Source organism: Sunxiuqinia sp. A32, from assembly GCF_052690465.1.
The window spans coordinates 1-57671 of record NZ_JBQYLI010000017.1 but is presented as its reverse complement, the minus strand read 5'-3'; the positions used below and the strand labels follow the sequence as shown (position 1 = coordinate 57671).

Sequence of the window (57671 nt, the reverse complement as noted above, 5' to 3'; positions counted from 1 at the left end):
TGGGATGGAAATGAGAGGTTCTCACACAGGAATCGATCTTCCTAAAGAAGGCGAATGGGATAAAGCAATGGAATGGTGGAAAGAATGTATTGCCGCACACAAAGCTGTTGGAGCTGAGTGGATTGTAAAACCTTCAATGGGTGGTAATTCATATCGTAGCTTGGATACTTTGCAAATGTATTGTGATTATTACAACAAAGTAGGTGAAATGTGTAATGAAGCGGGAATCCGCTTTGGTTATCACAATCATGCTCATGAATTCGAAGTAGAATTGGACGGTAACATTTTCTACGATTACCTGGTTCAAAATACTGATCCTGATAAAGTAATGTTCGAATTAGACTTGTACTGGATTCAGGAAGGTGGCAAAAATGCACTTGATTACTTTGAAAAATATCCTGGTCGCTTTGAATTGTACCACGTTAAAGACGTTGAAGAATTAGGTGCCAGCGGTAAAATGGATTTCAAACCAATTTTTGAAGCGGCTGACAAAGCCGGTATGAAAAACTATGTGGTTGAGGTTGAACGTTACAATTTTGAACCTTTGGTAAGTGTTCAGAAAAGTTACGAATTCCTGAATAATGCTGAGTATACAAAGTAGATTTCAATAATTATACTGGAGAAGCCTGGTTCACTGAACCGGGCTTTTTTATGCTTGTTTCGTTCCGAATTTCGGATCGATTTTCAGGAAATTAATAATGACAAATCCGGGAATTGTACAGATAATAACCCAGACAAAGAAATATTTATATCCAATCATTTCCTGTATCCAGCCACTGATCATTCCCGGAATCATCATTCCCAAAGCCATAAAACCGGTGCACAATGCATAATGAGCAGTTTTATGCTTGCCTTCCGAAAGGAAGATCATATACAGCATGTAGGCAGTGAACCCAAAGCCGTATCCAAATTGCTCAACCACTACCGAGGCAGTTATAATTCCCAGGTTTTGTGTTTGAACAAACGACAGGAAAACATATACCAGGTTGGGGAGGTTCATGGCAAAAACCATGGGCCAGAGCCATTTTTTAATACCGTGTTTTGAAACTAAAACACCACCCAAAATACCCCCAAGAGTGAGGGCAATAATTCCTGCTGTTCCATACACAAAACCGATGTTGCTGGTTGTGAGCGCCAGCCCACCTTCTGAAAGGTCGTCCAATAAAAATGGAGATGCGAGCTTGACTAATTGTGCTTCTCCTAAACGAAAAACAAGAATAAATAACAAGGCAACGCCAATCCCTTCTTTCTTAAAAAATGAAGTAAAAGTTTCCAGAAAATCAGACATAATTTCTTCAATGCTTTTGCCTCCTCTTTTCTCGTCACTTTTTGGGTAGGGAAGTATTAATAAATGCCATAAACAGAAAGCCGCAAAAAGAGCTGCAAAAATAAAGAACGTGATGCTCCATGCCCATGAAGTATTCTCGACAATTTTTTCCATATGCCCTGCTAAGATTACCAAAGGCCCCTGCCCTGCCAACATGGCAAGTCGATAGAACGTATTTCGGATTCCAACGAAAAATGCCTGGTCATGTTTGGAGAGTCCAAGCATGTAAAATCCATCCGCAGCAATATCGTGCGTTGCAGAACTGAAAGCCATCAGCCAAAGAAATGCAAGGCTGTATTGAAAAAAGTTACTCATGGGCAGCGTAAAAGCAACTCCCGCTAGAGCGCCTCCAACCAGCAATTGCATGCTAATAATCCAAAAACGTTTCGTACGGAGATTATCAATTATTGGGCTCCATATAGGTTTGATTACCCAAGGCAAATACAACCAACTTGTGTACAACGCAATGTCGGTATTTGATATATCCAGACGTTTGTACATGATCACAGAAACCGTCATAACGAAAACATAAGGCAATCCTTCTGCAAAATAGAGGGAGGGAATCCATGCCCATGCATTTTTGGTAGCGGCTTTTTTCATTTCAATATATTTTTTTCAGCTCAGTTCCTCTAAAATAGTGTTTTAAAATGGATTGGTACGAATAACCCTTTTCCCCCATTACGGCCGCACCAATTTGGCAAAGTCCGACTCCGTGGCCCCATCCGGCTCCGATTAAAACGAATTTTTGAGGGATGCCATCTTTAACTTCCAAATGATCAATTACAAAGGCCGAACTGTATAGATGGCTTTCAGACAGCGTTCGGCGAATTTCTAATTCCTTACCGATGGTGAGTGTTTTCTTTGTTCCCACAATCTTCACTTTGATCAATCTTGAAGAATGTCCTCTTTCAATTGGCTCTAATTTAATAATCTGACCAAAATCAGAACCTGTTTTTTTCTGAATCAAGCAGGCCAGTTCGTTTTGTGAATAGCTTACTTTCCACCGAAAGAAGTCCGTGGTTTTTTGATCGAAATCTGGAAGCACTTGCGATAAAATGTTTGGATCGGAAGTGTTACAAAAAGCGTGAGGGTGATTTCGAATCCATTCCTCTGCTTCATCTTCCTGACGTAAATCAACGCAAGTGGTGTTGGCATATTCCGAGTCGACAATTTTGGTTAAATAGCTGTGGCGAACCGGTTCCCAGACTTTTTCAAAATTCTCGGAGATTCCCCCGCAACATTTGGAAAAGCGAGCGTCACAAATTTGGTTGTTGGCTGTCAATACTTTGCCGAAAGTTTCATCAATTGCTTCTTGGGCTCGTTCACTAATTATTTTGGTGATTCCGTGGTAGCGCTGGCAGTGATCATCAGCACAAACGTCAAATAGTTCATGATCTTCGCGATCATACCAACGGATTAATTCATCTTCGTTTTGCTTAAAAGATGGATATTCATTTTGAGTGTCGTTTAGCTTTTTGCTCTTTTCAATTTGTGCAAGCAGCCAGCTTCGAGAAATTACAGCATGAGCTTTCAACAGTTCCGATGAACTGCTTGCACTCATTTCGGAGGAAATTACCGATCGCAAATATTCTTCCAAAGGAACAATGTTTATTGCCTGAACTTTCCCATTTTCGTTGATCAATTTTAAACTTCCCCTGAACGTTTGTTCCTCTTTTTGCTCCCAATGAAAATCAACACCAATGGTCACCTCTTTCAAAGTAAAGGAGTTGCCTGCTAGTGTTGAATGAAAAATGAATTCTTTGCTGACAAGTGTGTCAAATTCTTTCGAAACCAGTTTGATTTTATCGCCAAATGCAAAAGCCTGAAACGATCCCCAGAGTAGCGTTTTTCCAATTTCATAGTCACCTTGGAGGGTAAATGAAATGACCGGATCGATCATGATTCCAACGTGGATTTCCGGTTGTGAATTCATCCTATCTTTTTAGTTTTTCTATTAATTTTTTAAAATCCAGATCATTAATGGTGACCTGTTTGTATATATCCGCCAGATCATTGCTGGTTATTTTCTCAAAATCTTCTTCGCGAGGTAAAATTACCAGCCCACCCATTTCCACTGATGCTGGGCTCATAACCAATTGTTTTTCCCCTTTTTCAAAATATTGAGAAGGTCGCTGTAAATCGCGAGGAAACAGAAATAGGTTCCATTCATTTTCCTCAAAATTAGCCAAAACGTTCATCATGGGTTCACCATCTTGATCCCGCTCCTTTAAAATAGATAGTGTTCTTTTGAAATAGCTTTTGAGTTTTTCTTTTGAAGAAGATTTATACACAAGCACTTTCCGTAAATAATTACTGTTTTTATATTGAATCGTTATTTCATCTTTATTAATCACTGTCGGATCGTCAATATCTGTAGTATTCTTCAATTCTCGTTCAACTGGCAATTGGTTTTTGCCGACCGCCTGAAAATGAAAATGATCAGGTGCTGATGCACCACATTTTGGTCCATTGTAAAAGATGGTGAACGCAGGCAAAAGTTGACTGATTTCTAGCATGTCGACAAAATATGGCTCAATTTCCTGAGGAACATGCTGATTCAGGGAAATAGTTAAATGCTTTTCAAAAATGGGGAAGGGATTGATCCGAATAGAATATTTATCCCCAAGATCAATATAATTTTGTTCTGGGGGGCGGTTGCTTTCACATAAAAAGCAAGGCCGTTCGCTTATCGACTTTGCATCTACTTTTGCTGCAGAGGAACGAATACGTTCGGGATTAAATTGAACTTGAATTTGACAGTGCTGAAAACCGAAACTTTTAGACTCGATCTTTTTTAGGTCTGAATAGTTTCGTTTAGCTAACGGCCAGTTGGAAGTCTGTTCTTTAATAAGTTCCTCGACTTTCTCATGCAAATTTTGCTTTTCGGTATGTAAATAAGGATTAGACACTAATTTCCAGCTTTTTCTTTATTTAGTTGAATTCTTGCTTTTAGTTCAAAAGTGCGCAAACTGTCTTTGTATGCATTGTGAACGTTTTGTTTTGCAATATCCAAAGAGGCATCGGAATTATCTTCCCAGCGCCTGCATCGATATATGGCGTCGTATATCCTGCCAATTTTATAGATTCGTGAAATAGCAAGGCCAACTGCATAATCTTCGCCATAACTGGTATTAGGTATTCGAATCTCTCTCAGTATCGGTGTGGAAAATGCTCGGGGGGCACCCAGTCCGTTTATTCGGAGTGCATTATTTGGACCATTGTCGGGTGTCCATTCCTTGTGGTCGATTAGTCCCGGAGGAATTTCTTCCAGATCAAAATTGCACATTTGATAGGATCCGATAACCATTGCACATTTCTCTTCATAGAACTTGTCAACAATCTTTTGAAGAGTATTCTCATCGAAATAGAGATCATCACTATCCAGTTGCACGGCAAAACGTCCGCATTCCTGATGAAAAACTGCTTCATTCCAACAGCCGCCAATTCCCAAATTTTCTCGTTCCGGGGTGATGTGAATTAACCGATCATCTTTGTAATTTTTCAGAATTTCGGTGGTGTCGTCATTTGAATGGTTGTCAACTACAATAAGATTGAAATCAAAATTTGCTTTTTGAGAAAGTACTGAATCTACGGCATCTTCAATCGTTTTAATCCGGTTTCTGACAGGAATAATTACGCTGGCCTCAACAGGAAACGAACCGGAAAAATCAACGGGTTTAAAATCGGAAGACAGGAAACCATCTATTTCTTTTAAATGTGCTGTGCAGGCTTCTTCCATTTCAATCTGCTTCAGGCGGGCATCTCCACTCACATAGTCAAACTGTTTTTCGCCAGATTTTCTGGTGTCCATTTCGTCCATGGTGAAAAGAAATTCTGGAATACGGCATATATCTCCCCTTCGGGAAGCCAAAAGTCGAAGCGAATAATATCCTGCTTGGCTCCATTCCGGATAATTTTCAGAAGTAAATTCTTTCAGTATGTTTTGCCGAAAGATCTGAACAGGTCCAAAGTTGAAATCATCACGCAAACTTCCGAACTGATAGTCGATTACAGGATGATTTGAACGAACGCCGTTTTTAAGCTCGTAATAATCACTGTAGATCATGCTTGCATCCGAATTAATTGCAAGCTGAATTATTCTTTCAATAGCAAATTGACCAATCTGAAGTTGGTTGTTTTGCAATGAGATCAAAGCAAATTTGCTGGTCGTATTATCTGCAATTAACTCAATCGTTTCTGTAGAATAGGGATTTTTTGAGACTAAGACTTTTGCTGATTCTATTTCAATTGGTTCTGGACAAAGCACAAAAATATTGGCAACTAATGGAGATCTTTTTAACTCCAGTATAATATCGGATGTATTCTCATTTCCTTTCCATGCAATAAAGCAATCTAGGCATCTAGTCATAAGTTTTATAGTTTTACGATGACTGGTTTGGTCGTTATGCTCTCGTTATTCAAGCGATCCAATGCACTGACCCGAATCTCATAATCTCGCTTGGAGCCATTTCCTCTTTCCAGCTTAATTTTTTGGTGATTTGTAATTTTTTCAATGTAATGGGGATTTTCAGGATCGAATTTAGTGCCCACCGGATTTTTATAGATGATAAAACGCTTTGCTTCGTTCATTTCATGAGTTGCCAAAGGTTTTTCCCATTTGATTTTTTTGAACCACCCTTTTTTTAATTTTGCAGGCTTATCAGGAGCTTGGTTGTCCATCCATGGCATGGCTGGGACTATCGCAATTGAATTGTAAATTTTTTGCTGCAAACTATCCTTAAATCCGTCCAATTGTTTGTAGAAATGCTTAGCACTGAAAAAAGCGCTGCCTCTAAAATTGGCTAACTTTCTGGCAGAACGGATTTGGTTCGTCAGCTGCTCACTTTTTTTCCAGCTTTCAACAGGAGATGCCGGATCCAATTTATAAACTGCATGGCCAATATAATATGCTCGATTAAATGAATTATCATTCCACCATTGACTGAGCATGGCATAGTCAACAGCTGGATGCCCAAATTCCCAATACAATTGCGGAAGCATATAATCAATCCAACCCTCTTCCTGCCATTTCAGTATGTCGGCATAAAGCTGGTCGTAGTTGGTAGTTCCTGCAGAGGAATCAGAACCTCTTACATCATCTTTTTTATTGCGCCAAACACCAAACGGACTGATTCCAAATTTCACCCACGGTTTGGTTGATTTAATGGTTTTATCGAGTTTCTGAATGATTTGATTTACATTGTCTCGACGCCAGTCTGCAATTTGCTCAACTGAATACCCACGATTGTATCGGCGGAATGAGGCTGTGTCTGGGAATGCACTTCCGGCGATTGGATAGGGGTAAAAGTAATCATCAAAATGAATGGCATCAACATCATACCTGGAAACCACATCAAGAACAACTTGTGCGATGAAGTCTTGCGTTTGTGGAAGTCCCGGGTCAAAATAAAGCTTATCACCATACTTGATAACCCACTCGGGATGCTGAAACGCAATATGAGTTGATGCCAGCGGTTCGTCTGCTTTTTGAGCTACCCTGTACGGATTGAACCAAGCGTGGAATTCCATATTTCGTTTATGAGATTCTTCGATCCAAAAAGCCAATGGATCATATCCCGGAGATTTTCCCGGAGTTCCCGTTAGATATCGAGACCAAGGTTCAAGCTTGGACGGATAAAAAGCATCACTCGCTGGACGAACCTGAAAAATGACAGCATTGAAACCATTTTTTTGCAGGGTTTCCAATAATCTGATTGCTTCCGATTTTTGTTGATCGATGCTTAAACCTGGTTTTGAAGGCCAGTCTACATTCGAAACAGTTGCAACCCATGCTGCCCGAAATTCATGTTTTGGATTTACTTGGGCGATCGCAAGTACCGGAGTTAAAATAAAAAGTACATAAAGGAAAAATCTCATAATCATCTTTGATGTAAATAAGTTTTGTCACAAAGTTTTGTTGTTTAAACAATCAAACTTTGACAAATATAACTTATACAAAAAGATTTAATCCTTACTATTCAGTTTTATCTAATGTGTTTTTTATGGATAGTATCGAACAAATGCCTCCATTGCTTCATATTCAGCCATTCCAACTTCATCATAAAGCTTAGCTGTTGCTTGGTTTCGGTCTTCCGCACGTTGCCAAAACTCACGGCTGTCATCACCCATAAACATTGCTCCTTCTTTTTGTGATTGATGGCGAAAGATTGCTTCTCGTTTCCGATACAATTCTTCCGGACTAATAGGTACTGCCATTTCAATTTGGTCAATATCCCATTCGTGCCATGCTCCCCGATATAACCATAGCCAACAATCTTTCATCCAGTCATCTTCCTTAATGTCTTCAAGCGCGTAGAGGATTGCATCGAGACAAACCCGGTGCGTACCATGCGGATCGGATAAATCACCTGCAGCAAAAATTTGATGAGGCTTTAGATCTCTTAAAAAATCTTTCAGGATTTCAACATCGTCGATCGAAAGTGGATTCTTTTCAACTGCACCTGTTTCGTAAAAGGGAAGGTCCAGAAAATGTACGTTGTTACTATTCACCCCAGCAAAGCGGCAGGCAGCTTTTGCTTCCATGCGCCTGATTAATCCTTTTAAAACCCGAATATCTTCAATGTCTTTTTCATCGTTTTTCTTTTCTTTCAGGAATTTGATGGTTTTTTCGTACTGCTCCTTTTCCTTTTCATTGCCCGAATCATAATAGTTGGTATACAAATTATGAAAGGAAATAAACCGGTTGGTATATTCATCAGATACCGCAATATTTCCTGAAACCTGGTAAGCAACATGAACTTCATGACCCTGTTCTACTAACCTGATCAAAGTTCCTCCCATTGAGATGACATCATCATCTGGGTGAGGACTGAATACAACTACTCTTTTTTGAGCCGGATTTTTCCTTTCCGGACGATGCGAATCATCTGCATTGGGTTTTCCTCCCGGCCATCCGGTAATTGTGTGTTGAAGGTCGTTGAAGACCTTGATGTTGAGGGAATAAGCTGATCCTTTGTCGGAGATGAGATCGCTGAGCCCATGATTAATATAATCTGTTGTTGTAAGTTTAAGAATTGGTTTTTTTGTTTGTTGACAAAGCCAAACAACAGCTTTGCGAACTAAGCGGTCTGAATTCCAATCGCAAGTGTCAACTAGCCATGGTGTTTTCACCCGGGTAAGTTCCATTGCGGCCCCCATGTCCAAAACCATTTGGGCATTTTTATGCAATTGCAAATAGCTCGCGGGAACTTGTTCACTTATTGGTCCTTCGACAGTTTTTTTCAAAATACCAGCCTTGCCTTCCCCTAGTCCAAGTAAATATACTTTTTTAGCATTCATGATGCTGTCGATTCCCATTGTAATGGCTCTCATTGGGACCTTGGTGATTCCTCCAAACTCCCGGGCTGCATCTTGTTTCGTCAAGGTGTCCAAAACAACTAACCGAGTATTTGAATTTAGTTGTGATCCTGGTTCGTTAAAGCCGATATGTCCTGTTCTTCCAATTCCTAATAGCTGAATATCAAGTCCACCGTACGATTTTATCTTTTGGTCATACATCTGACAAAACTCGTAGATTTCATTATACTCTAAATCTCCCTTGGGAATATTTACATTTTCTGGTGGTATGTCAATATGGTTGAATAAATGCTTGTGCATGAATAAGTAATAGGAATGAACCGATTCTTTATTCATTGGATAGTATTCATCCAGGTTGAAAGTGACAACGTTTTTAAAGCTAAGTCCTTCCTCCCGGTGCATGCGGACGAATTCTGAATAAACACCAATCGGGGTTGATCCGGTTGCCAAACCAAGAATGAATAACTCATTCTTTTGTTGCTTATCCTTAATTTTTTCAGCAATTTCCTTTGCTACAAGCTGGGAAGCTTCCTTTGATTCATCACAAATTATGGTTGGGATTTTTTCGTATTTAACAAGAATGTCCCTGTGTGCTAAATTTTTTGGTTTATGGTAGGTGGTACCGTAAAACAGTGGATTGTTTGAATTAAGCTTATTTTTTAAGTCCATCGGATAAGGAATTTTGATTTAGATTGGAAGCAAAATTAAAGGTAAATTTTAATAAAAACAAAATTGGTCATACATGTTACCAGTTAGCTTTACATTGCTAAAAATAATTTTAAATTTGTGATATGAAGTTGATAGCAGATAGCGGATCTACAAAGACATCCTGGCGGTTAATAGGCAGTAGAGGCTCGGTTCAAGAAGTTGAAACTTCTGGTATGAATCCATTTTTCAGGACTAGTGAAGATATAGAGCAAGAGCTTAACGAAAAGTTATTACCACTCGTTCAGTCAGTTCAATCTGTCTTTTTTTATGGAAGTGGAATAATTAATGAAGAGAAAGCATCAATTATAAGAACAGCATTGCAGCAAGTTTTTGGAGAGATTTCAATTGAGTTGCATAGTGATTTAGTTGGTGCAGCCCGGTCTGTTTGTGGTGAAGAACCCGGAATAGCTTGTATTTTAGGTACTGGCTCCAATGCTTGTTTGTTTGACGGTGAAAAAATCATCGATAATATTCCCCCTTTAGGTTTTATACTTGGAGATGAGGGAAGTGGTACACATTTTGGGAAACAATTGTTAGGAGACTTTTTCAAAAGAATAATGCCTGAGGATTTACAGGCTAATTTTCAGGGCAGGTTTGAAATAAATAAAGATATAGTTCTTGAAAAAACTTACAGGCAACCAAAATCGAATCAATATTTGGCGGGCTTTAGCATTTTCGTATCTGAAAATATAGAAAGTTGTTATTGTCAGCAATTGGTAAAACAATCGTTCCATCAATTCATTCAACGAAATGTGAAGACCATTTCCGGTTCTGATGTGTTTCCCATAAATTTTGTCGGATCAATAGCTTATTTCTTTCGGGAAATACTCAAAGAGGTTCTTAATGAGGAGCAGCTTATTGTTGGAAAAATTATTAAAGAACCAGTAGATGGATTGATTTCTTATCACGAAAACAAAGGAGTTTAATGAGTCAAAAAATTACAGAGTCATCGTCTAATTATCAAAATTTGGAGCAAATGTCTGTTGGAGAATTGCTTCGGGGAATTCATCAAGAGGATAAAAAAGTACTACCGGCGATTGAACGAGTAATTCCACAAATAGAAAAATTGGTGAGTTTAATTGTGGAACGGATGAAGGTGGGTGGTCGGTTGTTTTATGTGGGTGCAGGAACAAGTGGTCGGCTTGGAATACTGGATGCTTCTGAAATTCCACCAACCTATGGTGTAGGTTATGATTTGGTCATCGGCTTAATTGCAGGTGGAGATAAGGCCTTGCGGATAGCGGTTGAATCTGCCGAAGATGATGAGAATTTATGTTGGAAGGAATTGCAGGATTATAAAGTTTCAAAAAATGATACAGTTGTGGGCATTGCAGCTTCCGGGAGTACACCCTATGTCGTGGGTGCGGTTACACATTCTCGTAAACACGGAATGCTTACAGCCTGTATTACCAATAATTTAAAAACTCCCTTAGCCCGAGAGGTTGATATTCCAATTGAGGTGATCGTTGGGCCTGAATTTGTGACGGGCAGCACACGGATGAAAGCAGGAACAGCTCAAAAATTAATTCTAAACATGATCACGACTTCATTAATGATAAAGCTGGATCGTGTAAAAGGAAATAAAATGGTGAACATGCAATTGAATAATCGAAAGCTGATTGATCGTGGCGTTCGAATGATTGTTGAAGAGACCGGCATTGATGTTGATGTGGCAGCGAAAATGCTAGAAAAATATGGATCTGTGAAAAAAGTATTGGATGAATTAAGAAACCAAGGTTAAGGCAAACTTTGTTTTAAAAACTTATTGAAAACCTCTAGGTTTCTCGACAAGTGAGCCTGCATTTTCTCATAGGCTCTGTCTGAATCGCCTTCCCGAATAGCATTGACTATTTCCTTGTGAAAACCAAGTGTAATTTCTTTTTCACCTTCAATATTGGCATAAATAAAACTCCTCATCCGTGGAAGTAGGTTGTGGACAGGCTCCATGGTTACAATTACAATTGGGTTTTCTGTTGCACGAGCCACCAGTAGATGAAATTTATTATCAATATCTGATTCAAGCTGTGTATTATCCGGATCACATTTGGCAAAATCAATCAGATTTTGTTCCATTAATTTCAGGTCTTCGTCGGTACGATTTAAGGCTGCCATGCGGGCAATTTCCGGTTCAAAAGCCATGCGCACTTCGATAATTTGGCTAATCAGATTATTATCAAATTTTAAATCGTAATAGAGGTTCAATGACTTAATTGCATCTTTCATTTCGATGCGCTTTACGAACATTCCACTCCCTTTTTTTATCTCAATTAATCCCCTGGCGCTTAATCTTCTTAAAGCTTCCCGAAGTGCAGTTCTGCTAACTGCAAACATTTCGCAAAGTTCTCTTTCCGAGGGCAACTTTGCACCGACAACTAACTTTTTTTCCCGAATGGCACGTTCAATGTTTCGCTCAATTTTTTGACTAAGCGTTTGAGTGGTCCCTATTTTTTTGAAAATTTCATCCATGATAAAAAGTTGCAGCTACAGTTTTGTGCATTCAAGTATTTTAATTTACAAATAAATAATATCCGCAAAACTTGGTTTGTAATGGCAAAATAACAATAATTTTTAGAATTCAATTATTCTATATGAATTGCAAATTGAAGCTAATGCAAGGATTTGATCGTATTTAGATTTGCATCACACCGGGTCTAGAGAACTATTGAATGTATTATGTGGTTTATCAGGCCTGTTTTGATAAACAACTTTGTTTATCTCTTGAATTTTTTTGATATCTTTGAGCCGAAATCGAAGTACACGTTATTTATTTAATGTGTGCTAAACAATGGCAAGACGAAAACTCCCTGTTTATTCAGGGGTCCACAGTTTTCGGAATGCTCATGGTTTATTAGGTTTAGTTGGTTTAGGTTAGTTCCCGAGAGATCGGGGCAGAAAAGGCAGTCAGAGGACTGCCTTTTTATTTTACGGGAAGCCACAAAAAAAAAGGATGCTTAAAAAAGCACCCTTTCTAAAACTTCTGTTTCCTATTTTCTAAAATTCAAATGGTAAAGCGAAGTTCACATTAACTGGTTTTCCACGTTGTTTTCCCGGTGACCATTTTTCCATACCGGATACAATTTGAGTCGCTACTTTAGCGGCAATGTCCGTTGTTTTGTCCAATACCTGGACATTAGTAACCTCACCCTTTGTATTTACAGTAAACCCAATTGTGGCCTTTCCTTCCAGTTTTTTGCCTTCAAAGAAAAGAAGTGCCTTAAAATCATTCTGTTTGGCATTTACATATTTACCAAGCCCATAATGACCGTTAGGATAATGAGGCATTTCTTCGACTATAAAAAATACTTCTTTTGAATCATCAACCTTTTGTTCAATTACTGGCGGGGGTGGTGGAGGCGGTGGTGTCTCTTCAGAAAAATCGTTACTTATTGCGATCACCTCTTTCTCCATTGAGATTTTGTAATTTAACTTGGCTTTCTTTTCGTCAAAAGTAACCTCGTTAACGACGGTCTTATATCCTACAAATGAAACAACCAAAGCAACTTCTGTATTAGTAGGAATTTCCAGTTCAAATTTCCCATCCTTATCCGCAACGGCTCCGGTAGTCGTTCCTTGCAGTAGGACAGATGCTCCGGGAAGTGGCTCCATATTTTCATCCAAAATGATCCCCTCAACCTTAAGTTCTTTTGATGATTTAAAAGTTTTCGGATTATAGAGTTTCATTTCGGAATCAGTGCTCTTTTCCTGTTGCTGGTATTTGTATTCCGGTTTTGCGAATGCTACCAGTAGCATGGCTACAATTGGAAGAGCCCAAGCCATTCGAATTAATTTTCGTTTGGGCGTTTTCTGTTTTGTCATCATTTTTAAACGAGTTGGGCCAAGGGCAAAGTTCAGGTTGTGGGTTAGTCCAATTACCTGCATGCCCATTAGCTGGTTAATTAATAGTGCCTGATACCTGACAGGTGAATGGCCCCGGGTTAATACACCTTCGTCAGCCAGGTATTCATGGTTTTGCTTAATTGCATGTTCAAACAGCCAAATAAATGGGTTGAACCATAGAAACACTGTTAACAGTTCGATAATAAGCAGGTCGACCCAATGACGCTCACGAATGTGCACTTTTTCGTGGGCAAGAATGTCAGTTAGTTCTTCCCGTTTGTGATATTTCGGGTTAATGAAAATTCGATTAAAAAATGAAAATGGCAATGAGAATTGGTTGTTCTCCAAAATCAACTGGTTATCTATTCTTCTTGATTTCGATTTTAAAATGATTTGAAGGGGCTTCCATGTTTGAATGATCAAGCGTAGTAAAAAGAAAGCAATTCCACTAAAATAGACGATGAGTCCTGCGTATTGCCATGAGAAACTGGAACTTTCTTCAAAAAGAAAGGGAGCTCTGCCATCAGTGTTTTTAAATACTTCTGCTAAATCCGTATTTGTTGTTTTTGCAGCGTTCTCGACCAGCACTTCATATTGAACAGGGAAGATGGCCACAACGATTGAGAAAACTAAAGAGAAGATTAGGAAATACCGGTTCGCTTTAAAATGTGTGGATTTACGCAAAAGTATCCAATACAAAGCAAAGAATAAACTTACCGATATGGATATGCGAAATAATATCTCGAATAAACTTTCCATTACTCAATCTTTTTAGGTTGATCATTCCCCAGCTCCTCTTGAGCTTGCTTTAATATAGTTTCCAAATCTTCAATATCCAGCTGATTTTCTTTGGCGAAAAAGGTTGCCATTTTCGGAAAAGAACCGTTGAAATAGTTTTTTAACAATGAAGAAAATTGAAATTTGGTATAGTCTTTTTTACTGATTGCAGGAGAAAAAAGATTGGTATTTCCAATTTTTCTGCGGCTCACAAATCCTTTCTTTTCTAAAACAGTAAGCACTGTTGCCACAGTAGTGTATGCAGGTTTTGGATCATCAAATTGATCAACCACATCTTTCACTATTGTTTCGTTAAGTTTCCACACAAATTGCATTACTTGTTCCTCTGCTTTGGTCAGTTGCATGATATCCATGAGTATTCAATTTTATTTTCTACTACAAATATAGTAATAGGAATTACAAAACAAACTATTCTTGTAGGAATATTACTACAAATATAGTAAATAACACATAATGTGATGATAGCTAGATGTGTGAGATTGTTGGTGCGGGACGAAAAAATAGGATAAAGAGAAATTTCGAGGGTGAAAAGTGGGATTTGTTTTGAGAGAAGGAGAAAAAAGGTTGCCCAAATCTGAGCAACCTTAGGGTGAATTTCTATTTTTTGTTGAAAGTTACTTTAACAGTCGAATTCATTTTCATCGGTATTTCCATATCTTCATTGGATTGCGGGTTATTCATCTTCATTAGCATGTTGATATCCTGAATCATGTTTGATGATGTAAGCATCCCATCTTTGGCATTTATTGACATTTCACCTGCTTGATTACCGGTCATTTCAATGTTCATATTCATGCCGTTTTGCTCGGTTGATGTATTGGAGTTAATATCCGAATTTACTTTTAATGTCACATCATCTTCTTGAATGTCAGTAACTTCAAAATGCATATCGATGTCCATATTCATAAATGCTTCCATTTTTTGACTGGCATTCCAGCTATCACCAACCGAAATTTTATCTTCGGGGAAATAATTAAATGTTTGACCGAAAGTTGACTTGAATGATTCTTTATCTGAGAACATCTTTAGCATCGTTTTCACTTGTTCATTCGCTCCAAATGCTTCACTAAAACTGTCAAACCCTTCAATGTTTTCAACTTTGCCCAGTGGGGTAATTTCCATTTGCAGTTTGATTTTTGTAATTCCTTTTAAAGCGTCAAAAGCTGGATTATCAGTATCCTGGCTGTTCGAATCAAAAGACATTTTGTTCCCCATCGCATCCATGTCCATTTTCATGGTTGTGTAGTTGTAGCTAATCAAAAAATTGTTGTTTGGTAGAACGTCCAAAACAGTCATGGATGCACCCATTTGCATATGCTGGGTCATTTTAATTTGCTGCCCCATCATTTCCTGGTCCATATCGTTGTTCATGTCCATGATCATTTCATAAACAGACCCTTTCTCTAAATTTAAACGAAGTAGTTTCTTTGTTTTTGCTTGAGTAGAAAAGGAAAAGAACAGACTGGCAATAATTAGTAGCAGGGTGGTTTTTTGAATTTGCATAAGTTGAATTTTAATTTTTTGATAAAAATAGATTATGTAAAAACATTGTGCAATAGTATTGATAAACTTTAAACAGTTTATCACGATCCAATATCTGAAAATTTTAGTTGAAGATGGATTATGTTTCGGTGAGTGGTAGGAATTTACAGACGTGTTGTTAAATATTGGATATTTCTTCCAAAATAATTTTTGCAACACTTATACTTTTCACGCGTTCAAAACTGAGGCTGAGTTTATCCTTTTTCTCTTTCATTCGACATTTGGAAGGATTAGTCTGCACGAATTGTAAGATCTTTCCAAAAACCGGAGATTGGTAATAAGGTGATTGTTGATCGGAAATGAAGTAGCAGATCATTTTTTGATTCTTTAGGATAATGCGTTCAATACCTAATTCAATCGCTACCCATCGTAGGCGCACAACCTCCAACAATTCTTTACTATTTGGGGGGAGTTTTCCAAAGCGATCAATCAAACCATTTTCAAATTGCAGAAGTCCTTCGGAGTTTTCCATGCTATCCAGTTCACGATAAAGAAGCATTCGTTCCGAAACACTCTGAATGTAACTATCCGGGAATAGCAATTCCATATCAGTATCAATTTGGCAATCATTAATGAATTTGGATTGCAGAAAAACCTGTCCGCTGTCTTCTTTTCCTTCTTCAAAAAGGCTTTTAAACTCGCCTTGTTTCAGTTCCTGAATGGCTTCATTTAAAATACGGTGATAAGTTTCAAAACCAATATCAGCGATAAATCCACTTTGTTCAGCTCCTAATAGGTTTCCTGCTCCACGAATATCCAAATCGCGCATGGCAATGTTAAACCCGCTTCCTAATTCTGCAAATTCCTCAATTGCCCGCAGTCGTTGTCTCGCCTCAGGACTCAATGTTGACAAGGGGGGAGCGAGCAAATAACAAAATGCTTTTTTATTGGAACGTCCAACTCTTCCGCGTAATTGGTGAAGATCGCTCAATCCAAAGTTTTGCGCATGGTTAATGATGATGGTGTTGGCATTTGGAATATCCAAACCTGATTCAATAATGGTAGTTGCAATCAATACATCGTATTCGCCATTGATAAAATCGAGCATGATTTTTTCCAGTTTGGGCCCCTCCATCTGTCCGTGCCCAACAACGGTTTTAGCACTCGGAATAATTCGCTTGATAGTCGCTTCAACTTCATGGATATTTTGAACACGATTATGAATGAAAAATACCTGACCCCCTCGAGAAATTTCATAGTTGATGGATTCGCGGATCACATCTTCGTTGAATCCATGCAGTTCGGTAACAATTGGATATCGATTTGGTGGAGGGGTTTGGATGATTGATAAATCACGTGCGCCCATTAAAGAGAATTGCAAGGTTCGGGGAATTGGGGTTGCAGTAAGCGTTAAAGTGTCAACATTTACTTTTAGCTGTTTCAGCTTTTCTTTAACTGAAACGCCAAATTTTTGTTCCTCATCAACAATTAATAACCCCAGATCTTTAAACTTTACATCTTTTCCTACCAGCCGGTGTGTCCCAATTAGGATATCGACTTTTCCGGCCTCGGCATCTTTTAATATTTTTCGTATTTCTGCAGCTGGACGCAACCGACTGATGTATTCTACCCGTGCAGGCAGATCCTTCAAGCGGTCTGAAAATGTTTTGAAGTGTTGCAGTGCCAGAATGGTTGTTGGAACTAAAATGGCAACCTGCTTGCTGTCGGCAACAGCTTTGAAGGCCCCACGAATGGCAATTTCTGTTTTGCCAAAACCAACATCACCACAAACCAATCTATCCATGGGCATTTCCCGCTCCATATCTTTTTTCAGAGCAATAGTTGCCTTTAATTGATCGGGTGTGTCTTCGTAAATAAAAGATGCTTCCAGCTCATTTTGTAGGTAACTATCAGGAGAAAAAGCAAAGCCTTTTTCTTTGCGTCGCTCGGCATACAAGGCAATTAATTCTTTGGCAATATCTTTAACTTTCGACTTGGTGCGTTCTTTCATTCGTTGCCAGGTGCCGCTTCCCAATTTATTGATCTTGGGTTCAAGTCCTTCTTTCCCTTTGTATTTTGAAATACGGTGCAGTGAATGGATGCTTACAAAAAGGACATCATTGTCGCGATAAGTAAGGCGAATGGTTTCTTGCATCTTCCCATTCACTTCTGTTTTTACCAGACCGGCAAATTTCCCAATACCCTGATCAATGTGTACCACATAATCGCCCTGATGTAGTTTGTTTAATTCTTTCAGCGTAATGCTTTCCCGTTCAGCTTTTCGGGTTTTCAGTTTGAATCGGTGGTAACGTTCAAAAATCTGATGATCGGTATAGCAACAAATATTCAGTTCATGGTCAATGTAGCCTTCATGCAGGGTGAAGTTAAGGTCGGTAAATTGAACATTTAGTCCCTGATCATTGAAGATTGCATGCAGGCGCTCAATCTGTTTTTCATTAGATGAAAGCAGAAAATTAGTATATCCATTTTTTACATTTTCCTGCAGGTTATTACCCAGCATTTCAAAGTTCTTATTAAATATTGGCTGAGGCGAAGTTTCAAATTGAATACTTGTTTCGGCTTTAAAATAAGAACGATTTCCAGCTTCGATGCTGCAAAACTCAGGGATGATTTCCAGTATTTCATTCCCAAAAGCAAATCGGGATTTAAATTCTTCTGTCAAATCCGGGTCTTGTTGGGTTTGCTGAAATATATCCTCAACCAGATCGGTCGTTAGCTGGATGTCTTTAAAAAGCAGGCAACTCTTTTTTGGAATGAAATTGAAAAAATGATCTCGCTTTTCATCATCCAGGCCTTCCTGAATGTTGGGAATGATTACAATTTTATTAAGCTGCTCTTTCGAAATCTGGTTGTCAATATCAAAACTCCGAATACTATCAACTTCATCTCCGAAAAAGTCAATTCGATAAGGATCTTCATTGGAGAATGAATAGATATCAATCAAGCTTCCTCGGATGGAATACTGACCCGGTTCAACTACAAAGTCAACCCGTTCAAAATCATATTCAAATAATACGTCATTTAAAAATGAAGTGGAAAGTTTGTCTCCTTTCTTGATGTCGAAACTATGTGATGCAAGTCCTTCACCAGAAATCACTTTTTCTGACAAGGCCTCCGGATAAGTAATTACACAAAGCTGATTCGATTCGCGAAGTTGATTCAAAACCTCGGTGCGAAGAATTACATTCTCCTGCTCAGGTTTGTCGTATTGGGTGGCACGTTTGTACGAACCCGGGAAAAAGAATACGGGAGTAGGAGTTTGCAGATTAATTAAATCGTCATAAAAATAGGCTGCTTCTTCCTTATCATTCAAAACAATAATAAGTGGTTTCTTGTGCTTTTCCGCCAGGCTTGAAACAACAACCGAAAGTGAAGAGCCAACAAGACCATGCAGGTGAATTTTTTCACCAGGGTTTTTCATTTTCTTTAGCAGTGACTGAATAGCCTCTTGCTTATTGACTTTTTTTCGAAAATCCTGCAACTCCAAGATCGTTCAATTTTGCCCAAAGATAGATTTTTTAGTTTGAAGATGGAAGTTGTGTAGTGATTCGAATGAACAAATACTAACATTGCCAATTTGTTTTAAATTTCTTTCACATTCTTTCATTTAAGTTAAATAAAACACATTGTTTATCGTCATATATTTGCTAGTGATTAGGATGAATATGATAGAGAAATAAATTTTAATAGTTAAGTTAATTTATTTTTAAATTATGAAAACAATTACATTTTTATTATTACTGTGTTTGTCTTTTTCATTTTCGATTGCTCAGGAAAAAGGGCAATTGGGAGTTTATACCGAAGGTGGTTGGTATACTCCCAAAGATAGTCCGGGGAATTCCATGAAAGATGGAATTGCTGCAGGCATTGGAATGTATTATGAGTTCCCAATTCATAATAGGTTTTTTGGGAGTCTGGGTGTAGGGTATCGCTACAAACAAAACCAAAAGTATCAGGTTGAATATTCTTATTTTGGTGATGAGTATGGAGGGTATGGATATAGTACCTATGGTTACAGCCCTTATGGTTATTCTCCATACGGTAGCAATACTTCTGCTGGTGAGTGGCTCAACTTTCCGCAACATTACATTGTATTACCTGCAAAATTAAAGTATCGATTGAAGAACAACTTCTTTGTTCAGTCTGGATTAGAAGCAAGCTGGTTGCTAAACTATGATTACGTTTCTGTGAAGCCGGAATTTAATTGGTCGCTTGGGCTTGGTTCTAAAATAGGAGATTTAGAATGGTCACTTAATTATGTTCGAGGTACAAAAATGCAGGGAATGTTGAATTATACAAACGTACCGGATGTACCAATTGAGATTACAAAAGATCAGGGGTTGAGAAATCGCATGCTGATGCTGAATCTTTTGTATCCATTATGGAAACGCTAAAATATTCCTCAGTTAGGGATGTTTGGAAACGGTGAGAACTAGTTTCTCCTTTTGGCCCCGGGTTTGCCATGTCCGGGGCTTTTTTTCTGAAAATTTCGTTTGCCTTTGTAACCACCTTTACCTCTTCCTTTTTGTTTTACTTTCCATTCGGGGCCATCACCTAGTTCAGCAGGAAGAGGAGCTTTAAAAACTTCGCTTTCGATAAGTGTTTCGATTTGCTGAAACTTATACATATCGTCTTCATTAATTAGTGTGAGGGCAATACCTGTAGTATTTGCACGAGCCGTACGACCGATGCGGTGGACATAATCTTCAGCATCTCCCGGTACATCATAATTGATAACCAGATTGATATCTTTGATGTCAATTCCCCGGCTGAGTACATCGGTGGCAACGAGGATTCGGGTCTGTCTTGCTCTAAAATTCATCAAGACTTGTTCCCGTTCCTTTTGTTCCAGATCCGAAGAAATTCCTTCGGCATTAAATCCTTTCTTTTTGAGTGCCCGAACGATACTCGAAACTTTCTTTTTAGTAGAGCTAAAAATCAGAATGCTTTGGCAGTCTTCTTTTCCGGCAATTAACGATTGAATAAGTGGAGTTTTTTGCTCTTCGTAACAAAGGTAAGCCGCTTGTAAAACACCTTCTGCAGGCTTGCTGATCGCAGTACTATATTCTTGAGGTTTTGTTAAGATTTTCGATGCAAGTTGCCTGATTTTAGGGGGCATTGTCGCACTATACATCAATGTTTGTCGCTTCTCGGGTAAGTGGCTAAATATCCGAATAATATCATCATAGAAGCCAATGTCGAGCATGCGGTCGGCTTCATCCAATACCACGAATTCAACCTCATTCATTTTTGCAATATCATTATCAATAAATGAAATTAGTTTACCCGGAGTTGCCACAATTACATCAACTCCTTTTGCAAGAGCCTGACGCTGAGCTTCCCATTCGTTGCCATCGCCACCTCCATATAACGCAATAGAAGTAATTCCCAGATAATAGGCGAATCCCTGGACCTGCTGTTCAATCTGAATAGCCAACTCACGTGTTGGGGCAACCACCAAAGCTTTTGTTTTACCTTCGGGAAAGTCGGCAACTTTATCAAGAATTGGTAAAATAAAGGCTGCAGTTTTTCCCGTACCTGTTTGTGCGCAGGCAATTAAATCGTGACCTTCAAGTATGGTGGGAATGGTTTTTTCCTGTATTTCTGTGGCCTCACTAAAGCCCATGTCAAACAGGGCATCTAAAATATCATCGTGTAAATCAAACTCGTCAAACTTCATACAAAAATTACGGATGCTCCATTTATGAGAATCTGCCTGCAAAGTTACTAAAATTAATTGAGCAAGTACATTAACTTTTTCTTAGCCGAAAGTTGCAAATTAATTGAAATGCATATCTTTGCAGCCATTATGAACAACGTGTTCTTGATAACCACGTAAAAAACAAGAAGAATGAAAAATAAAGTTTCAGTTTTATTCCTGTTGACAGGAGTGCTTTTCGCGGCCTGTTTATTAATCTCTAACATTTTAGCATCTAAAATAATCATGATTGGTCAGTGGTCTGCGCCTGCTGGTGTCTTGATTTTTCCATTGGCCTATATCATTAATGATGTGATTGTGGAAGTGTGGGGGTATGCAAAAGCCAGGATGATTATTTGGGCCGGATTCGGTGTAAATATTTTGGCTGCATTCTTTTTTATGCTTGCCATTGCCATGCCGGCCGCTCCTTTTTTCGAAGGACAGGAAGCATTTCAATCCGTTTTAGGAAGCTCGGTTCGTATTGTCCTGGCAAGTTTAATGGCTTATGTAGTCGGCTCTTTTTTGAATGCATTTGTGATGAGCAAGTTTAAAATGATGACTGGTGGCAAAGGATTTTCTATTCGTGCTATTGTATCGACTTTAGCAGGCGAAGGAGCTGATTCATTCCTATTTATTACCATAGCGTTTATAGGAGTGTTCCCATATCCGGTTATATTAGGAATGATTGTTACTCAAACATTGCTAAAAACCACTTATGAAATTTTGGTGCTTCCACTGACAATTTGGATTGTAAATAGGATAAAAGTGATTGAGGGTGAAGATTGTTATGACAAGCAGATTTCGTATAATCCCTTCAACTTAAAACAAATTTGATGAGTAAAGCTTTAGTTGTTTTTTCAGGAGGACAAGATTCTACTACCTGTCTTTTTTGGGCGAAAGAGAAATTTTCTGAGGTAGAAGCTATTTCGTTTGATTACGGGCAAAAACACCGTTTGGAATTAGATATAGCTCAGAGTATTGCTGAAAAGGCAAATGTACCATTTCATGTTTTCAAACTTGATTTGCTTAGCCAGATTACGGATAATGCACTTACTAATCCAAACGTTGAGGTAGAGCAAAACAAGCCAGATAATCGTCCGCCAAACACTTTGGTGGAAGGGCGTAATATGCTTTTTCTAACCTATGCCTCGGTGTATGCCAAATCGCAGGGGATTCAGCATATCGTAACCGGAGTGGGACAGGCAGACTACAGCGGATATCCGGATTGCCGTGATGAGTTTATCCAATCACTCAATCAAACCCTGAACCTCTCAATGGATTATTCGTATGAAATTCATACGCCTTTGATGTGGAAAAACAAGGAACAGATTTGGGAACTCTCAGATGAATTAGGAGTTTTCGATTTGGTAAGAAACGAAACGCTGACCTGCTATAATGGTATCATTGGTGATGGTTGTGGAAACTGCCCGGCATGTAAACTCCGCAAAAATGGGTTGGATTCATATCTTTTAAGAAGAAAATAGAAGCAAAAATGGAAAATCTGAAGAATCTTGGAAACGATACCAATTACCTGTTTAATTATTCACCGCAGGTGTTGGAGACATTCGATAATAAGCATCCTGAAAATGATTATTGGGTAAAATTCAATGCCCCGGAATTTACCAGTTTGTGCCCAATTACAGGGCAGCCAGATTTTGCCACTATTTATATCAGCTACATGCCTGATCAGAAAATGGTGGAAAGCAAGTCGTTGAAATTGTACTTATTCAGCTTTCGGAATCATGGTGATTTTCACGAAGATTGTATTAATATCATTATGAAGGACCTGATAAAATTAATGGATCCAAAGTACATTGAGGTTTGGGGAAAGTTTCTACCACGCGGAGGAATTAGTATTGATCCATTTGCCAATTACGGAAAGCCTGGAACCAAGTATGAAGAATTGGCCTGGTATCGTATGCAAAACCATGATCTCAATCCAGAGAAAATTGATAACAGATAATTTAATTTATACGTGCTACAGATTCCCGAATGATTAATCTTGGTGGAATTTGGACTTGATTTTCAGTTGATTCTAATTTTTCGTCAATTTCATCAGTTAATAGCGTAACAGCAAGCTTCCCAATTTCTTCAATGGGTTGGGCAATTCTAGTGATTGGAGGTTGAAGAAAATCAAGGTAAGTATAATCATCAAATGCGATTAATGAAATTTGCTCGGGGATCTGGAGGTTTGCTTCCCGAATTGCTTTAAAAGCACCAAGAGCAATGGTATTGCTTAACGCAAAAATAGCTGTTGGTTTTTCCTTTTTCTTCAAAAGAAGTTTTGTTTCCAGATAGCCGTTTTCAACATTGAAATCTGTACCCGAAATATGGATGCTAGTCGTTATTCCTGAATCTTCCAATGCCTTTTTAAATCCGTTTACTCGTTCTTTATTAGGCGTTGAATGTGGCACTCCCTGGATGCAGGCAATATTTCGATGACCGTTCTTGAGCAGTAAGTTTGTTGCATCAAAAGAGCCTTGGAAATTATCGGTACACAGATAAGGAAGTTTTGATTTCTCAAAATAGCGATCGATAAGCATTACAGGTGTTCCGGACTTCTGAATGTTTTCTAAAAAATCTGGATCTTGTCCACATGGGATCACAATCAATCCATCAATTTTTCGGGCCAACAACAACTCCGCAGAATCTATTTCTGTTTGCTCATCATCCTCACTGTCTACAAGTATGATGGTATAGCCTTTTAGTTTTGCCTCCTTCACAACTATGCTGGCAATGTTGGCAAAAAATGGGTTGGTAATACTTGGAATCAACAAACCGATGGTAAACGTTTTTTGTGTTCTCAGACTTCTTGCAAGTAAGCTGGGAGAATAATTGCTCTTTTTTGCTTCCTCCAAAATTTTCTGTTCGGTTGTTTTGCTGATCCTGTATTTTTTTGCTTTTCCATTCAAAACCCGTGAAACTGTGGAAACAGAAAATCCGGTCTTTTTAGAAATGCTTATTAAGGTTTCTTTGCTCATAATAGTTTGCCAGCAATTGATTCGACTGTAAAAGTAATAAACTTTTTATCAAGGATTTGTTTCTTTTTAAAAGTACCAATTGTAAGTGCCTGTATGACAGGTTGATGAGTGGGAGTATGATTTTAAATATTTGGGAGTTCTTGCATTTATTAATAAAATTTTCATAAATTGCGCAAACGTTTGTGCAGGTATGTTTTATATTCTATAATTAAGTCAATGAGTACAAAAGGAAAAATATTAGTCGTTGGAAGTACGAATACGGATATGGTGATCCAGACAAAAAAATTCCCGGCTCCTGGAGAAACCATTTTAGGTGGTGAATTTTTTATGAACCCTGGAGGTAAAGGAGCAAATCAGGCAGTGGCTGCTGCAAGATTGGGAGGCCAGGTAACTTTTATAACTAAAGTGGGAGATGATATTTTTGGAAAGCAATCGTTGGAAAATCTACGCAATGAGAATATCAATGTTGAATATATTCAAACCGACCCAAAGAGTCCAAGTGGTGTCGCTTTAATAACTGTTGATGGTTCTGGTGAAAACTCAATTGTGGTAGCACAAGGTGCAAATGGCACTTTACTACCTAATAATATTAGTGAGCTTAATTCAGTTTTCGACGAGGTTGATATTCTTTTGATGCAACTCGAAATTCCTTTGGAGACGATTGAGTTCTTTGCGAAAGAAGCCGTCGAAAGAGGAATAAAAGTAATCTTGAATCCTGCGCCAGCGAATACATTGTCAGATAATTTACTGGCAAACCTGTATATGATAACTCCCAATGAAACAGAAGCTGAAATATTAACTGGGGTGAAAGTTATTGATGAAAATTCAGCGAAACAGGCAGCAAGAATATTGAATGCCAAAGGCGTTGAGATTGTAATAATAACAATGGGTTCAAAAGGTGCCATGCTATACTCAAATTCGCAATCTGTTCTTATTCCAGCCCAAAAAGTAAGCCCTGTTGATACAACTGCTGCGGGTGATACTTTCAATGGGGCGATTGCTGTTGCGCTCTCTGAAGAGAAAGAGTTGGTTGAAGCAATTCTATTTGCCAATCAGGCTGCTGCCATTTCTGTCACCCGCTTAGGGGCACAGGCATCGGTTCCATTCCGTAACGAAATTAACTAACGCAACTTCAATATGAATACAAAGAATTTTTTTATATCTCTAATCGCGATGCTACTAATTGTGGTGTTTGCAGTTGCAAAAGAACCTGTTAAGGTTATTTTCGATACAGATATGGGGCCCGATTATGACGATGTGGGAGCTATAACGGTGCTACATTCCTTAGCAAATAAAAATGAATGTGAGATTTTAGCAACGGTGGCTAGCGATGGATATCCATACATTGCTTCGACCATTGAAGTATTTAATCGATATTTTAATCGGCCAAATATTCCAATTGGTGTTCCGGGAAAAGATGCGCCTTATTTTTCATGTCCGAATCATTGGAATGATTCCTTGGTTATGAAATTTTTACCCAAACCAAAAACCAATGCTGATTATCCATCGGCTGTAAAGGTTTATCGAGAAGTGCTTTCTAAACAGGATGATCAAAGTGTTGTCATCATAACGGTAGGTTTCATTTCCAACCTGGCTGATTTATTAAAATCGGAGCCTGATGAATTCAGCAAATTGAATGGAAAAGATCTCGTAAAGAAAAAAGTAAAGAAGTGGGTTGCGATGGCCGGGGGATTTCCTGAAGGCGATGAGTTTAATGTGGCGAAACACGCTGATGCTTCTTATTATGTATTTGAAAATTGGCCAAGCCCAGTTCTTTTCAGTGGGTTTGAAATAGGCGTTAAAATACTCACTGGCAATAGGGTTGCAAAAAGTGGAGCTAAAAATAGTCCGGTTCAGTGGGCTTATGACTACAATTTAAAAACGTATGAGGGCAAAGAAGTTCAGAATCGCTGTTCATGGGATCACACTGCGGTGCTTTGCGCCGTTCGAAATCCCGAAGACTATTTTTACGTAATTAAAGATGGGACATTTGTTTGTGAAGAGTCTGGTCAGAATACTTGGGATCCTGATAAAAACTCTCATCACGATTTCTTGGTACACAAATATCCGTATCAACATATAGCAGATATATTAGATGAATTAATGATGGAAGAACCTAGTAAATAATTTATTATGAAAGAACAATTTAAAATAAAACTTCAATTCTATTTATTTCTTGTTATCACAATTTCTTTGTTCGCATGTGAGCAGGAAACTACAATTTCGAAATCCCAATTAAAAGACAAAATTAAGGGTGGATGGGCAGGACAGGTTATTGGCTGTACGTATGGGGGGCCAACTGAATTCAAATTTAATGGGAAAATGATTCCCGGAGATCATAATATCCCCTGGAATAACGAGCGTTGTTTATGGTATTATCAAAATGAACCGGGGTTATATGATGATATATACATGGATCTAACTTTTGTTGATGTTTTTGAGAAAGAAGGGTTGGATGCACCAGCAACAGCGCATGCGTTGGCATTTGCAAATGCTGATTATCCATTGTGGCATGCCAATCAGGCGGCAAGATACAATATCCTCAATGGAATTATGCCTCCTCAGTCCGGGCACTGGCTGTATAATCCGCATTCGGAAGATATTGATTTTCAAATTGAGGCTGATTTTGCTGGCTTGATGTCACCGGGATTGGTCAACACAGCTTCTGAAATTTGTGATAAAGTTGGTCATATCATGAATTATGGAGATGGATGGTATGGTGGTGTTTACGTAGCAGCTATGTATTCGCTGGCATTTGTTTCAGATGATATCGATTTTGTGGTTAATGAAGGATTGAAAGCGATTCCTGAAGAATCTACATTTTATCAATGTATGGCTGATGTGATTCAATGGCATCAGCAGTATCCTGATGATTGGACAAAAACATGGGATGCTTGTCATGAGAAATGGTCGAATGATGTAGGTTGTTCGGATGGAGTGTTTGCAGACTTTGATATTGATGCGAAAATAAATGCTGCATATATTTTAGTGGGATTGTTATATGGAGAAGGAGATTTTGGTAAAACAATTGACATTAGTACCCGATGTGGGCATGATTCAGATTGTAATCCTGCCAGTGCTGCCGGTATTTTAGGAACAATGATTGGATATGAAAATATACCTGACGAATGGCAGTCTCCGATCCATCAGGTGGAAGACATGGATTTTAAATATACCACAATGTCTCTGAATGATGTGTATGAGATCGGATATAAGCATGCTACTGAAGTGTTAAAACAAAACGGGGCAAAATTTAATGGAGAGATGATTGAAATGCCAAATCAACCAGTTCAGCCGGTTCAGCTTGAGGTTGGTTTTGAAGGTCACTATCCAAAAGAAAGAATACATATTGGAAAATTTCTTAATACCGAAACTCCAGAGATAGTCATTGATTTTGAAGGAAATGGATTTGTTTTAGGAAGTTGGATTTGGGAAGTTGAGCCTGACTATATTTTTAATCTTGAAATGGAAATTGATGGACAACTTATTGAATCATACACGATGCCTACTTCATTTATCACAAGGCGTCATGATGTGGCTTGGAAATTTCAGCTAGAAGAGGGAAAACATCAAGTAAAAGTACGGGTGCTTAATCCGCGAGAAGGCTATAAGATAGATGTAAATGACTTGATTACATATACTTCCGATGAAAATAAGAATGGATATCTTAATCATTAGTGGCAAATAGAAATAACTAACTAAAAACTAAATCAATGTACATTGTTGGATCATATGCGATAGCTGTTATACTTTGTATCGTTACCATGCTTTGCTGGGGGTCATGGGCGAATACTCAAAAGTTGGCTCAAAAATCCTGGCGTTTCGAGTTGTTCTATTGGGATTACGTCATTGGAATAGTATTAATGTCCCTAATTTTTGCCTTCACATTGGGAAGTTCAGGGGAACAAGGACGAGGTTTCATCAGTGATTTGGGGCAGGCTGATTGGCAAAATATTGGAAATGCTTTTCTTGGAGGAATCATTTTTAATGCTGCTAATATTCTGGTTGCAGCAGCTATTGCAATCGCCGGGATGTCAGTGGCTTTCCCTGTGGGAATCGGTATTGCGTTAGTACTTGGTGTCATCATAAACTATCTGGCAATACCACAGGGAAATCCGATTTGGCTTTTTGCGGGCGTTTTATTGGTGACTCTTGCAATTATTCTGGATGCACTTGCCTATAAAAAACAGGCATCTCAGGCGCAAAAGATACCTGCAAAAGGGATTATTTTATCGGTAGTTGGCGGTATTTTAATGGCGATGTTTTATCGCTTTGTGGCCAGTTCAATGGTGAGTGATTTTTCCAATCCGGAAGCAGGTTTGCTAACTCCATATACAGCCGTGGTTATTTTTTCAATCGGGATTTTTGCCAGTAACTTCGTTTTTAATACCCTTTTGATGAAAAAGCCATTTGAGGGGTCACCCGTAACTTATAATCAGTATTTTGCAGGAAAGCTGAGAGAACATTTAACAGGAGTTCTTGGTGGAATGATTTGGAGCGTTGGTATGTCATTTAGCATTATTGCAGCAGGGAAAGCCGGATTCGCTATTTCGTATGGTTTAGGACAAGGTGCAACATTGGTTGCGGCTCTGTGGGGAGTTTTTATCTGGAAAGAATTTAAAGGTGCAAAAGGAACATCAGGGATGCTCACAGCCATGTTTGCTCTATTCCTCGTTGGCCTTGGAATGATAATTTATGCAGGCTCCTAATAAAAGAATTACTCAGTTGGCTGAGCTTTTTTCATAATTAAGGTGCAATTAATTGGATAATGATCCGATAGTTGCACCTTATCAACTTTGAAATTATAGCTGTCGAAATCTTCGCTGTGTAAGATGTAGTCAATCCTGAAGGAAGGAAGTTTTCCAAGGTAGGAATTGCCAACCCCACTGCCTGATTCAACAAAAGCATCTTTCAGATCTCCAATAACTTTGTGGTAAGTATAGGATACAGGTGTGTCATTAAAGTCTCCACAGAGAATCACTTTATATGGCGACAATTTGATTAACTGAGAAAGCGTATCAGCCTGCTCTGCACGTTTAATAAAGGCATGCTTTAGTTTTGCACCAGTATATCTGACTTTTTTCAGGCTTTCTTCCTGCTTTTCAAATGAAATGGAATCCAAAGAGCTAATATCTGCATCACTAAAACGGTAACTTTCCAAATGACAATTGAATAATCGAATGGTGTCGTCATCAATCTTAAGATCAGAGATGATCATCATATTGGCAGATTCCTTAAAATGAATTTCTTTTTTATCAATAATTGGGAAGCTAGAGTATGTTATTTGTCCACCTTTTTTACTTTGATGAATGTATTTGAAAAATTCATTTTTAGTTGATTTTGGATTTCCGGATTTCGGAAAAGAACTTTGTGATTTTAAACTTGCTTCCTGAAAACAAAGAATGTTTGGTTTTACCGTCTGGATGTATTCATATACTTCTTTCGAGAGCTCAGTTCTTTTTTTGTTTTTAATTCCCTGAAAATTTTTAACGTTGTAACTCGAAACAACGATTCCTTTTTCTTCCGTGCTTTTCCCTGATAATTGAAAATAGTGGTGCAAATTCGAGTACCCAATTCCGATAGCAATTATGGAAATAAAGGCATACTTGACTTTCGAAAATAACCATATTAGAACAAAAACAACATTAGCAAATAGAAGATAAGGATATGCAAGGCCTAAAAATGAAAGCACCCAAGAATTCTCCGGACTCACATGAACCGATAGGTATGAGAGTAAAATTCCTACAACCGGAATGAGGTTTAGGAAAATGAAAATATTTCGTATCAATTTTTTCAAATAGAATCGAGGTATTGTTGGTTTGTATACAAATATAAGAAATGCATGCAGAAATTAGGAGGGTCTGGTTTTTTGTTGTTTTAAAATGATACTTTTTACACTTTGAGATGGTAGCTCAATTTGCCCAAATCCTTGGGCATGTGCTGATTTTATTAATGAAATTTGATTTGGGTCGATTCCTACCCGCTTGGCTGCATATGAGTCCGCTGCAACAATATCAATAGAGAAAATAAGGGTTCGAAAGGTTGATACATCGTCGACAGATGCATTTCTAGTAATTACACGATTAGCATCGATAATATTTAATGCTGGTTTCTTGTATCGAAGGATATCCATAACACATTCGTCACTATATTTTTCGGGCTCCCAGACTAACTGTTTCATATTTTTGAGCGCTCCACTAATAGAATTCTCTCCATCGATTTTTAAGACCGGCATATTGATAATTACATCAACTTCATCAACCAACTCATGGAATTTGGCAGTTTGCATTGTTTTTCCATCAGAAATATTAACCTGTTGATACAGTGACTCTCGATTGCCGGGAAGAATTTTCGCATGAGCATCTTTTACTGCACGCTCAATACCACTAGCTTTATAGGCTTTAGTCCAGGGATCAATAGTTTGATCAAATAGATACACACCACGAGAACCAGCTTCATAACAAAGTTCAACCAATTTTGCCAGCAATTTTGGGTTGGTGTTTGCAGCTTGCTCTGGAGTTTTCTCCCAACGCAAAGTGGGCTTGATCAAAACTTTTTGTCCTTTAGAAACAAATTTTTCAATACCTCCCAGCGCGTCCAGCCCGAGTTCCAACATGCCGATTGAACTTCCTCCTCGAATGCTTACCAATTTATACGTTTGTGTTTTTGCGAAAGCTGGCACACTAATTAAGGATGCAGTTGCCAGTGCTGTATTTTTTATAAAGTTTCGTCTTTTCATATCAGCTGTTTTTGATCGCTTTAATCATGCGGTCTTTTCCGTTTAGATCCTTTCTTAATTCAACGTTCGAAAAACCATTTTCTTTTAACAGGCTAACGCATTCTTTGCCAAAAGCCTCATTGATTTCCCAAAACAAATATCCTCCACTTCTTAAATAGTTGTTTGCAAAAATGGTCAGTGCGTTATAAAATTTTAACGGATCGGTATTCGGCACAAAAAGTGCTTTGTCGGGTTCATGCTCCAATACATTCGCATGCATTTGCGATTTTTCTGCATTGGTGACATACGGTGGATTACTGACCAAAACATCCAGTTTGGGAAATGAACCTGGTAGTTGAGGATCTAAAATATCCTGCTGAAAAAACTCAATTTCAACATGGTTCAGTTTTGCATTTCCCTTTGCAATGTCAATGCTTTGGAGATCAATGTCACATGCTATAACGCTGGCATTTGGTAGATTTCTTTTCAAGGTAACTGGAATGCATCCACTTCCGGTTCCCACATCAAGAATGACCGGACGATCAGGCAATTTACTTTTTAAGATCCAGTCAACCAGCTCTTCCGTTTCTGGTCGCGGAATTAAAACTGCTGGAGTGACCTTAAAAGGAAGGTCATAAAATTCGGTTTCACCCAAAATATATTGAATGGGCTCATGGTTCTTCAAACGGTTTACAATGAGCTGAATGCTTTTATTCTCTTCAGAAGAAAGCGGTTCTTCTTTTTTCATGATCAGGTCGGTGGAACTGTAGTTCTTAAGTTTGGAAAAGATAATCCTGATGAAGCTTTCGATCTCCTCTTTCGGGTAGTGGCATTCTAATTCTTTTCGGATATATGATAAGCTTGCCTGCATTTATTTGTATTTTTGGCAAAGTTAAACTTTTCCTGATGAACATATCTGTCAAATATATGAATAGATGCATTGAACTAGCCCGTCTGGGAATTAACGATGCAGCTCCCAATCCCATGGTGGGGAGTGTGATTGTTCATAATGACAAAATTATTGGCGAAGGATTTCATCGGAAATGTGGCGAAGCTCATGCCGAGGTCAATGCCATTAATTCGGTAAAAGATAAAAGCTTACTAAAGGAATCGACCATTTATGTGAGTTTGGAACCATGTGCTCATTTTGGTAAAACACCTCCTTGTTCCGATTTAATTATTGCCAGTGAGATTCCGAGAGTGGTGGTTGGATGTATCGATCCGTTTGCTGAAGTTGCAGGAAAAGGAATTGAAAAAATGAAAAATGCCGGGATAGAAGTTGAGCTCGGTATTTTAGAAGAAGAGTGTCTGGAACTGAATAAGCGATTTTTCACTTTTCATCAAAAGAAACGACCATTTATTGTATTGAAATGGGCACAAACCTTAGATGGCTTCCTGGATATTGATCGATCACAAATAGCATTTGGGCAACCAACATGGATCAGCAATGAACTTTCCAGACGAGTCGTGCACAAACAACGAACTGAAGAGGGTGCAATTTTAATCGGAACCAACACTGCATTGAAAGATAATCCGTCTCTCACCGTTCGAGAGTGGCATGGTAATCAACCAATGCGCTTGCTAATTGACCGTAAGAATCGATTGCCGGAGTCGCTTCATCTAAAAGATGGGAAGCAACCAACCATCGTTTTTACAGAAGAGGATGTTGTGTCAAAGGCAAATCTGGAATATGTGAAAGTTGATTTTCAAACCAACATACTTCCTCAGATTCTGGACGAATTGTATAAGCGAGAGATTCAATCTGTTGTAGTAGAAGGTGGTGGACAGCTGCTTCAATCATTTATTGATCAGGGGCTATGGGATGAGGCTTACGTTTACTTTGGAAATACCTTTTTTGTAAAAGGGGTGCCTGCTCCTCATTTGCCAGTTCCTCCGATAAAGTCAGAGAGTCTTCATGACACTTTCCTCAAGTTTTTTGTCAATCGATTCGACTAAGTGGCATTCGGCCCATTGGAAAGAATTGGAATTCTTAACACATCTTCGACATATTGGAAATAGTAAAATAACTTGTGATTGATTTCTAACCCATAATCAATTTGATGGTCGTAATTTATTTGTCCGTCCAATAACTGAGAATGATGAGACCACAGCGATTTGTGATTCCATTCATTAACATATTGCTGGTTCCATGTTTCGTAATAAGATTGCGAATGATACCAGGTTGGTTTGCAGTATTTGATATACCAGCTTTCAAAACCAGGATCGAGGACAATCAGTTCGTAGCTTACACTATCAGCTGATTCGTTTTGGCTGACTTCCTTAATCTGAATGTTCTTTTGCGAGCTGCAGGCTGCAATAACAAGAATGATAATAATAAATACTAAATTCTTCATAGTTTCGCCCTTTTTAATTACATACGTATCGAAGGGTATGTTTGTTTATCAGTTTAAAAATATCGAAATTTAATTTTACAACTTCAGAAATGTATGTTTAGTTTTCTAAGTGATATATGGGAGTATTTGCCTTTGGTTGTTACCGGTGTTTATTTTTTAACAGTGGTCGTGATTGCTGTCGTTATTGTTCATGAAAATAGAAACCCCGTAAAGACAATTAGTTGGGTATTGGTCTTGGTTTTACTTCCTATTGCAGGCATTATTTTTTACTTATTTTTTGGTCAGGAATACCGGAAACGCAAGATGTTTTCAAGGAAGGGTTTGAAAAACCTTGAAAGGCTTCGTAAACTTACCCAGGAACAATTAAACCGGTTGCCACAAAACGAATTAAACCTAAATGAAGCACTTCTGGATAAGCATCATTTAATGAAATTGTTGCTTTCAAGCTCCAATGCTTTGCTAACCAACAATAATGAGGTCACTATTTTAAAAAATGGGAGAGAGGCATTCCCTGCAATTTTCAGGGCACTGGAAGAGGCGAAACATCATATTCATCTCGAATACTATATTGTTGAAGATGATCAATTAGGCAGACAGTTGCATGATATATTATTTCGAAAAGCAAAACAAGGGGTTGAGGTTCGGTTTATTTATGACGATGTAGGTAGCTGGCAATTACCCAGAAAGTATATCCGCTCGTTACGAAGTGTGGGAGTGAAAATTGATTGCTTTATGAAGGTGCGTTTTCCAATGCTTACCTCCAGAGCCAATTACAGGAATCACCGAAAGATTGTTGTAGTTGATGGTACGGTTGCTTTTACCGGAGGTTTGAATATTGCTGATCGTTATTTGAATGGAACAAAAAGATTGCTTCACTGGCGAGATACACATGTGATGTTAAAGGGCAGTGCTGCAACTTCTCTGCAGGTTATTTTTATGGCTGACTGGTTTTTTGTTTCCAAAGAGGTTTTGCAGGGAAGCAAATACTTTAAAAATCTGGAGCAGGGAGGTGGAAAGTTGGTGCAAATGGTTTCCAGTGGTCCTGATTCTGATTGGGAAAGCATTGGACAAGCATATTTCTCAGCAATTGCCAGTGCAAAGGAAAGGGTTTACATTAATACACCATACCTGATACCTACTGCCGAAATTATTTTTGCAATGAAAACAGCAGCTTTGGGGGGAATCGATATTCGCATTTTGCTACCGACCAAATCAGATGCCATTACGCCTAAGTGGAGCACCGACTCTTACGTGGAAGAACTACTGGAGGCAGGTGTGAAAATCTATTTCTATAAGAATGGGTTCAATCATGGAAAATTTATGATTGTGGATGGTGTGTTTTCATCGGTAGGAACTGCCAATTTTGACTTTAGAAGCCTGGAAACAAACTTTGAAGTAAATGCGATGATTTATGATGAAGAAACAGCTTCTATTCTGGAAAGTCAATTTCTTGATGATCTGGAAAGTAGCGAGGAAGTTGTATTGGAAGAATGGAGGCATCGCCATTGGCTCCGAAAAACCAAAGAATCGTTTGCCCGTTTGTTAAGCCCAATGCTTTAGATTTAGCTTTTTTATCCACCCTTTCATAATCCCAACGGGATGAATATTATAGCACTGGGTGAAGTGAAACGAAATTCAGGGTAGGAATGATGAGTAGGCTATTCCCGCTTGAGCGTACTCATATTCGTTTCTACATCGACAAAAAATGAATGCTAGTTCGAGATGAAAACCAAGTGGCTAAGGCTATTGTATAAAATTTCATACTCCTCTTCAAAAAAGTGATCAGAGCAGAACAATGAATCAAATATTTGCGTACAATTGCAATGAAAATTATCCTTGAAAGCAAGCATGTAAGATGCTGTATTTGAGTGGGTAGTAAAAAGAAATGCAATGTTGAAAATATCATTTAGTCGCTGAGAAACAGACTATGCAATCCACATTAATCCTACTGGATTCGTTGACGCAATGGAAACCCTACTACGAAACGGAAACCATTACGACAGCTGCAGAATACCTGCAGAGCGGAAATATAAGTAAAAAACCATACCTGGTCATTAATCTATGTGACAAACTAAATTATCATTCGGAAGGCTATTATTGCTCGCTGTTAGCTCAGGCGCGAGGGGACAAGGTGCTACCTGATGTGGATGTGCTCAACCGAATTGAAAGTGGCGCAATCACCCGGATGGAAGAAAATCTGCAGAAGATTTGCTATCGCTGGATTCAATCCCATAATCAACCAGAACAGGAATCATTTTCATTGGATGTCTATTTTGGCACTTGTGAAGTTCCTGAAATGGCGAAGGTTGCCAGGTTTATCTTTGAGCAATTGCCTTGTCCCATGCTGCGGGTAACATTTGCTAATCGACAAAAAAATCAGATTGACAGCTTGTCCATTCTCAGCCTGAATGAGTTGTCGGATGAACAACAGGATTTGTTTGCTCAGGCGCTTGACAATTTCAGCAAGAAAGTGTGGAGACAACCACGTTCTCATAAAGTTGGACGTTTTGACTTAGCTATTCTTTATGATCCGGAGGAAAAATTACCGCCTAGTAACCGGGGAGCTTTGAATAAATTTATCGCGCAAGCAAAAAAGATGAATATCAATGCTGAATTGGTGACTGAAGATGATACTACCCGTCTGCTGGAATTTGATGCACTTTTTATTCGCCAAACCACATCACTAAATCACATTACGTACGCATTAGCGCAAAAAGCTCGTGCTGCTGATATGGTGGTAATTGATGATCCGGTCTCAATAATTCGATGCACCAATAAGGTTTACCTGAAAGAATTACTCGACCGTGAAGGAATACCTACCCCTAAATCGAAATTGCTGTTTAAGCAAAAACCATCGAGCTTTAAGGAGGTAGCTGATGAGTTGGGAAGTCCTATTGTTTTAAAAGTTCCTGATGGATCATTTTCGGTGGGGGTGATAAAGGTTAATAATGAACAAGAATACCTGGAAGCGATTGAATCACTTTCAAAAAGTTCATCTATATTTTTAGCACAGGAATTTCTGCCAACTTCTTACGATTGGCGTATTGGCGTGATTAATGGGGAGGCACTTTATGCTTGCAAGTATTTTATGGCTCGCGGGCACTGGCAAATCTATAATCACCAGGATAACGGCAAACCTAAATCTGGATCATTTGAGACAGTGCCGTTGAGCAAGGTCCCGAAACACGTGGTTCGAAATGCAGTTCGTGCTGCTTCTTTAATTGGGAAAGGACTTTATGGGGTTGATGTAAAAGAGATCGATGGGCGGTCGGTAATTATTGAAGTGAATGACAATCCTTCTATTGATCAGGGAGTGGAAGATGCTATTTTGGGTGACGAATTGTACCGGCTTATTCTTCGTGAATTTGCCGATCGATTGGAACAAAAAAGACGTTAGAAAATGACAGACTATCCAATTCATCAAGCCCAAGTTTCCGATTTAAAAGAATTGGTGCTTTTGGAACAATTGGCTTTTGAACAGGAAAGCTTTTCTCGTCGTCAGATGCGGTATCTTTTAACGAAAGCACAATCCGACTATGTAATCATTCGAGTGGAAGGACAGCTTGCCGCATCACTTATTCTCCTTAAAAAGAAAAATAGTAGCTATTTGCGTATCTATTCGTTGCTGGTGTCACCTGAATATAGAGGAGTGGGCCTTGCCAAAAAATTACTGGATTATGCAGAAAGGCAAGCTGCGGTTTATGAGAAGAATGCCCTTTCGTTGGAAGTGAGTGATAGCAATACCGCAGCGGTCACCCTTTACCTAAAATGGGGATTCCAAACCGTTGCTGAAAAACCCAAGTATTATAAAGATGGCAGTACAGGACTTGTGATGAGAAAGATATTTTAATTTGGGTTTGTAGGTTTTAGTAAACTACATTTGACGGTCACGACATGTCGTGACCATTCCCGTTTACTTTTTATGTAACCCTATTTTAGGACGACTCACTAAAAACAAAGATATGAAGCTAAAATTTTCCTGCGCAGGAAATTATATTTTTCTGCGCAGAAGTTTCCAATTATCTGCGCAGCCGTTTGAAGTTCTCTGCGCAGGAAATTTTTAGCCTGTAGCTTATTAATCTATTTCTTTATTATTCAGTATTTTGTATGAATTAAAATGGAAGTTTTTCCAAATCTACATTTCCACCACTGAGGATGATACCCACTTTTTTGCCTTTCACATCGACTTTATTTTCGAGAATAGCCGCTAGTGGAACAGCGGATGACGGCTCAATAATAATTTTCATTCGTTCCCAAACCATGCGCATTGCCCGAACAATTCCTCTTTCAGATACGGTGACAATCTCATCGGTTTTGCGCTGAATAATACGGAAATTGATTTCCCCAACTGATGTTAATAAACCATCAGCAATGGTTTTTGGGTTTATTGAAGGGATTAGTTTTTTAGCATGGAAGGAGCGATAAGCATCGTCTGCACCTTCGGGCTCAGCAGCGATTACCGTTGCTCCCGGGTTGAGGTATTTTGCGGTGATTGAAGTTCCACTGAGTAATCCGCCACCACCTATTGGAGACAGAATAATATCAAAAGCACCGATATCTTCAATTAGTTCTTTGGCGGCTGTTCCTTGCCCGCAAATAACCTGAACATTATTATAGGGGTGGATTTCAGTGGCACCCGTTTTTGCAGCCACTTCTGCTAATGTGCTCTCTCTGGCTTCCAAAGTAGGCTTGCAAAAAGTGATTTGTGCATCATATCCTGCAACTGCTTTTTTCTTTATTTCAGGCGCATTTTCCGGCATCACAATGTATGCAGGAATACCTCGCATACGAGCAGCAAGTGCTAAGGCTGCTGCATGGTTTCCTGAAGAATGGGTGCAAACCCCTTTTTGTGCCTGTTCTTTCGTTAGTGAAAAAACAGCATTGCAAGCACCCCGAAATTTGAAAGCTCCCACTTTTTGGAAGTTTTCGCATTTGAAAAAAAGTTCTCCACCTGTAATTTCATTGATTGCCGATGAAGTTAAAACCGGTGTTCGGTGTATCATTGGAGCAATCAGTTCATGTGCATTTACAATAGCTGGATATTCCGGAAGATTCATAGTCGGAAAATTTTCAAAGTTTTTTTAAAAGGTCTTCTTCAACAGTAAAATCATTTCGGTAGATCGATTGAGCCGAGAGCGTTTTCATTTTCTTCAATCCATAAATCCACATGAAAACAACAAAAGGAATGAATATTAGAAGAACGAAGGGATGTCCCATCATCAAAATAAAATCATAGACTCCGTGCAACAAGATTGGAAATAAAAGTGCTGCGCGGATCAATCGTTTTTTTCGCTCGGGATAAAATTTAGCCAAGCCAACAAAATAGCCCATTGTTACTCCAAAGAGGAAATGAGCGGGGACTGCAGTAATCGCGCGAGTAAAGCCCACCTGCATTCCATAATCAAAGACATACATCACATTTTCAACGGCAGCAAATCCTAAAGAAACATAGACGGCATACACGATTCCATCAAATTTCTCATTGAATTCGGGGCTTTTCCATATCAACAGGTACAAAAAGACAAATTTGAAAAACTCTTCGGTAAGTGCAGCAACAACAAATGAGTGCAAGAATACTTGCATGGTTCCACTAAAAAGCGGTAGAAACTCCATGAAAAATTCTTCGACCAACAAAATAGGAATGACTGAAAATGCACCAAACAACAAAGCTGTAAAAAGCATTTTGAAAGGCTCCTTTTCATATTTGTCGCGAAACCAGATATATGCCAGCAGGATAACAACAGGAGCAAAAGCCAGAACGATTAAGTTTGGTGTCATAGCCGTTAATTATATTTCAGCAATCAGGTTTTTCATGATTAGAGTCATCTTAGGCTCCGATTTCATGGCAACTTCCTGCACCTCTTCATGCGAGATTTCCACAATTTCACCAGGTACACCACTGTCTGTAATGATAGAGATTCCAAAGACTTTCATATTCATGTGGCGGGCAACAATCACTTCGGGAACGGTAGACATCCCAACTACATCTCCACCTAAAATACGGAACATCTTGTATTCGGCCGGAGTTTCAAAAGTTGGGCCCTGAACACCAACATAAACACCCTCGTTGACATCAATATTATTTTTTAAGGCAATCATTCGGGCTTTATTGCGCAGTTCTTTCGAATAGGCCTGACTCATATCCGGAAATCGCGGTCCAAGTTCGCTTAAGTTTTTGCCATGAAGCGGATGTTCGGGAAACATGTTAATATGATCAGTGATGATCATTAGATCGCCAATTTTATAGACCGGATTTAACCCTCCGGTAGCATTAGAAACCAATAGGTTGTTAACACCCAGCTTTTTCAATACGCGAACAGGAAAGGTAACTTCTTGCATACTATAGCCCTCATAGTAATGAAAACGCCCTTGCATAGCCAGCACTTTTTTCCCACCTAATATTCCGTAGATTAGTTGACCGTGATGTCCGTCAACAGTTGTTATAGGGAAATTCGGAATGTCTTCGTAATGAATTGTCTTTTCTATCTCAATTTCATTCACCAACCCTCCAAGACCGGATCCCAAAATAATTCCTACTTCAGCTTGTCCTTTTATTTGTTCGTTTATGAAGTTCGCGGTTGCTTCGATTGTCTTTAACATAGCCTACTATTTTTTTTTCAAAACTTTTTCCCTCATGATCGAGGAATTTTATTTTAAGTGGAATATAAAACAAATTTTCTTGAACTTCAGGAGGCAGATTGTCTCCATCTCTCAGTCTCATGGCATCTTTTTCAGTGGTAATGATAATCGGTTTCTGCTCCTGATGTTTGTTGAAAGTGCTGGTGATGAGTTGCCAGTCTTTTGGTTTAAACTGATGATGATCACCAAATATAAGTTCGTCAACAAGCTTAACTTTTGTTCCTAAATATTTTTGAAATTGCTCCGGATTCGCAATGCCAGATAATAGAATGGCGGATTGACGTTTTTGATCCAGATCCGGAATATTCGTTGCCATTTCCGGGAAAACAGGTAACGGTGTTCCGTATTCCATTCGTGTAAAATACAGGGATTGATACGGGCGAAGGTTTACATCTTTCATGATGATTCTTCGGGTAATAGGGGTGATTTCATCAGGGCATTTGGTGTAAATAATAACGTTGGCCCTTCTTCGTTGATACTTTCTTTCGCGCAATCGACCCAAAGGAAGAAGATGATCTTCATTAATAGGGCGATTATAATCTATCAGCAAAATATTGATTCCGGGATTTACTCTTCGGTGTTGATAGGCGTCATCAAGTAAAATTACATCTGGCGAATTTTCTTCATCCTTCAATAATTTATTGATGCCGTGTACGCGGTTCTCGTCAACAGCAACAGTAACTTCCGGATATTTTTGTTTTACCTGTAAAGCTTCGTCTCCAACTTCGCGGGCAGTCGAGGAGGTTTCAACTAGTTGGAAGCCTTTTGTTTTTCGCTTATATCCACGACTTAAGGTGGCAACTTTTGCATGTTTTTTCAGCAATGCAACTAAAAATTCGGTATGCGGAGTTTTACCTGTTCCCCCAACTGTGATATTGCCTATTGAAATCACCGGTATTTCAAACTCAGTTGATTTGAAAATTTTGTAATCGTAGAAGTTATTTCGAATATAAACGACTACACCGTAAATGATTGAGAGAGGATATAAAAGGAGCTTTAACATATAATTTGTTTGGAGTACGAAGTTAACCAATTTAAGTTCAAAAAAAGAAGCTGTACTTCATTACAGCTTCAATATATTCGTTGCAAAATAACTTTGCATTTTTAGATTTAATTCTAGTTGATACTAACCTCGTATGGCATTCTTGCCAAGACTCCGCGTGTGTCTTTAATATTTTTCAGTTGCTCGTAAATTCGGTAGTCGGAGCCAAGTTCTTTTTCAAGAATCCACATTCTGGCAGTACCAGACAGTTCTTTTATGAATTCCTGAAATGGATCTTTAATTTCTGGTAGTTTTATTGTTCTGTATTCACTAATGCCTGCCATTTGAGCCGCAAGTTTGATAGCATCATCAACTCCTCCATAAAGATCAACCAATCCGTTTTCCATTGCATTTTCTGCAGACCAAACACGCCCTTCTCCAATGTTTTCAAAACCATCTTTTGTTAGGTTTCTTCCCTCTACAACACGTCCAACAAAAGTGTCATATCCACGTTCAATGAAATTTTGAAGCAAGCTCTTTTCAAAATCATTCATCGGCCGATTGAGCGATAGAATATCAGAATGCTCATTCGTGTTCACAACATCATAAGTAATCCCAAGTTTATCGTTTAATAATTCTCCTGCATTTGGAATCACCCCAAAAATACCAATCGATCCGGTAATGGTTGTTCGGTCAGCAATTATGGTGTCAGCAGCAGCAGCGATATAATAACCACCCGATGCAGCCACATCACCCATCGAGGCGACTAATGGTTTTGTTTCTGCGGCAAGTTTCACTTCGCGCCAGATAACTTCAGATCCATATGCGCTTCCTCCCGGAGAGTTGATTCGCAACACGATGGCTTTAACTGCACTATCTTGCCTTGCTTTTCGGATAGTTCTAGATAATTTGTCTGATTGAATACTGTTTAGGTCGGCACCTCCCATGTCGATATCGCCACTGGCATAAATCACCGCAATTTTTTCGCGAACGAAGCCTTTGCTACTGGTAGCCGGAACTCTGGAGTATTTGGCAATGTCAATTGCCGGGATATCTTTGTCTTTGCTTATTCCAACCTTTTCTTTTAATTCATCAATAACCTGATCTTTGTACTTAACTGTATCTATCAAGCCTTTTGTCATTAAAAATTCTGCTTCCTGAAAGGTAGTGACTCCATCAGCGAGATCATTTAATTCGTCGATGCTTAAACCACGCGATTTTGAAATATCAAGCAACACTTGGTTCCAGATACTTCCAACATAGGTTTCAGTCTGCAAACGATTCTCTGGACTCATCTTTTCAAGGATGTAAGGTTCAACAGCTGCTTTGAACTTACCATGTCGTATTACCTGCATTTCAACTCCAATTTTCTCAAGCGCATTTTTAAAAAATGTTCGTTGGGCACTCAATCCTTTTAATTCAACCATTCCTTTTGGGTTGAGAATAATTTTATCAGCTACCGAAACCAGGTAGTAGGATTTTTGGGAAAGTGCTTCTCCGTAAGCATAAACAAACTTGCCGGATTCTTTGAAATCTATAATAGCATTCCGAATTTCTTCAATTGTTGCAAGCCCTGCCGTAATCACAGAGGGATTCAGGTAAATACCCTTTATTTTATTATCTGTTTTTGCTTTTTTAATTGAGGACAATATGTCATCCAGCCCAAGTTCTTTGCTTGAACGAAAGCCCGGCATGTCCAGTTCGCTGAATGGGCTTTTACTCGAACGCTCGACAATCTTACTGTCAAGGCGGATAATTAGCATAGAGTTGTTGGCAACCTCAACGGGTTGTTCTGACATCGATAATATTGCAGAAAATATAATGATACTGAATATAGTAATCAGAAAGCTGGCAAGGATTACTCCTACAATAGTAGCCAGGGTGAACTTCAAAAATTCCTTCATAATAGTGATTTATTCTATGTTGTTTGTAGTTTTGCTGTTGTAAAAGTATGAGTACGAATTTACAGAATTAGTTACAATTATAGTTACAAGATGGCAAAGCTTTTTTTATTGCTGGGGGGAAATTTGGGAAACAAAGAGAAAATCTTTGCAACGGCACGACAAATGCTTGAAACAGAACTTGGAAAGATATTGCAAATATCTGCTGTTTATGAAACCGAACCTTGGGGGTTTGAATCGGATGATTTGTTTTGGAACCAAGTGATTGTTATTGAAACAGAATTCAGCCCCACTGAAGTACTTGTTAAAACTAAGTCAATTGAGAAGGAGCTTGGAAGGCAACGAAAGGCTGAACGCTATGTTTCACGTTTGATAGATATTGATTTGCTTTTTTATGATGACATGGTTCTTCATTCAACAGATTTAGAGATTCCTCATCCACGAATGATAGATCGCAGGTTCGTTCTAATTCCATTAAACGATATTGCGCCAACACTTATTCATCCTATATTTAAACAGAATATAAGCGAGCTCCTAGAAAACTGCACCGATCTATTGGAAGTAAAAAAGTTAAGTAACTAATTCAACAAGTAAGTGAAATCAAAACTTACTTCGAGTCAACTTTTGGGCCAAAGGCCAAATCACCAGCATCACCTAATCCGGGGACAATGTATGATTTTACAGTCATTTCTTCGTCAATAGCACCAACCCAAAGCGTAACATTTTTAGCTTTGATTTTGTCCTGAACATACTCAACCCCTTTTCTGCTTGCGATAATGGCAACTAAATGCACATGATCAGGTTCACCTTTCTTTAGTAGTGCTTGATATCCAATTTCCATGGAGGCCCCTGAAGCAAGCATAGGATCGGATAAAATTGCGACTTTATCGTTTAAGTCTGGCGATGCCAAATATTCAAATTCAATGTGAAATTCACCTTTATCGTCGTATTTGCGGTATGCAGATATAAATGCATTTTCAGCCTGATCAAATATATTAAGTAAGCCTTGTTGTAAGGGTAAGCCTGCTCTTAAAATAGTCGCCAAAACTGGCTGTTGCTTTAGCTTAGGAACTTTCGCAATTCCTAAGGGCGTTTGAACGTCGTTAGTTTTGTAATCTAATTTTTTGCTGATCTCATAAGCAAAAATCTCTCCCAGTCGCTGAAGATTTCTTCTAAAACGTAACGGATCTTTTTGGATTTCCTCATCACGGATTTCAGCAATGTATTGATTAAAAATAGAATGGTTCTCGCTAAGGTTGTAAAGTCGCATGTCAAAAATTTTGCCGAAAATAATGATTTTTTACTTTCTATTGGGTATTAACTAAAGATAAAATCTCCATCTGCTGATTGAATTTTCCCTTCGGTTTTTTTGGGAGAAAAGCTACTGTAAATTTTGTGGTCGATCTTTTTGTGATAAACAAAAGGGTGTTTCACTGATTTTATTACTTCGGATAGGTTAGAATCCAATACAGTCATCATTTCTACTTTTTCTTTAACAGCGATGGTGCAGAGTTGGTTGGCAACAAATGGTAAAATTGAGTTTTCTCCAAAAAATAATAATGTTTTTAAATGTCCATCGCGAATTGAATAAATCAGAAACCCAGCGAACCGATCTTCTTTAAATACTTTTAAAGTAATATATTTGAATGCACTTGCATAGGAGGAAAATGGATAATTTTTGATATATCTTTTATCATTTGTAGAAAGCCAAGGGTATTTCAAAATCCATTTCAATGATTTCACTCCGCGGCGAAAGAATAACTTTTTCTTGGATGATTTAACGAGGTCAAAACATTCCGGATCCGGACTTTCTAATAATTCTGCTGAATATGAATCTGCTGCGTCCGGTTTATAGATTTTAGATTTGGCGGATGCCCATTTAAAAATAAAAAAGTCGACAATCGGGAGTAAAAACGCGATGGTTTTATATCGGTCTTTTAAAATTTTGCTTGTTTTGGTAAATAAGTAAAATCGTTCGCCATCAGCTTGGTAAAATGAGTGAAACTGTTTTGTTTTTATAATTAACTGTTCCGCAGCTGGTGAGTAATTCGAGAGCATTAATCGTCCATTCCAATCATTAATGGCTTCGTCTAGCAATTGTTGTGAAATTCCTTGTCTTCTGTAATCCGGATGAACCCAATTGCCACTCAGCCAGGCAAATGGTTCTTTTTCTCCATTTAAGCGATCAGCCAATAGGCTTCTAAAAGCCAATAACTTTGTTCCTTTCGCTAGAAAATACAATACAAAATCGTTGGGTTTGGCAGTTGGGTTTCTCAAATACGACGCTGCTCTTTTTGGTGTTATTGGCTTCGTGTCCAGTTGGATGTATTCTTCACTTCGAATAAATTCATCCAATTCGTGTAAGGCTACTTTTCTAACTTTCATCTTCGTGTAATATGTCTGTTAAAAATCTTCTTCAGCCGATAAGCGAGGAACTCGCTTTTGAGTCTCTTTTGTGCGTTCAAATTTGCAGGCGCATCCATTGGCACACGCTGGAAGTGGCGCCTAATGGTTTCCTTTTTTAGTCCTGCAGTGCCAAAACTGATATCACAAAGTTTCTCTTTCTGCATGGTTTCAAACACTGAATCCGGAACGCCCCAATCACTAAATGGAAAGGCAAATGCCTTAATTTTAGGAGATAAGTTCTCATTTAACCAATTCATGCTATCCCGAATTTCATCGATCTGACGTATTTCATCCAGTAACCAAAATTCCGGATGATCCCAGCTATGAGCACCAATTGTAAATCCGTCGTCTTGTAATGACTTTATTTGCTCTAAGGTCATATAGGGTTTTTCTTTCTGCAGATAATCTTCCCAGTCAATTCCTACGTCCGCTGCCATTTCATCGAGCGAAATGATGTCAGCATAGGTTTTTTGGACCTCAATATTCAGGTTCTTACGTTGAAAGAAATCTATTAGAATGGAGGCTTTGTATCGATGGAATAGGTCGTTATTGTCAACAAAAGCGGGACTTACAAAAAAGGAAGCTTGTATTCCTTTCTCTTTTAGAATTGGAGCAACAATGTCATAACAGCTTCGAAGTCCGTCGTCAAATGATAAGTGAAAACTATTTTTCAGGCCCTTGTCGAATAATAGATCTTCCAGCCCAACCGGATTGAAATTTTTTAGGAGAAAATCCAGATCAGCTTTAAAACGATTGATGCTTGGATATTCATAGTTAAAACGGAACGGAAGATTCTGATTATCGCTTACCGTATGATAAAATGGAAGAAAAACCGGAAACCTTTTTCCTCTTTTTAAAGCTCGAAATGGGAGCGGAGAGGCTAACGTCGAGATGATATTTTCTTTGATTTTAGTCATCTTTTTAGCCATTTAATCCATGCTGGCAGCGTGTTCCAATGAAGTTGATGATATGTTTCGGGAGTGGCAGCAAAGCCTTCATAGAACCGTGCAATTCCAGGAATGACAGAGCCTTCAAAGTCGATGATGAACTCCGAATTTGCATTTTCTTTAATGAACTCATCAAGTAGATAATACATGGCATTCAGCTCACGTCCTTCGTTGTTAGATGCTGCGCATAAATAGGTCACTCGTCTTTTATACCTTAAGAAGAGAACTGCTGCGCATAACGTGTTTCTATTTGAATAGACCCCATAAATTTGCCCCATGCTTCTGGTGATTGCAAAAGCAAGGATGTTGCGAAGACGGAGAAAATCGTTATTTGCAATTTTTGTTTTTAGATTTTCTTTTTTGAATTGAAGAAATTCTTCGGCAGAAATTCCACGAATGAGGTTTAGTTTATTTTTTCTTGCTTTTTTAAGGTTCCGGAGGGTATGGTTGCTGTAGGATTTTTCAAGTTCATTGTAGCTTTTATCCAGTGCCAATAAATAATTTTTCCTGGGGGTGAAAGTTCCGTCAATATCGACTGGAAGGTTCATTGCATTCAGGTTGATTTCAGCAAAATTGAAGAGTGTTTGTGCTTCTTTCAAAAATAGATACAGAATTTCTTTTGTTGGAGTTGGAAACACCCCTAATTGCTGGCAAAAAAGTGGTTGGGTGAGATAACTGATGCCCATCTTGGTTTTGAATGTTAAAGGCAATACGTATTGGTAATCTCCAAAAACCAACGCATCCCAGGAGTCGCATACCTTGTCGAGATACCATGATTGCGCATAAACGACTGCATTCGGGGAATTGGCAATACAGGCATCCCATTTGTCGGCATCCAGATCATTAAAAGATATGTACTTAATTTGATTTGCTCTCATTCTTGAGTTTTAATGCTAGGATTGTAATCTCTTCAAATACCGTTCTCCAACCAGTCCATTTTCCCTGATCACTTAAGCTTTCGTTGTGCCATAAACTTATAAAAGTTCCACCATATTTTTTTACTTCCAGCATTATTTTGGTGATATTGTCTTTGGCTTCTTCAGGAGTCCATCCCAGGTAATCGTTCAGCGTGACGTCCATGGTTTGAAACGGATAAATCTTAAGGTCTGTTTTTTCCTCTTTCTTTAAATCATAAAACAAAAATGGAGTTGCAGTTCCAGCCCGAAATCCAATTTGTTCTGAATATCCCATTGTGTAGTCGTTGCTTATGCCTGCAGCTATCAATCTTCGATAGGTTGTAGGAAGTACGAGTCTTAAGAAATGTTGTCGACTCGAATCTACTTTTTGCTCAATAATCTTTTCAAGAGTTGCTATTTCCCGTTCAATACGTTTTGTTTTCTTAACCGATCCATAGGACGGATGCACTCCCACGGGAAAGGTGTCGGCAAGCTTTTTTATAAGTTTTCTAAAATTTTCGTTGGATGGAGAAACATTTCGATCGTACTTTCCTGGCCTCCCTGCCAATATAAAGAATCGGATTCTATCAGGCATGTCTCCATATTTTTCAAATATCAGATCATAAGTTTCGTATGGATCAGGTTTGGTATTTGAAATTACTTGAAATCGTTCTTTTATTTGACTGAAATTTCCTGAAAGTATTGCTTTTATGCATGCACCACACGTTCGACCAAAACTTTTGTTTTTATAAGCCCAGGCATTGTCAATGTCGATAGTCGTTAAAAAATCGAAAGTTGGCTTTTTGTAAGTGAACTCAGGGAAGTGTTCTTTAACTTTTTCGGCAAAAATCAATGCCCACTGGTTCACCACTGGTTTTTGCAATAACTTGTTTCGACTTAAGATACTATATCTAGAGGGATATCTTCTATGCTTTTCAAATTCACGTTCCAGGTACTCCTCATATCTCGATACCAGGTAGAACGAAGCTGCAAATGGATCAAATGGGAGGGCGGAGTTTTTTGAAGTCTTAAAAAAGAAAAGTTCGTCGTTATAATCAACCGGGGCCAGATTTTGAAATTTTAGTTTCTTCTCAAATAAAAGTGGGTGAGGTTTTATCCGGACAGAGGAATTTAATTTGTGGTTGGAATAATTGAGCTTTGGATCGCCCGCGGCTTCAAATTCTTCGCGACTGGTTGTTAGTGCAAAAGGCACATGAAGAATATCTCCAAGAAGGTACTCGAAAATATATGAAATCCGGCTATTTATGTCCTCCGTATATACGACAAGCATGGTTTTTTATTAAATCAGTCCTTCATCTGCAAAGCTAAGATACTGATCATGCGCGATAATTATATGATCCAGAACAGAAATTTCCATCACCCGAGCCGCTTCTTTGATCTTTTTGGTGATTTTCAAATCTGCTTCACTCGGTTTTAGGTTTCCTGAGGGATGATTATGACAAAGAATTATGGAGCTTGCTAACTTATCAAGTGCAGTGCGCAGGATGATTTTTACATCGATCACAGTTCCGGTGAGTCCACCCTGACTGACCATGAACTGATCGATTACCGTATTTGAGCGGTTGAGTAAGAGGATCCAGAATTCTTCATGGCTTAGATCTTCTAATAAAGGTTGGAAGAATTGTGCCGCATGTAAACTTTCAGTGATGATAGATTTGATTGACTTTTGAGTCTCCTTTCTGCGCCTTCCCAATTCCAGAGCAGCAAGAATATTTACGGCCTTTGCTTCTCCTATTCCGTTAAATTTTAGAAGGTAGGATGCGTCTTTTTTGCTAAGAACTGATAGGTCATTCTTAATGGTTGATAAAATTCTTCTGGATAGTTCGACTGCCGATTCAGATGCATTGCCGGAACCGATTAGTATGGCTAATAGTTCAGCATCTGATAACGCACGGGTTCCTTTTTTAAGTAGTTTTTCACGAGGGCGATCTTCAACTGCCCATTGTTTGATACTTAGTTTTTTATACATAAGAGGTGGTTTTACAAAACTAAGGTATGGAAATAGAGGCGATAAGTCAAATTGAGCTGGAAATTAAAGCACAAAAAAAGCCTTTCATCAATCGATGAAAGGCTCTTTAAATATCTTGGTTGTTTTTTTACAACTTGCTAATGTGAGCAGCTAATTTTGATTTTAAGTTAGCAGCCTTATTCTTGTGGATGACATTTTTCTTTGCCAGCCTATCAATCATAGATGCAACTTTTGGATAATCAGCTGTAGCAGCTTCTTTGTCAGTAGCAGCACGAAGTTTTTTCAGTGCATTACGCATAGTTTTTGCGTAATATTTATTACCTACACTTTTTTTCTCGTCTTGTCTGATTCTTTTTTTCGCCGATTGATGATGTGCCATTTCTTAATTCCTAAGATAAAATAAATATTAGTAGCCCGTAGGGGATTCGAACCCCTGCTACCAGGATGAAAACCTGGCGTCCTAACCCCTAGACGAACGGGCCAACATTTCATTCCCTGAATTTGGGACTGCAAAAATAAATCAAATTTTGTAGCAACCAAATTTTTTGTCAGGATTTTTTCAGAAATCGGATGAATCTTCGTTAAGAATCTCTCTTTTTGATTTCAGCGATGCAAAGAAATACAAGTTTTTGATATTTTCAAACAAAAAAATGAAAAATTTACTTCCATTCAACAATCGTTCCCCGATCTTTATCAAGTAAATGGTTTGGCATGGAGGCAACTATCTCTTTCCAAAGCAATTCTATTAATTTATTTTTTGCGAAGTGACGAGAGTATACAAGGCTAACTTCACGCAACGGAGTTACATCTGAAAAATGTCGAACGTGCTTAATTCTGCTTTCCGCCATTTCAACGGCTGCAAGTTCTGGTATGAGCGTTATTCCACCTTCTTTGTCAATAATGTTCATCAAAGTTTCTAATGACCCAGCTTCAAAGTGGAACGGCAATTCTTCATTAGAGGCACCTTTAAAGGAACAGAGGTTGATAACCTGGTGACGGAAACAATGCCCATCGCTTAACAACCAAATTTCCGGGGTGGCAATATCCATTACGTTTACACTTTGTTTATCATGCAGAGGATGTTTATCATGTGCATAAAGCATCATCTCTTCGTAAAAAATAGGCTTTTCATTGATTCGTTCTTCACGAAGCGGTGTAACTAGAATTCCCACATCCAGTAAATCACGGTTCAAATCATTGACAATGTTTTCAGTTGTCAATTCTTCAACTTTAATCATGATATTTGGATATTTACGCTTGTAATTTCCAATGAAAAGTGGAAGCAGGTAAGGGGCTAATGTTGGAATAATTCCAATTTTAAGTTCCCCTGATATGAGGTTCTTATGATCTTTAATGATACTGTTTATTTTCTCAGTCTCAGTCAAAACCGATCGGGCTTGTTCAATAATTCTTTTGCCAACGTCGGTTGGTATGAGCGGTTGCTTACTACGGTCAAAAATTATTATTTCGAGATCTTCTTCCAGCTTCTTAATTTGCATACTTAAAGTAGGCTGGGTAATGAAACAGTGCTCTGCTGCACGGCCAAAATGACGAAACGTATCAACAGCAACGATGTATTCCAATTGGGTGATTGTGATCATAAGTCAGATTTTTGAGTCAATAAATATAGACAAAATCTATCAGTCGAAAAGAAACTTATAAGAAAAGTTGTTGTCTTTGCCATTCGAATAAACTAACAGCCAATGCATGAGAGATATTCATAGATTTACATTTTCCTGTCATCGGGATATGTACGGATAGTGAACACTTTTCCAAAATTTCCACTGGAAGTCCAAACTTTTCGCTGCCTAATAAAAATGCAATTTTTTGCGGAAGCTTTGTTTGATAGATATTTTTTGATCCTGTACTGGTCTCAATGGCAACTAGTTGAAATTCTGGCGCTAGGTTTTTAATAAACTCATCAAAAGAACAAAAAATAACCTCGATGTTCTTATAGCTCAATCCGGCTGTCTTTTTGATGGCAGATTCCCTTTTGGGGTTCTCTTCATCCAAAATAAAAACTTGACTAGCACCCACATTGTCAGCAATACGCATCAAGCTTCCAATATTTCCGGGATTATTGGTTTTCCAGGCAGCCACCAGTGGTTTCTCGGGAAGATCGGGGTAATCCTCAGATTGAAAAAAAGATACTGAATTTGTTTCCATTCGGATATTTATTAATTTTCTTTGATGTTTGAAATTACGAAAGAACAGTTTTAAATGCATTTATCTATGAGATTGAGTACCGTTTTTTTTCATTTTTTATTGGCCATCGTGTTAATTTCCTGTGGAAAATCTGAAAAAGAGAAGGCTGCAGATAAGATTCAGCTTGCCGAAACTTTATATGCAAAAGGAGATACCAGTGTCGCTTTGCAGCAGCTTGATTCTGTAAAGATGCTTTATAAAGGTGCAATTCAATCGATTGTGGCAGCTGATCAGTTTAAAAAGAAAATCTATGCAGATGTTCTCTACAGGAAGCAAGATGAAATGGATAGTTTGCAATTAAAATTGACAGACTTGAAGTCGAAATTTGTCACTGAAAAAACGGAATTTGACAGATATACTCAATACATTCATAAAAGCCAGGAATTTAAGAGAAGATGGAATAAATCCTTTTTGCAGATTCATTTGGACGAACGCGGTGACTTGTATCTTTCCAGTAATTACTATGGAGAGCAATGGTTGGAACATACAGGAATCCGTGTTTATGATGGGGATATTCAAGCAAAAACTGAGAAAGTTCCATTGGACAATGTACTTAATCATCGAAGTGATTTCCTGAAAATAAAATGGGAAAAAGTGTCTTATCGGGATGGAGCCGACAATGGAGTGATTGAATTTATCGCAGAACATGCCGACCGCAACCTGAAAGCTGTTTTTCTGGGGAAGCGTTACTATTACATTATTCTGGAAGAATATGACAAGCAGGCCGTGAAAGATGCGCTTGCTCTTTCAAAAGCTCTTAAGTTCGAAGCAAAACTTAAGAAGGAAATAGATAGTCTACAATCCCGTATTGGGTAGATTATATAATATTTTCAATCAGTTCCGGTGGTTGAGCGATCACTGCTTTTTCATGATTTACCACAATTGGACGTTTTAGAAGTTTAGGATTTTCTGATAGAATAGAAATCCATTCTTCTGCGCTTAATTCTTTCCCTTTGAATTCTTTTTTATAAAGTTCCTCTTGGGTGCGAATCAGTTCTGTCACTTGCAGCCCGGTTGTTGCAATTATTTCTTTGATTTCGCTGGTGGTTATTCCTTCTTTTATGTAATTTTTAATTTCAACGTTATAACCATTTTCCTCCAGGAAGGAAAGTCCTGCCCGGCTTTTTGAGCATCGTGGATTGTGATATATTTTCATTGTAGTCTGGTGTTTGTTTTTTATGTATTGATAATAATCTTCCTGTGCGCGGAATCGCTCATTCAGTTCCTGACGATTGTATTGATTAGACAGCTCATTATCCAAAATTCTGGATTTACTATTGTCTTTCAACTGAATTTTGAGCATTTGCTTCAGTTCGTTTTTTAAATCGTAGTCGTAAATTGGGCAAGCTACTTCAATTCTTCTATTCAGGTTTCTGGGCATCCAGTCGGCAGACGCAATGAAAATCCGCTCATCGCCGCCGTTTCCAAATAGAAAGATACGCGAGTGTTCCAAATATTTATCGACGATACTTACCGCTTCTATATTTTCACTCACACTATTCAATTGAGTGAGCATACCGAATATACCCCGGACAATCAACTTTATTTTCACACCAGCCTGAGCAGCCTCATACAGCTTATCCATCATGAAGGGATCAATCAGGCTGTTCATCTTAAGAATCATGTAAGCTCTTCGTCCTGATCGGGCAATATCAATTTCATTATTGATCATGTCAACAAAGAAATCGCGCATAAAAAACGGACTAACAATAAGATGCTTGTATTCGTGTGTGCGATAGGTTTGTTTGAAGAATCCAAAAAGTCTGGCTACTTCATCTGCAATGTTTGGATCGGCTGTTAACAGTCCGTCATCGGCGTAAACTCGCGCAGTGCCTTCATGGAAATTACCAGTTCCCACGTATGCATAATTTCGTATACCGTTCTTTTCTTTCCGCTTTATCCATGTAAGTTTACTATGGACCTTTAACCCGGGAATGCCATTAATTACCTGAGCTCCTTCTTCCTGCAATTTATTCGACCAGAATATGTTTGCTTCTTCATCGAAACGGGCCTGCAGTTCAATAACAACAGTGACTTTCTTTCCATTTCGGATGGCATTCAACAATGCATTAACAACTCTTGAATTATTCGCTACACGGTAAATAGTAATTCCAATTTCCTGTACTTTTGGATCAATTGCGGCTTCTCTTAGTAAATCAATGTAGTGGCTAAAATTTTGATACGGATAGTGAAGCATGATGTCTCGATGCCTCAGTTTTTTCAAAATGCTCTCTTGTGGTTTTAAGTCTTTGTGGCGTACTGGTGTCAGCCTTTTGTAATAATGTTGTGGTTCCCCAATCTCCGGGAAATTCATAAAATCTTTATGATTATGATAGCGACCTCCCGGAACCAGGTTGTCGGGTCCCAATTTCATTTTTTTGATGATGAACTTCAATAAATCATCAGGAATGTCTCTATCGTGAATTAACCGGACAGGAGTTCCAACTTTCCTTTTCTTTAGGCTGGCCTCCATCTTTTCGATGAAACTTTTTGAAATATCATCATCTATATCAAGCTCTGCATCTCGTGTTATTTTGATGGTATAAGCTTCATAGGTGTCATAATTAAAAAGAGGGAAGATATCCGGGAAACAATAACGGATTACATCATCTAACAGAATGACAAACTTTTTTCCGTTTTTTTCAGGTAATACAACAAATCTGGATAGAGAAAGTCCCGGGATTCGAACTAATGCATAAGCAAATTTTTCTGGCTTATTTTGTCTGCTGAGTTTAACCGCCAAATAGACTGACCGATCCCTGAGATAGGGAAATTTAATATTTTTCCCCAGCATGATGGGAACCAAATTTGGAAGTACTTTCTCGTGGAAATATCGTTTTACAGAGATGCCTTGTTCGTCGGTTAATTCTTTTTCATCAATAATGTAGATGTTTTCTTTAGCCATTTCCTGAGTGAGGCCGCGAAAAATTTCCTGTGATTTTTGTTGGTGTTGTAGAACAATCTCAAGAATTTTATCCAGTAATTCCTCCGGGCTATAATTTCCCAGCTGGGTTTCGTCATCCCCAAAATCGACCATCCTCCTTACTGAAGCAACTCGCACCCTGAAGAACTCATCCAGGTTGTTGGAGAAAATACCAATAAAACGAAGTCGCTCAAAGAGTGGAACACTGGGGTCTTCAGCTTCCTGAAGTACCCTTTCGTTGAATGAAAGCCAACTAATTTCCCGGTTGATATATCGTATGATTTTCTTCATGTATTCATTTTAAGAAAGGCAATATTTATGAAAATGTTTATGGCGGTCACATTAAATTTTTACAAGAGCAACACCCATTTCAAAGAATGATTCCAGTTTGACTTGTTTCTGAAACTGGTAAAATGGAATTGGTTCAATAGGGGCTTCTGAGTCATTTTCCAACAAGCAAAGTTCCCACCATCCAACCGAGTGCCATTTTCCGAGCTTGTAGCCAATATAATGATATTCGGCGCATTTTTCAAATCCCATAGATTCATGGAATCCAATGCTGGCCGGATTTGGAATAGTAATTCCGGCAAGCAGGTTTACAAAGCCTTGTTCTTTCAAAATGGCAAAAAGACTCGTGTAGAGAGCTTTCGCAATGTTGTTTCTTTGATATTGTGAATCGATATAAACGGACACTTCCTTGTTCCGTCGATATGCTGATCGGATTCGATGTGCTGATGCATATGCATAGCCCAAAATTTTACCTTCTAATTCGCAAACCAGACAAGGACAATCATTCATTATTGAAGAAAGTCTTTGCTCAAATTCAGTTATTGTCGGTACGTCTTCTTCAAAAGTGACTGCAGAATTCAAGATAAAAGGCTCGTAGATTTTAAGGATCGCTAGGGCATCACTTAAAGTTGCGACTCGTATTTGTACCTTTTTATTCACTGCTGAATTCCATTAAATATGCTTTAATAAAACCATCAATTTCACCATCAAGAACAGCTTGTACATTTCCGGTTTCGTAGCTCGTTCTAACATCTTTAACCATTTTGTAAGGCTGCAATACATATGACCGAATTTGCGATCCCCACTCGATCTTTTTCTTTTGCGACTCGATCTGCATCTCTGCATCCCTGCGTTTTCGCAGCTCAAGTTCGTAAAGCTGTGATTTTAGCAAACGCAAAGCATTTTCTTTGTTGCCTAATTGTGACCGACTTTCTGTATTTTCAATGATGATTCCACTTGGTTCGTGTCGAAGGCGCACTCCGGTTTCAACTTTATTTACATTTTGCCCACCGGCACCTCCAGAGCGGAACGTATCCCAACTAATATCAGAAGGATTAATTTCTATTTCAATAGAATCGTCAACAAGTGGTGCAACAAACACAGAGGTAAAGGAGGTCATCCTTTTGTTTTGTGCGTTAAAAGGTGATAGACGAACTAGTCGGTGCACTCCATTTTCACTTTTCAGGTATCCGTAAGCATATTCACCTTCAAATTCGATGGTGCAGTTTTTTATGCCGACTTCATCTCCTGCATGAAATTCAGAAACTTTTACTTTATAACCTTCTTTTTCTCCCCAGCGAAGGTACATGCGCATAAGCATATCAGCCCAGTCATTACTTTCAGTCCCTCCGGCACCAGCATTAATTCGAAGTATAGCACCTAGCTTGTCTTCCTCTTTTCGGAGCATGTTTCGGGCTTCCAATTCCTCAATATCACTTAAGGCGAGAGTATATTGCTCTTCAACTTCGGTTTCACTCGCTTCTTCTGCTTCGTAAAACTCAAAGAGTACCGATAAATCTTCAACTGCCTGATTCACTTTAGAGAAGCCATCCGTCCATGTTTTAATGGAACGAATTTTTTTCATCTGCTCTTCTGCTTCCTTGGGATTATTCCAAAATTCCGGATCTTGGGTTTTTAGTTCTTCTTCTTGTAGTTCTAGTAATTTCGCATCGTAGTCAAAGATGCCTCCTCAGCGCATCCCGGCGCTCAGCAAGCTGTCTTAGCTGCTCCTTTTGAATCATAATTGATCTTTTTGATTGAAGAGCAAAAGTAGGAAATTGAGGCCGATTATTCAATATAGAATACAAACAAAAACAGGCTAACATTTGCCAGCCTGTTTCTTGAAAATTAACTTTCTATTCACCCCATGTGACTTCTCGAGTGATCATTGATTTACACTGTAAATTCATATCTGTTTTTGTGGCCTCGTATAAGTAGGCCTCAAATAAAATAGTGTATGTTGTTCCTGCTTCCGGAGTAACACCTGACGCCCATCCATAGGTGTCTTTATCAATCTTAAATTCAGTTGCTTCTCCACTAATGCCATTGCTGATAAATACTGTCTGGTCATTTTCATCTGTCATGCTGAATACATAAATGTCAACATCAGTGTCTTCTTCCCATTCAATATCGATTTGCTCCTCAGTAGTATTGTATTCTAAGGTTACATATACCGGAGGATAAATAATATCATCTGTAAGGTTGTCTAAAAATGCGATATCTTCATTTCCTTCCACAACACCAGCAAAATTATATTCGCCAGTTTGGGGTGATTCTGTTCCGAAGTTAGCAGAAGAAGTCTCGTAGTAAAAATTGTTTTGATATACTTTCATCGATAAATCATACGATACATCTACACTTTCAGCAGGAGAGGCCGAAACGCTCTGGAAGTTTTTATTCGAAAATGCATGAAGAGCCAATCCATACAATGTATCTTGCTCGGTCGATTTTGTAATTATAAACGCATCTCCAAAAGCTGTTGTAGCTTGCTCCGACGACTCACAAGAAATTAGTGATATTAAAAATAGTCCAAGTACAATTTGTGAAACTGTTTTCATAGTGTTGTTATAAAATTAGAAATTAACATTGTTTATGTGGTAGATGGTTTTTTATGAAAATGGTTGCGAATACAATAATTTTTTTTGGTTTTTGTTATTATAAAACTAACGAAATTTAGGTTTGATTATTCTATAACGTATTAGGGAATTGTAACTTTGTAAAAAAACTACCACATGAAAAAATCTTCTGCAGCCTTAGCCAAATTTTCTGAATTTAATTGTTCTCAGTCTGTTTTTTCCACATTTGCCAGCGAAATGGGATTGAATGAAGCAGCCAGTTTAAAAATTGCCAGCGGTTTTGGAGGAGGAATGGGATGTGCAGAAACCTGTGGTGCAGTTACGGGTGCATATATGGTGATAGGAATGAAGCATGGACATGCCGAAAGTGATGCAGAAGCAAAAGCGTATACAAAATCACAGATTCTAAGGTTTAATGAACTATTCAAAGCTAAAAACGGGAGCTTGGTTTGTAAAGAGTTATTAGGCGTTGATATTTCAAATCCGCAGGAGTCCGAGTTTGCACGTGAAAATGATCTTTTCAATAAAGTGTGCAACAAGTTAATCGAATCTTCCTGTGATATTTTAGAAGAAGAATTTTAAAGGACCTGTTACTCCAATAAAAAGAGGCCGTCTCAAAACAAGTTTTTGGGACGGTTTTTTTTTTCTTTCTCATTTGGTTTTTTCCTGGTTCTATT

At 38.5% G+C, this 57671-nt stretch carries 53 protein-coding genes and 1 tRNA gene (1 of these 54 running past the window's edge); 18 read left to right on the top strand and 36 right to left on the bottom strand.

Annotated elements, in window-relative coordinates; genetic code table 11:
- Positions 1–601, top strand: partial view of a sugar phosphate isomerase/epimerase family protein gene (locus ACUNWD_RS16225; protein WP_445588890.1) — the 3' portion only. Its footprint begins 260 nt before the window's first position; 601 of the gene's 861 nt are visible here — the last part of the coding sequence; its start codon lies off the left edge, out of view; the stop codon is at positions 599–601.
- Between the two features lie 48 nt (positions 602–649).
- Here ACUNWD_RS16225 and ACUNWD_RS16220 read toward each other — a convergent pair whose 3' ends face one another.
- From ACUNWD_RS16220 to nagB, 6 genes are all read right to left on the bottom strand, one after another.
- Positions 650–1927, bottom strand: a complete 1278-nt coding sequence (locus ACUNWD_RS16220) for an AmpG family muropeptide MFS transporter (RefSeq protein WP_445588889.1) — start codon at positions 1925–1927, stop codon at positions 650–652.
- Position 1928: 1 nt separating this feature from the next.
- Positions 1929–3260: a SpoIID/LytB domain-containing protein gene (locus ACUNWD_RS16215; protein ID WP_445588888.1), complete on the bottom strand. Its 1332-nt coding sequence runs from the start codon at positions 3258–3260 to the stop codon at positions 1929–1931.
- A 1-nt stretch (position 3261) separates the two neighbouring features.
- A complete protein-coding gene (locus tag ACUNWD_RS16210) occupies positions 3262–4236 on the bottom strand; it encodes a DUF4922 domain-containing protein (RefSeq protein ID WP_445588887.1) in 975 nt (324 codons plus the stop codon).
- A complete protein-coding gene (locus tag ACUNWD_RS16205; protein ID WP_445588886.1) occupies positions 4236–5696 on the bottom strand; it encodes a glycosyltransferase family 2 protein in 1461 nt (486 codons plus the stop codon). Before ACUNWD_RS16205 ends, ACUNWD_RS16210 begins: the two co-directional genes overlap by 1 nt.
- A 5-nt stretch (positions 5697–5701) precedes the next feature.
- Positions 5702–7204 (bottom strand): glycoside hydrolase family 10 protein, encoded by a 1503-nt coding sequence (locus ACUNWD_RS16200; RefSeq protein ID WP_445588885.1) that lies wholly within the window; start codon positions 7202–7204, stop codon positions 5702–5704.
- Between the two features lie 123 nt (positions 7205–7327).
- Positions 7328–9313 carry a glucosamine-6-phosphate deaminase gene (gene nagB / locus ACUNWD_RS16195; RefSeq protein ID WP_445588884.1) on the bottom strand — a complete coding sequence of 662 codons (1986 nt, stop codon included), beginning with the start codon at positions 9311–9313 and terminating at the stop codon, positions 7328–7330.
- 122 nt (positions 9314–9435) lie between these two features.
- Here nagB and ACUNWD_RS16190 point away from each other — a divergent pair, with 122 nt between their 5' ends.
- Positions 9436–10278 (top strand): ATPase, encoded by an 843-nt coding sequence (locus ACUNWD_RS16190; protein ID WP_445588883.1) that lies wholly within the window; start codon positions 9436–9438, stop codon positions 10276–10278.
- A complete protein-coding gene (locus ACUNWD_RS16185; RefSeq protein ID WP_445588882.1) occupies positions 10278–11093 on the top strand; it encodes an N-acetylmuramic acid 6-phosphate etherase in 816 nt (271 codons plus the stop codon). The genes ACUNWD_RS16190 and ACUNWD_RS16185 overlap by 1 nt, the downstream gene beginning before the upstream one ends.
- On the opposite strand, the gene ACUNWD_RS16180 is transcribed toward ACUNWD_RS16185, so the two are convergent.
- The 5 genes from ACUNWD_RS16180 to mfd all read right to left on the bottom strand — a co-directional run bounded on the left by ACUNWD_RS16180 (position 11090) and on the right by mfd (position 18977).
- A complete protein-coding gene (locus tag ACUNWD_RS16180) occupies positions 11090–11818 on the bottom strand; it encodes a FadR/GntR family transcriptional regulator (RefSeq protein ID WP_445588881.1) in 729 nt (242 codons plus the stop codon). The two genes, ACUNWD_RS16185 and ACUNWD_RS16180, sit on opposite strands and share 4 nt — an antisense overlap.
- A 525-nt stretch (positions 11819–12343) precedes the next feature.
- Positions 12344–13948: a carboxypeptidase-like regulatory domain-containing protein gene (locus ACUNWD_RS16175; protein ID WP_445588880.1), complete on the bottom strand. Its 1605-nt coding sequence runs from the start codon at positions 13946–13948 to the stop codon at positions 12344–12346.
- A complete protein-coding gene (locus ACUNWD_RS16170; RefSeq protein ID WP_445588879.1) occupies positions 13948–14340 on the bottom strand; it encodes a BlaI/MecI/CopY family transcriptional regulator in 393 nt (130 codons plus the stop codon). Before ACUNWD_RS16170 ends, ACUNWD_RS16175 begins: the two co-directional genes overlap by 1 nt.
- Before the next feature lie 244 nt (positions 14341–14584).
- Positions 14585–15490, bottom strand: a complete 906-nt coding sequence (locus tag ACUNWD_RS16165; protein WP_445588878.1) for a DUF6263 family protein — start codon at positions 15488–15490, stop codon at positions 14585–14587.
- A 157-nt stretch (positions 15491–15647) separates the two neighbouring features.
- Positions 15648–18977 (bottom strand): transcription-repair coupling factor, encoded by a 3330-nt coding sequence (gene mfd, locus ACUNWD_RS16160; protein ID WP_445588877.1) that lies wholly within the window; start codon positions 18975–18977, stop codon positions 15648–15650.
- A 226-nt stretch (positions 18978–19203) separates the two neighbouring features.
- On the opposite strand from mfd, the gene ACUNWD_RS16155 reads away from it, so the two are divergent.
- The gene (locus ACUNWD_RS16155) at positions 19204–19884 is read left to right on the top strand and encodes a hypothetical protein (RefSeq protein WP_445588876.1); all 681 of its coding nucleotides are present in this window, start codon (positions 19204–19206) and stop codon (positions 19882–19884) included.
- Positions 19885–19922: 38 nt separating this feature from the next.
- Here the strand turns inward: ACUNWD_RS16155 and ACUNWD_RS16150 are convergent, their stop codons facing one another.
- Positions 19923–21170 (bottom strand): DEAD/DEAH box helicase, encoded by a 1248-nt coding sequence (locus tag ACUNWD_RS16150; RefSeq protein WP_445588875.1) that lies wholly within the window; start codon positions 21168–21170, stop codon positions 19923–19925.
- A gap of 171 nt (positions 21171–21341) precedes the next feature.
- Between ACUNWD_RS16150 and ACUNWD_RS16145 the strand changes: the two genes are divergently transcribed.
- Genes ACUNWD_RS16145 through queF form a run of 3 tightly spaced genes read left to right on the top strand, consistent with a single transcriptional unit; the run spans position 21342 to position 23151 of the window.
- Positions 21342–22022 carry a queuosine precursor transporter gene (locus tag ACUNWD_RS16145; protein WP_445588874.1) on the top strand — a complete coding sequence of 227 codons (681 nt, stop codon included), beginning with the start codon at positions 21342–21344 and terminating at the stop codon, positions 22020–22022.
- A complete protein-coding gene (gene queC / locus ACUNWD_RS16140) occupies positions 22022–22672 on the top strand; it encodes a 7-cyano-7-deazaguanine synthase QueC (RefSeq protein ID WP_445588873.1) in 651 nt (216 codons plus the stop codon). The genes ACUNWD_RS16145 and queC overlap by 1 nt, the downstream gene beginning before the upstream one ends.
- 8 nt (positions 22673–22680) lie before the next feature.
- Positions 22681–23151: a preQ(1) synthase gene (gene queF, locus ACUNWD_RS16135; RefSeq protein ID WP_445588872.1), complete on the top strand. Its 471-nt coding sequence runs from the start codon at positions 22681–22683 to the stop codon at positions 23149–23151.
- Between the two features lies 1 nt (position 23152).
- Here the strand turns inward: queF and ACUNWD_RS16130 are convergent, their stop codons facing one another.
- Positions 23153–24169 (bottom strand): LacI family DNA-binding transcriptional regulator, encoded by a 1017-nt coding sequence (locus ACUNWD_RS16130; RefSeq protein WP_445588871.1) that lies wholly within the window; start codon positions 24167–24169, stop codon positions 23153–23155.
- Positions 24170–24385: 216 nt separating this feature from the next.
- Here ACUNWD_RS16130 and rbsK point away from each other — a divergent pair, with 216 nt between their 5' ends.
- Genes rbsK through ACUNWD_RS16110 form a run of 4 tightly spaced genes read left to right on the top strand, consistent with a single transcriptional unit; the run spans position 24386 to position 28878 of the window.
- Entirely contained in the window at positions 24386–25294 is a 909-nt protein-coding gene (rbsK, locus tag ACUNWD_RS16125; protein ID WP_445588870.1) for a ribokinase, read from the top strand.
- A 12-nt stretch (positions 25295–25306) separates the two neighbouring features.
- Complete coding sequence (locus tag ACUNWD_RS16120; protein WP_445588869.1) at positions 25307–26296, top strand: nucleoside hydrolase; 990 nt, start codon at positions 25307–25309, stop codon at positions 26294–26296.
- 6 nt (positions 26297–26302) lie between these two features.
- Positions 26303–27847: an ADP-ribosylglycohydrolase family protein gene (locus ACUNWD_RS16115; protein WP_445588868.1), complete on the top strand. Its 1545-nt coding sequence runs from the start codon at positions 26303–26305 to the stop codon at positions 27845–27847.
- A 35-nt stretch (positions 27848–27882) separates the two neighbouring features.
- Positions 27883–28878, top strand: coding sequence for a multidrug DMT transporter permease (locus ACUNWD_RS16110; protein ID WP_445588867.1), 996 nt, complete (start codon positions 27883–27885; stop codon positions 28876–28878).
- A gap of 8 nt (positions 28879–28886) precedes the next feature.
- On the opposite strand, the gene ACUNWD_RS16105 is transcribed toward ACUNWD_RS16110, so the two are convergent.
- The 3 genes from ACUNWD_RS16105 to prmC all read right to left on the bottom strand — a co-directional run bounded on the left by ACUNWD_RS16105 (position 28887) and on the right by prmC (position 31758).
- Positions 28887–29957, bottom strand: a complete 1071-nt coding sequence (locus tag ACUNWD_RS16105) for an endonuclease/exonuclease/phosphatase family protein (RefSeq protein WP_445588866.1) — start codon at positions 29955–29957, stop codon at positions 28887–28889.
- Between the two features lie 63 nt (positions 29958–30020).
- Positions 30021–30908 carry a DUF362 domain-containing protein gene (locus ACUNWD_RS16100; protein ID WP_445588865.1) on the bottom strand — a complete coding sequence of 296 codons (888 nt, stop codon included), beginning with the start codon at positions 30906–30908 and terminating at the stop codon, positions 30021–30023.
- 1 nt (position 30909) lies between these two features.
- Positions 30910–31758 (bottom strand): peptide chain release factor N(5)-glutamine methyltransferase, encoded by an 849-nt coding sequence (prmC, locus tag ACUNWD_RS16095; RefSeq protein ID WP_445588864.1) that lies wholly within the window; start codon positions 31756–31758, stop codon positions 30910–30912.
- 56 nt (positions 31759–31814) lie between these two features.
- On the opposite strand from prmC, the gene ribD reads away from it, so the two are divergent.
- The gene (gene ribD / locus ACUNWD_RS16090) at positions 31815–32843 is read left to right on the top strand and encodes a bifunctional diaminohydroxyphosphoribosylaminopyrimidine deaminase/5-amino-6-(5-phosphoribosylamino)uracil reductase RibD (RefSeq protein ID WP_445588863.1); all 1029 of its coding nucleotides are present in this window, start codon (positions 31815–31817) and stop codon (positions 32841–32843) included.
- On the opposite strand, the gene ACUNWD_RS16085 is transcribed toward ribD, so the two are convergent.
- Positions 32840–33241: a DUF6146 family protein gene (locus ACUNWD_RS16085; protein ID WP_445588862.1), complete on the bottom strand. Its 402-nt coding sequence runs from the start codon at positions 33239–33241 to the stop codon at positions 32840–32842. The two genes, ribD and ACUNWD_RS16085, sit on opposite strands and share 4 nt — an antisense overlap.
- A gap of 93 nt (positions 33242–33334) precedes the next feature.
- Here ACUNWD_RS16085 and cls point away from each other — a divergent pair, with 93 nt between their 5' ends.
- From cls to ACUNWD_RS16070, 3 genes are all read left to right on the top strand, one after another.
- Positions 33335–34801 carry a cardiolipin synthase gene (gene cls / locus ACUNWD_RS16080; RefSeq protein WP_445588861.1) on the top strand — a complete coding sequence of 489 codons (1467 nt, stop codon included), beginning with the start codon at positions 33335–33337 and terminating at the stop codon, positions 34799–34801.
- Positions 34802–35168: 367 nt separating this feature from the next.
- On the top strand, positions 35169–36638 hold the full coding sequence (locus tag ACUNWD_RS16075) for a RimK family protein (protein WP_445588860.1): 1470 nt from the start codon (positions 35169–35171) through the stop codon (positions 36636–36638).
- Positions 36639–36641: 3 nt separating this feature from the next.
- Complete coding sequence (locus ACUNWD_RS16070) at positions 36642–37091, top strand: GNAT family N-acetyltransferase (protein WP_445588859.1); 450 nt, start codon at positions 36642–36644, stop codon at positions 37089–37091.
- Positions 37092–37353: 262 nt separating this feature from the next.
- On the opposite strand, the gene ACUNWD_RS16065 is transcribed toward ACUNWD_RS16070, so the two are convergent.
- The 5 genes from ACUNWD_RS16065 to sppA all read right to left on the bottom strand — a co-directional run bounded on the left by ACUNWD_RS16065 (position 37354) and on the right by sppA (position 42766).
- Positions 37354–38298 carry a pyridoxal-phosphate dependent enzyme gene (locus ACUNWD_RS16065; protein WP_445588858.1) on the bottom strand — a complete coding sequence of 315 codons (945 nt, stop codon included), beginning with the start codon at positions 38296–38298 and terminating at the stop codon, positions 37354–37356.
- Positions 38299–38311: 13 nt separating this feature from the next.
- Positions 38312–39019 carry a PrsW family glutamic-type intramembrane protease gene (locus tag ACUNWD_RS16060; RefSeq protein ID WP_445588857.1) on the bottom strand — a complete coding sequence of 236 codons (708 nt, stop codon included), beginning with the start codon at positions 39017–39019 and terminating at the stop codon, positions 38312–38314.
- A gap of 9 nt (positions 39020–39028) precedes the next feature.
- Positions 39029–39841 (bottom strand): purine-nucleoside phosphorylase, encoded by an 813-nt coding sequence (locus ACUNWD_RS16055; RefSeq protein WP_445588856.1) that lies wholly within the window; start codon positions 39839–39841, stop codon positions 39029–39031.
- Positions 39780–40883 (bottom strand): tetraacyldisaccharide 4'-kinase, encoded by a 1104-nt coding sequence (lpxK, locus tag ACUNWD_RS16050; RefSeq protein ID WP_445588855.1) that lies wholly within the window; start codon positions 40881–40883, stop codon positions 39780–39782. Before lpxK ends, ACUNWD_RS16055 begins: the two co-directional genes overlap by 62 nt.
- A gap of 113 nt (positions 40884–40996) precedes the next feature.
- Positions 40997–42766, bottom strand: a complete 1770-nt coding sequence (gene sppA / locus ACUNWD_RS16045) for a signal peptide peptidase SppA (protein WP_445588854.1) — start codon at positions 42764–42766, stop codon at positions 40997–40999.
- Between the two features lie 90 nt (positions 42767–42856).
- Between sppA and folK the strand changes: the two genes are divergently transcribed.
- Positions 42857–43345 (top strand): 2-amino-4-hydroxy-6-hydroxymethyldihydropteridine diphosphokinase, encoded by a 489-nt coding sequence (gene folK, locus ACUNWD_RS16040; protein WP_445588853.1) that lies wholly within the window; start codon positions 42857–42859, stop codon positions 43343–43345.
- A gap of 25 nt (positions 43346–43370) precedes the next feature.
- Here folK and upp read toward each other — a convergent pair whose 3' ends face one another.
- The 10 genes from upp to ACUNWD_RS15990 form a co-directional block, all read right to left on the bottom strand.
- The gene (upp, locus tag ACUNWD_RS16035; RefSeq protein ID WP_445588852.1) at positions 43371–44033 is read right to left on the bottom strand and encodes a uracil phosphoribosyltransferase; all 663 of its coding nucleotides are present in this window, start codon (positions 44031–44033) and stop codon (positions 43371–43373) included.
- A 47-nt stretch (positions 44034–44080) separates the two neighbouring features.
- Positions 44081–45148, bottom strand: coding sequence for a GNAT family N-acetyltransferase (locus ACUNWD_RS16030; RefSeq protein ID WP_445588851.1), 1068 nt, complete (start codon positions 45146–45148; stop codon positions 44081–44083).
- Entirely contained in the window at positions 45145–46086 is a 942-nt protein-coding gene (locus ACUNWD_RS16025; protein ID WP_445588850.1) for a polysaccharide deacetylase family protein, read from the bottom strand. The genes ACUNWD_RS16030 and ACUNWD_RS16025 overlap by 4 nt, the downstream gene beginning before the upstream one ends.
- On the bottom strand, positions 46083–46994 hold the full coding sequence (locus tag ACUNWD_RS16020; protein WP_445588849.1) for a hypothetical protein: 912 nt from the start codon (positions 46992–46994) through the stop codon (positions 46083–46085). The genes ACUNWD_RS16025 and ACUNWD_RS16020 overlap by 4 nt, the downstream gene beginning before the upstream one ends.
- Positions 46975–48303, bottom strand: coding sequence for a polysaccharide deacetylase family protein (locus ACUNWD_RS16015; protein WP_445588848.1), 1329 nt, complete (start codon positions 48301–48303; stop codon positions 46975–46977). Before ACUNWD_RS16015 ends, ACUNWD_RS16020 begins: the two co-directional genes overlap by 20 nt.
- A 9-nt stretch (positions 48304–48312) precedes the next feature.
- Positions 48313–49002, bottom strand: a complete 690-nt coding sequence (gene radC, locus ACUNWD_RS16010; RefSeq protein WP_445588847.1) for a RadC family protein — start codon at positions 49000–49002, stop codon at positions 48313–48315.
- A gap of 127 nt (positions 49003–49129) precedes the next feature.
- Positions 49130–49381, bottom strand: coding sequence for a 30S ribosomal protein S20 (gene rpsT / locus ACUNWD_RS16005; protein WP_445588846.1), 252 nt, complete (start codon positions 49379–49381; stop codon positions 49130–49132).
- Positions 49382–49412: 31 nt separating this feature from the next.
- A tRNA-Glu gene (locus ACUNWD_RS16000) sits at positions 49413–49484 on the bottom strand.
- A 177-nt stretch (positions 49485–49661) separates the two neighbouring features.
- On the bottom strand, positions 49662–50603 hold the full coding sequence (locus tag ACUNWD_RS15995; RefSeq protein WP_445588845.1) for a LysR substrate-binding domain-containing protein: 942 nt from the start codon (positions 50601–50603) through the stop codon (positions 49662–49664).
- A gap of 55 nt (positions 50604–50658) precedes the next feature.
- Positions 50659–51168 (bottom strand): TrmH family RNA methyltransferase, encoded by a 510-nt coding sequence (locus tag ACUNWD_RS15990; protein WP_445588844.1) that lies wholly within the window; start codon positions 51166–51168, stop codon positions 50659–50661.
- A gap of 66 nt (positions 51169–51234) precedes the next feature.
- Here ACUNWD_RS15990 and ACUNWD_RS15985 point away from each other — a divergent pair, with 66 nt between their 5' ends.
- Positions 51235–52023, top strand: a complete 789-nt coding sequence (locus ACUNWD_RS15985; protein WP_445588843.1) for a hypothetical protein — start codon at positions 51235–51237, stop codon at positions 52021–52023.
- Between the two features lies 1 nt (position 52024).
- Here the strand turns inward: ACUNWD_RS15985 and ppk1 are convergent, their stop codons facing one another.
- From ppk1 to ACUNWD_RS15965, 4 genes are all read right to left on the bottom strand, one after another.
- Positions 52025–54421, bottom strand: a complete 2397-nt coding sequence (ppk1, locus tag ACUNWD_RS15980; protein ID WP_445588842.1) for a polyphosphate kinase 1 — start codon at positions 54419–54421, stop codon at positions 52025–52027.
- Between the two features lie 51 nt (positions 54422–54472).
- Positions 54473–55078 carry a GNAT family N-acetyltransferase gene (locus ACUNWD_RS15975; RefSeq protein WP_445588841.1) on the bottom strand — a complete coding sequence of 202 codons (606 nt, stop codon included), beginning with the start codon at positions 55076–55078 and terminating at the stop codon, positions 54473–54475.
- Positions 55071–56160, bottom strand: a protein-coding gene (gene prfB, locus ACUNWD_RS15970) for a peptide chain release factor 2 (protein WP_445588840.1) whose coding sequence is annotated in 2 segments (ribosomal slippage) — positions 55071–56096 and positions 56098–56160 — 1089 coding nt in all. Because the reading frame shifts where the segments join, the coding sequence is not laid out codon by codon here. The genes ACUNWD_RS15975 and prfB overlap by 8 nt, the downstream gene beginning before the upstream one ends.
- A gap of 114 nt (positions 56161–56274) precedes the next feature.
- Positions 56275–56976: a hypothetical protein gene (locus ACUNWD_RS15965; RefSeq protein ID WP_445588839.1), complete on the bottom strand. Its 702-nt coding sequence runs from the start codon at positions 56974–56976 to the stop codon at positions 56275–56277.
- 174 nt (positions 56977–57150) lie between these two features.
- Between ACUNWD_RS15965 and ACUNWD_RS15960 the strand changes: the two genes are divergently transcribed.
- On the top strand, positions 57151–57576 hold the full coding sequence (locus ACUNWD_RS15960; RefSeq protein WP_445588838.1) for a C-GCAxxG-C-C family protein: 426 nt from the start codon (positions 57151–57153) through the stop codon (positions 57574–57576).
- Positions 57577–57671 lie beyond the last annotated feature (95 nt).

Excerpts from the sequence above, each read along its gene's own strand:
- ACUNWD_RS16060 (WP_445588857.1), bottom strand. The coding sequence starts at position 39,019 with ATGACACCAAACTTAATCGTTCTGGCTTTTGCTCCTGTTGTTATCCTG.
- ACUNWD_RS15985 (WP_445588843.1), top strand. The coding sequence starts at position 51,235 with ATGAGATTGAGTACCGTTTTTTTTCATTTTTTATTGGCCATCGTGTTA.
- ACUNWD_RS15960 (WP_445588838.1), top strand. The coding sequence starts at position 57,151 with ATGAAAAAATCTTCTGCAGCCTTAGCCAAATTTTCTGAATTTAATTGT.
- lpxK (WP_445588855.1), bottom strand. The coding sequence starts at position 40,883 with ATGTTAAAGCTCCTTTTATATCCTCTCTCAATCATTTACGGTGTAGTC.
- ACUNWD_RS16220 (WP_445588889.1), bottom strand. The coding sequence starts at position 1,927 with ATGAAAAAAGCCGCTACCAAAAATGCATGGGCATGGATTCCCTCCCTC.
- ACUNWD_RS16100 (WP_445588865.1), bottom strand. The coding sequence starts at position 30,908 with ATGAAAAGACGAAACTTTATAAAAAATACAGCACTGGCAACTGCATCC.
- ppk1 (WP_445588842.1), bottom strand. The coding sequence starts at position 54,421 with ATGAAGAAAATCATACGATATATCAACCGGGAAATTAGTTGGCTTTCA.
- ACUNWD_RS16180 (WP_445588881.1), bottom strand. The coding sequence starts at position 11,818 with ATGGATGAAATTTTCAAAAAAATAGGGACCACTCAAACGCTTAGTCAA.
- upp (WP_445588852.1), bottom strand. The coding sequence starts at position 44,033 with ATGCGACTTTACAACCTTAGCGAGAACCATTCTATTTTTAATCAATAC.
- ACUNWD_RS16175 (WP_445588880.1), bottom strand. The coding sequence starts at position 13,948 with ATGGAAAGTTTATTCGAGATATTATTTCGCATATCCATATCGGTAAGT.
- queF (WP_445588872.1), top strand. The coding sequence starts at position 22,681 with ATGGAAAATCTGAAGAATCTTGGAAACGATACCAATTACCTGTTTAAT.
- ACUNWD_RS16190 (WP_445588883.1), top strand. The coding sequence starts at position 9,436 with ATGAAGTTGATAGCAGATAGCGGATCTACAAAGACATCCTGGCGGTTA.
- folK (WP_445588853.1), top strand. The coding sequence starts at position 42,857 with ATGGCAAAGCTTTTTTTATTGCTGGGGGGAAATTTGGGAAACAAAGAG.
- radC (WP_445588847.1), bottom strand. The coding sequence starts at position 49,002 with ATGTATAAAAAACTAAGTATCAAACAATGGGCAGTTGAAGATCGCCCT.
- cls (WP_445588861.1), top strand. The coding sequence starts at position 33,335 with ATGTTTAGTTTTCTAAGTGATATATGGGAGTATTTGCCTTTGGTTGTT.
- ACUNWD_RS16015 (WP_445588848.1), bottom strand. The coding sequence starts at position 48,303 with ATGCTTGTCGTATATACGGAGGACATAAATAGCCGGATTTCATATATT.
- ACUNWD_RS16055 (WP_445588856.1), bottom strand. The coding sequence starts at position 39,841 with ATGTTAAAGACAATCGAAGCAACCGCGAACTTCATAAACGAACAAATA.
- prmC (WP_445588864.1), bottom strand. The coding sequence starts at position 31,758 with ATGCAGGCAAGCTTATCATATATCCGAAAAGAATTAGAATGCCACTAC.
- rbsK (WP_445588870.1), top strand. The coding sequence starts at position 24,386 with ATGAGTACAAAAGGAAAAATATTAGTCGTTGGAAGTACGAATACGGAT.
- ACUNWD_RS16130 (WP_445588871.1), bottom strand. The coding sequence starts at position 24,169 with ATGAGCAAAGAAACCTTAATAAGCATTTCTAAAAAGACCGGATTTTCT.
- ACUNWD_RS15990 (WP_445588844.1), bottom strand. The coding sequence starts at position 51,168 with ATGGAAACAAATTCAGTATCTTTTTTTCAATCTGAGGATTACCCCGAT.
- ACUNWD_RS16030 (WP_445588851.1), bottom strand. The coding sequence starts at position 45,148 with ATGAAAGTTAGAAAAGTAGCCTTACACGAATTGGATGAATTTATTCGA.
- ACUNWD_RS16165 (WP_445588878.1), bottom strand. The coding sequence starts at position 15,490 with ATGCAAATTCAAAAAACCACCCTGCTACTAATTATTGCCAGTCTGTTC.
- nagB (WP_445588884.1), bottom strand. The coding sequence starts at position 9,313 with ATGGACTTAAAAAATAAGCTTAATTCAAACAATCCACTGTTTTACGGT.
- ACUNWD_RS16205 (WP_445588886.1), bottom strand. The coding sequence starts at position 5,696 with ATGACTAGATGCCTAGATTGCTTTATTGCATGGAAAGGAAATGAGAAT.
- ACUNWD_RS16025 (WP_445588850.1), bottom strand. The coding sequence starts at position 46,086 with ATGACTAAAATCAAAGAAAATATCATCTCGACGTTAGCCTCTCCGCTC.
- ACUNWD_RS16065 (WP_445588858.1), bottom strand. The coding sequence starts at position 38,298 with ATGAATCTTCCGGAATATCCAGCTATTGTAAATGCACATGAACTGATT.
- ACUNWD_RS16150 (WP_445588875.1), bottom strand. The coding sequence starts at position 21,170 with ATGAAGTTTGACGAGTTTGATTTACACGATGATATTTTAGATGCCCTG.
- ACUNWD_RS16110 (WP_445588867.1), top strand. The coding sequence starts at position 27,883 with ATGTACATTGTTGGATCATATGCGATAGCTGTTATACTTTGTATCGTT.
- ACUNWD_RS16115 (WP_445588868.1), top strand. The coding sequence starts at position 26,303 with ATGAAAGAACAATTTAAAATAAAACTTCAATTCTATTTATTTCTTGTT.
- ACUNWD_RS16075 (WP_445588860.1), top strand. The coding sequence starts at position 35,169 with ATGCAATCCACATTAATCCTACTGGATTCGTTGACGCAATGGAAACCC.
- rpsT (WP_445588846.1), bottom strand. The coding sequence starts at position 49,381 with ATGGCACATCATCAATCGGCGAAAAAAAGAATCAGACAAGACGAGAAA.
- ACUNWD_RS16215 (WP_445588888.1), bottom strand. The coding sequence starts at position 3,260 with ATGAATTCACAACCGGAAATCCACGTTGGAATCATGATCGATCCGGTC.
- ACUNWD_RS16020 (WP_445588849.1), bottom strand. The coding sequence starts at position 46,994 with ATGAGAGCAAATCAAATTAAGTACATATCTTTTAATGATCTGGATGCC.
- queC (WP_445588873.1), top strand. The coding sequence starts at position 22,022 with ATGAGTAAAGCTTTAGTTGTTTTTTCAGGAGGACAAGATTCTACTACC.
- ACUNWD_RS15995 (WP_445588845.1), bottom strand. The coding sequence starts at position 50,603 with ATGATCACAATCACCCAATTGGAATACATCGTTGCTGTTGATACGTTT.
- ACUNWD_RS16085 (WP_445588862.1), bottom strand. The coding sequence starts at position 33,241 with ATGAAGAATTTAGTATTTATTATTATCATTCTTGTTATTGCAGCCTGC.
- ACUNWD_RS16170 (WP_445588879.1), bottom strand. The coding sequence starts at position 14,340 with ATGGATATCATGCAACTGACCAAAGCAGAGGAACAAGTAATGCAATTT.
- ACUNWD_RS16120 (WP_445588869.1), top strand. The coding sequence starts at position 25,307 with ATGAATACAAAGAATTTTTTTATATCTCTAATCGCGATGCTACTAATT.
- ribD (WP_445588863.1), top strand. The coding sequence starts at position 31,815 with ATGAATAGATGCATTGAACTAGCCCGTCTGGGAATTAACGATGCAGCT.
- sppA (WP_445588854.1), bottom strand. The coding sequence starts at position 42,766 with ATGAAGGAATTTTTGAAGTTCACCCTGGCTACTATTGTAGGAGTAATC.
- ACUNWD_RS15965 (WP_445588839.1), bottom strand. The coding sequence starts at position 56,976 with ATGAAAACAGTTTCACAAATTGTACTTGGACTATTTTTAATATCACTA.
- ACUNWD_RS16185 (WP_445588882.1), top strand. The coding sequence starts at position 10,278 with ATGAGTCAAAAAATTACAGAGTCATCGTCTAATTATCAAAATTTGGAG.
- ACUNWD_RS16145 (WP_445588874.1), top strand. The coding sequence starts at position 21,342 with ATGAAAAATAAAGTTTCAGTTTTATTCCTGTTGACAGGAGTGCTTTTC.
- ACUNWD_RS16070 (WP_445588859.1), top strand. The coding sequence starts at position 36,642 with ATGACAGACTATCCAATTCATCAAGCCCAAGTTTCCGATTTAAAAGAA.
- ACUNWD_RS16155 (WP_445588876.1), top strand. The coding sequence starts at position 19,204 with ATGAAAACAATTACATTTTTATTATTACTGTGTTTGTCTTTTTCATTT.
- ACUNWD_RS16200 (WP_445588885.1), bottom strand. The coding sequence starts at position 7,204 with ATGAGATTTTTCCTTTATGTACTTTTTATTTTAACTCCGGTACTTGCG.